The sequence below is a fragment of the Amphritea atlantica genome (assembly GCF_018860855.1).
Lineage (GTDB): Bacteria > Pseudomonadota > Gammaproteobacteria > Pseudomonadales > Balneatricaceae > Amphritea > Amphritea atlantica_A.
This window is the reverse complement of sequence record NZ_JAHKQE010000030.1, coordinates 288357-333923: the sequence shown is the minus strand read 5'-3', so window position 1 is coordinate 333923 and position 45567 is coordinate 288357. Positions and strand designations below refer to the sequence as shown.

Below are 45567 nucleotides of genomic sequence, written 5' to 3'. Positions count from 1 at the left end.
AGATACAAGGGTGTGGTGAAGGATGAACCGCACCATGATTTCCGAGATGAATGGTGCGATTCGGGTGCGATTCGCAAGCTCATCAGCACCCTACAGAGGCTTAAATGGAGGGTGTGGTGAAGCATGAACCGCACCATGCCCCATCGATTCACCGGTGTATTTATCTATTAATTCGATTAAGCTGACAGCAAGCTTCATTTGGCACAATAGCCATTTCCAATCGCTCGATCTATTCATGGGTTTCTATGCCGCACATAACCGCTTTACCCCTGCTTGTCTTGATCTCTTTGTCTACCGTTGTTCAAGCTGATGAGCCAAGCGCCTTCAAACAGACTGATATCTATGGCCGCTGGCATTGTGAGCATGCCATGGTTGACGGGACTACCCGGATGACCGTTGATTACAACGTCGATTACTTGGAGGGTGGGGAATCAAATGGCCTAGGCACATTGGTGCTTAAACTGCCTAACTTCCCTGAGATGGAATACGATGTTTCACATCAATCTCACTGGGCTATGCACGAGGGGACGCTGACGTTTACCTCTCCAGAACTAAGGTTGATCAATCGAAGTCACCCTCAGTTAAACAGTTTTCTTGATTTAGAACGTCTGTTTCCGCCTAAATCTCAAGAATCGTCGACGATACTCGAGTTGACTCAGACGAAGCTTGTCGCCCGGTCTGACTCCTATGGTGGTGTTTATGCTTGCGCCAAAGTGGCATCCCGCTAACCCGTATGTTTAACGCTACTGCGGTTTCAGTGTTAAGCGACTTTGTCCGCTAAATTATCTATATCTGCTTATTTTGGTAAGTGTGATTAGCCCTTATTTGTTTTCTACGCTGGATGCCTTTAGCAGTATCCAGTCAAGCATTCGGGTAGATAATACTCGCCGAAGAAAACCGAACAGATAGGTGGGGAAGGTGACGTAATAACGAGCTTTAGGCCGCTTACTTTCCAGTGCGTGGATCACTTTGTCTAACACTGCCTCGGGACCTAAGGTGAAAGGGTCTTGGCCTTTATCTTCAGTACTTAGCCGCTGCAGAACTTTTTTATAACTTTTGCGAAAGGGGCTGGCCTCCACATCAATATTCGCCTTGAAGGCTTTTAAACCATTGGCTCTAAATTGACTGGTAACAGGGCCGGGTTCGATCAATGAAAGATGAATGCCGGTGCCGGTGAGCTCTTGCCGCAGGGTATCGGTATAGCCTTCAAGAGCAAACTTACTGGTGTTGTAAGCTCCGCGGAAGCGCATCGCGATGAGTCCCAGCACCGAACTATTTTGAATGATCCGGCCAAACCCCTGTCGCCTCATCAGCGGTAACACTCGGCAGGTGAGTTCATGCCAGCCGAGTAGGTTGATCTCAAGCTGTTGGCGTAACACATCCCGACTAAGGTCTTCAATCGCGCCCGGCTGACCGTAAGCACCGTTATTAAAGAGGGCATACAACTCTCCACCGGTTTCGGCTTCAACCCAGTCCATTGCCTGTTGAATCGATTCGGAGTGTTCTAAGTCTAGCTGAATAGCTTCGAGCCCTTGTTGCTTCAGGCGGTCAACATCCTGCTGTTGTCGGGCGCTGGCAATCACCCGATAACCTCGCTGTCGCAAGCCGATAGCAACATGGTAGCCAATGCCGCTGGAGCAACCGGTAATGAGTATGGTTTTCATTGATATGTTTATTCGTCGTCGATTAAGAGTTAAAGCCCCTTAGGGCCTAATGGCAATGCTTTCGATATTAATGCCTTGGTTTCCTAAGGCTATCGTTTTTCAGTAAGGCGAGAAACTCATTTTCAGGTACGCCTTTGCTGAACAGAAAGCCTTGCGCGTACAGGCAGCCTTCATCCAGCAGAAACTGCCGCTGCTGTTCTGTTTCCATGCCTTCGGCAATAACTTCTAACCCCAAACTGCCGGCTAGCGCAATCACTGCGCGAGCGATCGCTTGGTCATTCATATCCTCGGGAATATCCCGAATAAAAGAGTGATCGATCTTTAAGCGATCGAGCGGCAATGCTTTTAGATAGCTAAGCGAAGAGTAACCGGTGCCAAAATCATCAATGGCCAATCGGATGCCCATATCGCGGATCTCCTTCAGTTCTTTGCCTGCCCGAGTGGGGTTATTCAGAATCACGCCTTCGGTGATTTCAAGCTCAATCATTTCACTACTGCATTGATTACGTTCGAGTATAGTGGCAACCTGGGTCGCCAGTGTGTTGCTACCAAAGTGACGCGCTGACACGTTGACCGATATTCTTGGCACCTGATAACCCGCGCTTTGCCATTCGCGAATATTACGACACACCGTATCTAGCACCCAATAGTCGATCATCTTAATCATGCCGGTTTTTTCGGCGAGAGGGATAAAACGATCGGGAGGGATGATGCCTAACTGCGGATCTTTCCAGCGAATCAATGCTTCTGCACCAATAATACGGTTATCCGAGATATCGATTTGGGGCTGATAATGCAAGACAAACTGCTCATGTTCGATGGCGTTGCGCATCGCACCTACCATCAAGATCCGTTCAAATGCCTGATCGGTCATCTCTTGAGTATAAAACTCATAACGGTTTTTACCCGCCGCTTTAGCGCGATACATTGCGGTGTCCGCATTGCGGATTAAATCTTCTGGCTGAGTAGCGTCATTAGGGAAGAGGCTGATACCAATGCTAAGGCTGATATGAAGCTGCTGTTCATCTAGAATAATCGGTTCATCGAAGGCGATGAGTAGGTTTTGTGCAATCAGACTAGCATCTTCAGGTTGCTGAATATCTTCGATAATAATGGTGAATTCATCGCCTCCTAGGCGGGAGATGGTATCGTAATCACGGACATGATGTTTTAGCCGTTCAGATACCTTGATGAGTAGCCGGTCTCCGAGGTTATGACCAAAACTATCATTAATCTCTTTAAATTCATCTAAATCAATAAACAGCAAGCCAATCACTTTTTGACTGCGTTTGGCATGCAGCAATGCCTGTTTTAATCGATCACCGAAGAGTAAGCGGTTAGGGAGTCTCGTTAATGGATCGTGGTGGGCGAGAAAGTCGAGACTTTTCTCTTTTTCCTGCAATGATTTTTGAATGACAATATGGTCGGTAATATCTCGGCTAGATTCAACCAAACCGGTCACCTGCCCCTCTGCATCGTAAAGCGGGCTGGCCATCAACTCGAAGGTGCGAATTTCGCCTCCCTTCATTTTGTGTTCATGTATACGTGTGGTTGGGTGGCGACTTTCCATGACATCTTTTAACGGACAAATTTGACAGGGGCTACCGCTATTTTGAACGCTGGCATAACAGGGTTTATCATCCTGTTGCAGGCAGTGGTAATAGTAATCGTCGGCGGCCCGGTTTGATTTAACGACGCGATAATGCTTATCAATAACCATCACCGGATCGCCAATACAATCGAGCACTGCCTGTAGAAAGTCACTCTCTTGACGGGATTTCTGTTCCGCTTGCTTGCGTTCGGTTATGTCCCTAACGGTTGACAGTACCACTTCTCGGCCATCGGCATCGAGCAGGATAGAGCTAATTTCAACCGGTATTTTAAGTCCATCTGCGGTGATATGTACCGATTCAAAAACGCTGCCTTTATTGCTCGATTTAATGATTTTCAGGATGGCTTTCCAACTGTCTAAATCCTTATGACAATCACTGAAAGCGGTAACTTGGGTGCCGAGTAGCTGTTCTCGGCTATAGCCTAAATAGTGACAACTGGCCTGATTGAGATCGATTATACGGGCAGTTTGTGATTCGATAATAAAGAGGGCATCGTTACTGCGATCAACCAGTTCGCGAAACATCTGCAGTTGTGAATCGATTTTATGCTTTTCAGTCAGGTTGGTGAGCAAACAATGGGTCTGTAGAAACCGCTGCTCGTTATCATAGATCGCTCGACCATCAAGATGAATATCAAGCCGGTGGCCGCTTTTGCTTAAAATCCGGTAATGTATATTTTTAATTTGACCCGTCTGTTTAAGCTGAGCAAAACCGAGTTTGAATTGTGCCTCTTGCCCATCTTCCAATAGATTGCTGAAGGGTTTGCCGATGACATCAACTTCGTTATAACCGGTCATCGCTCGCCAGCAGGCATTAACTTCAATTAGATTGCCGTAGGCATCTAGTGATTGATAGGCCAGCGGGGAGCTTTCAAAAAAACCGTGATAATGATCCGCTTTATGTTTGCTAATCAGCAGTTGTTGGTTGAGGCTGTCTAGCGCGTTACGCATGGTGTTAATAAAGTGATTCTGTAGCCGGTCGGCAAGATGCTGACGGGTTAGCAGCCCGACAATACGATTGTCGTTATCGCTGACCAATAAACGGCGCACGCTTTTGGTCTGCATAATTTTGCGGGCGTCTAACAAAGAGGCATCCGCGCGCACAGTTTCAACCGGGCTACTCATATATTGACTGACAGGGGTGTTGTTCAAGTCAACTTTATCATCGATCAGGCGGACAACATCCCGTTCCGTCAATATGCCATCTGCACGGTGACCCTCACCAATCACGATACTGCTGGTCTTCTTTTCATTCATCAGGGCGAAGGCTTGTCGTAAGCTAGCCGTCGGTGAAATAAACAGAATCACCCGTTCCATCACGGCGTCGACATGTTTTATTTGAGCTAGATATTCAAACCCGAGATGCTGCACGAAATCCGTTTCGGTTGCGATGCCTTTCAAGCTTCCGTTTGGGTTAGTCACTACAATATGGCGCAGGTTCTCCCGTTGCATCAGTTCATAGGCCTGCTGGAATTCGCAATCACAGGGTAGCGTTTTAACCGGCGACGTCATCACTTGGGCCGCGGTCATCTGGCCGAGATCTCGATCACCTAGGCTAACCAGTCGGAGGATATCTTTTTCGGTAATAATGCCTACCGGCTCTTCAGCGTCAATGATAACCATTGAGCTGACATCAGATTTGCGCATTCGGTGTAACACACTGACGACAGTATCGGTAGGGTTAGCGTATAAAACCTCGATACTACAGATGCTATTAAGCGTAACAACTGATTCTGGCATATTGACTTAATCCTTATTCCCGCATCCTTGCGATACCGCTTATTCGGGATAATGTTAGCGGACATCAATTGCTTGATAGTGCAATCCTGATAGAGGAAACATGTGAAGTCATTAACCTACCATAAGATAGGGTCATTAGTTGAGGCAAAGTTGCCATTTCGGGGAATCTTAAATCATTGTTTACTCATTGGAAATAATGTATTTATCCCTTGTGCCTTGAAGCCCGTCGCGCTTCTGTTACCGTACCGGTAGATAATAAAAAATCACATCAGATCTTTGTTGTGCTTACGTAACAGCGCCTCTGATGATTATGAATAGCTGCGAGTGAACTATGCCTGTATTGAATGAAACACATAACCCTAACCTACGTAGCTGGGTTAGCTCAGCTAATCACGTTAGCGCTGATTTTCCGATTCAAAACTTACCCTTTGCTGAGTTTAGACGCAAAGACAGTGATGAAGCCTTTCGGGGCGGTGTCGCCATTGGTGATCAGGTATTGGATCTGGCTGCCGTCAATGGTGTGTTCTCAGGTGATGCGGCGCTTGGCGTAGCAGCCTGTGCTGCGCCAACCTTGAACCACTTTATGTCATTAGGCGCACCGGTATGGTCGGCATTACGATTAGCGTTGTCTCGGGCGCTGCGTGAAGGTGCCGCGGAGCAGGGGGGTTTAGAATCGAGCTTGATTGCTCAAGCCGACGTTGAATATAGCTTGCCCTGTCAGATCGGCGATTACACCGACTTTTATACCTCTGTCTTTCATGCTACTCGCGTAGGTAGTTTGTTCCGCCCAGATAACCCGTTGCTACCAAACTATAAATGGGTGCCGATTGGCTATCATGGCCGTAGCTCTTCGATCGATGTGTCGGGTCAGACTTTCCGTCGCCCTCAAGGACAAACCAAAGCACCGGACGCTGAAGCGCCGAGCCTGAATGCCTGTAAACGATTGGACTATGAGCTAGAAGTGGGTATCTATATCGGCAAGGGCAATGCGTTAGGCGAGCCTATTGATCTCGATGATACCGACCAACATGTGTTCGGTTACTGTCTGTTTAATGACTGGTCTGCCCGCGATATACAGGCTTGGGAATATCAGCCGCTAGGGCCTTTCCTGGCGAAAAACTTTGCTTCTACAGTCTCTCCTTGGATTGTGACTAATGAAGCGCTGCTGCCTTATCGTACTGAATTTAAGCGCGATGCGGCAGACCCTCAGCCACTGCCGTATCTCGCTTCAGGGAAAAATACTCAGCAAGGTGCCTTGGACATTAAGCTGGAGGTGCTGTTACAAACCGAACAGATGCGTAACCAGCATCAAGCGCCGGCGTCGTTATCTGCGTCGAACTTTGTTTATTCTTACTGGACGGTTGCACAGATGGTGGCACACCACACGGTCAATGGCTGTAATCTGCGCCCGGGAGACTTCTTTGGTTCGGGTACACAGTCAGGTCCAGAGCATACACAGGGTGGCTCTTTGCTAGAGCTGAGTCGTGGCGGTAAGGAAGCGATTAGTTTACCCAACGGTGAACAGCGTACCTTCTTAGAAGACGGTGATACGGTGGTGATGCGCGGTTACTGTCAACAGCCTGATGGTGTCCGTATTGGCTTTGGTGAGGTTGCTAGCACCGTGTTGCCGGCTAAAGCCTAACGCTTATTGTGCTCAAATCCGAGGCCGTGAAGGCACAGGGTAGGGCGGTAACATATCAACCCAAGACAGTAAGGTTTGTCTTGGGTTGATGGGCTAAGCTGCTTAACTTAGTTTACTTTTTCGGTTTCTTTTTAAAGAGATTCAATAGCTTCTTTTTCGGATCATGCTCTTCAGTGGGCAGTGCTTTTTCAAACTTATTTTTCATATCCTTCAACTGCTTTTCTTTGCGTTTATGACGCAGATCGTCCCGTTTACTATTGATATCGACTACTTTATCGCTCATATCCACGACTCTTTATTGGCAGCTATGTTGGAAGTGTTACTGCAGTTTAGCTTTGCAATATCTTAAGTGGAAGCCCCAGCAGTGCATCGCCCATGCCGTGAAAATACCAGATGATCGCCACCAAGCCGCCCACGGTAAAGATATACCACAGTGCGGACACCGCTTGACCATAACGGTCTAACGGCAATAGCAGACTATGATGTCGTCCACGCCACTCAAAAAACACCTCGACACTACCGATAATCAACAAAAAGCCCAGCAGCGCTAAACCAAAGTGATAACTGAGCCAGATGCCGCCTGCGGCAGCCGCTCCGCAAAGCAGTAGTCCAAGCAGTGAATTCATAGAGAAGGCGATACTCTTTAGAATATGGCCGCCGTCGAGAGGCAAAATAGGTAATAGATTAAACAGGTTCAGCAGGGCATTGAAAGCACTCAAACCGGCAAAAAAGATTGAGCCGGTCAGCCAATAAGCCACTAGGCTAAGCAGTGATAGCGCAAAGCCAAAAAACGGCCCCATCATTGAAATGCAGACATCTTGCCAGCGGGTATTGATGCGAGCATCACTCAGCGCCAGACCGCCAACGAATGGAATGAGATAGATCCCTTTGGTTTTCATACCAAAGTGCTTCATGGCCCGAATATGGCCATATTCATGCACCACAAGACAGAAAATAAGCGCCAGAGCAAAGGGCAGGGAGAAAAACCAAGAATACGCTGCCAAACTAGCACCGGCCATGACAACCTTTATGATCTTGGCGCTTTTTAGCAGTTTTAGCCCTAGGGCACCAAGCCCAATAATACTGAAGGCGCGTTTTTCTTGGCGTATTGGCGCTTGCGGCACCTGCTTTTCCATCTCTTCGCGGCCATGCTCACCGCGGGTAACCAGTTTATCGGCCATATAAAAACGGTAACTGATATGCACTGGATCCCACTGTGCCTCGGTCTCTAATCGACATAGCACTGTTTCACCCTGTTGGTTTTGCAGCTCAAACTGATGTTCACTGATACCATCAAAATCGCCAGCCGCATCGCGTCGGGATACCGGGGTATTGTTCCAATACAGCAGCTGCCAGCCCGCCATTGAGCCTTCAAGCCGCAAGCTATGGCCCTGACAATCAAGATTAAGTAGTTCCACATCGATTCCTTAAAATAGTTACCGGCGCATGGTTGCATAACTTGATGGCAGTTTAAAGCGCCTTATTGCTCTACTTGCCGTTATTAAAAGGAGAGCCTGCACAAATAGCAGTGTTGCAGCCTAGCCGTGATTGGATATCGAAGGTTTTAATGTTTGTCTAAGATGAATGGCGGTTGTCTGCTTCGGTATAACGCTGTAATTTATGTCTCAATGAATTAAACAGATTGCTATTTTGTTATCTGAAGAGTGGGTTTGGAAACGCGGCTTGTGTCCATCAACCCTCGGCAGAACATTCATAACCTCAAGGTGAATCCATGCAAACAAAAATAATTAAACCTGCAGCCAATACACACGACTTCCCTCTATTAATCAAAAGCCTGCTGTTATCCGGTAAGCGCTTTCAGCCTGACAATGAGATCGTCTACAGCGATGTGATTCGTTATGACTAGCGTACCTCTATAAGCGCATCGCACGCTAAATTCTGCGTATTTTATCCTGTCAATCGATCAGCCTGTCCGATAAAGCAATATAATTTGTAGTGATATTGCTTTTTAATAGATTGATATAACCAAAAATCGGAAGTTGTGACTTAGATATATAGGCTAACCCTATATGTCATAAAGCCCAATAATAGATATTGTCAGGATTTTTTGTATATGACACTAAGGTGTTGTTTTTATCGGTAGATGTCCGTTTATATCAAATAATGATCTTTTTTTGTCATTGTTCCACCTGTCTATCCGATAGAGAATGAATCTCATTAATATGTGCTGCAAAGAGATACAGCGGCGTAATCCTAGTTGCTCAATAGCAGTGACCGTTTTATTAGAAGGAATTCTTTAGACAAATATAAAGTGATAGGCGGTACACGGGCAGCAATCGATAAGCCGAGCGGTTAATCGACTGAACGTGACACCGGACAATATTGAAAACCTTTAAGGTGAATAGCATGCAAACAAAAATAATTAAACCTGCAGATAATGCGCACGACTTCCCTCTACTGATCAAAAGCCTGCTGTCCGGCATGCGCTTTCAACCGGACAATGAGATCGTCTACAGTGATGTGATTCGCTATGACTACCGCACCCTCTATAAGCGTATCTGTAAACTGGCCAATGTGCTTACCGAAGCCGGCGTTAAAGCGGGAGACACGGTTGCGGTGATGGACTGGGACAGCCACCGCTATTTGGAAAGTTACTTCGCCGTGCCGATGATCGGCGCAGTTTTGCACCACGTGAATATTCGCCTGAGTGTCGACCAGATCGGTTACACCATGGGGCATGCGGAAGATAATCTAGTATTGCTGCATGATGATTTCACCGTCATTGCTGAGCAGCTAGCCGATCAATTACCCAGTGTGCGTGGCTATATCCGCCTGAGCGACGATCAACTACCTTCGCCGACGAACCTCAACACAGTCGGAGAGTATGAAACGTTACTCGCGGCCGCCTCTGATGAATATGATTTCCCCGATTTTGATGAGAACTCGATTGCCACACTGTTCTATACCACCGGCACCACGGGAAATCCGAAAGGGGTGTATTTCAGCCATCGACAACTGGTGCTGCACACCCTGAACGGTGCCTCTACCTTAGGCTCTTTTGACGGGCAGCCGCTGCTACGCTCCGATGATGTCTATATGCCGATGACGCCGATGTTCCATGTCCATGCCTGGGGCGTACCTTATATCGCGACGATGCTGGGTGTTAAACAGGTGTATTCCGGCCGTTACGACCCGAATAAACTGCTACGTTTATATCGTGAAGAGGGCGTCACTTTCTCCCACGGCGTGCCGACAGTGCTGCAGATGATCCTTAACTGTGATGAGACTGAAGCGACCGATATGAGCGGCTGGAAACTGCTAACTGGCGGCAGTGCGGCGACCCCCGCACTGGCACAGCAGATGGTGGATCAAGGCATTTTGCTGTTCACGGCTTACGGCATGTCCGAAACCTGTCCGTTGGTGAGCGCTATATTCCTTAAGCCCTCTGAACGTGAACTGGAATTGAGTGATCAGATACCACTGCGTATCAAAGCCGGTGTACCGATTGGCTTAGTGGATCTGAAAATTGTTGACCCTGAGGGTAACGATGTTGCCCATGATGGTGATGCCGTGGGCGAGATTGTGGTGCGCTCGCCATGGTTGACTCAAGGCTATTACAAAGAGGAAGCCAAAGGGGAGGAGCTTTGGGAAAACGGTTGGCTGCACACCGGTGATGTGGCCTCTATCGACAAAGATTATGTTATTCAGATCAAAGACCGTATTAAAGATGTGATCAAAACCGGCGGTGAGTGGATCTCATCATTGGAGCTGGAAAACCTGATCAGTCAGTACCCAGCTGTCTCTGAGGTTGCCGTTGTCGGTGTGCCCGATGAGAAGTGGGGTGAACGTCCTTATGCCTTAGTGGTGCCCATGGCGGGAGAAGAACTTGATAGTGCGGCGATTCAGCAACACCTGCAGCAATATGTCGAAAGTGGCCATATCAATAAATGGGCGGTGCCTCGTGATATCAAGGTGGTTGCCGATATTCCGAAAACCAGTGTAGGTAAGATCAATAAGAAAGTGATCCGTACTCAAGTTTAAAGACTCGGTTTAAGAGCTGGATTTAAAGGCTAAATTTAACGTCGAGAGTAAAGGTCTCATGTGAGACACAGGGCACCCGCTTTAACTGAGGTTTAAGCGGATGCTCAATATAAACGAGGGGCTTAGGCTCCTTTTTTGTCTTTACTACAGTGAGTGGCATGTTGTGCGGCTAATTTTTTACAATCAGGTTTCTACAATCAGGCTTTTACCATCAGGATGGTTTTTGTGATCTGTCCGATAAGGTAATAATTCACATTGCCTTGAGCTTTCTGATGATCGCTTTTTTATCGTCAGTTAAGTACCAATGCCAGAGATTTAGCTTAATTTATCGCCGTTATGGTGCCAACCCCGCACTCTATAAGGTTTTTTATACTCGCCAAGATAGTAGTCGTATTTTCTTTAGCTGGCCGTTTATATCAATTAATAAGCTTTTTTGATCATTGTTCCACTGGGGTATTCGATAGAGAATGAAGTTCATTAGCTGCTGTCATCGTCAATGACGCCGTAAAGGCTACTCCGAGCTAGGGCGCGAAGAGTGGTCGTCAACGTAGCGGGCAGCATTAAAACAAGACAGTCACCGAGTTTATGCGTGGCTCATGATAACAAGAGATAAAGCAATGAAAAAACGTGAAGTGGTCGTGGTAAGCGGTGTACGTACAGCCATTGGTAGTTATGGCGGCAGCCTGAAAGGTCATAAGCCTACTGAATTAGCGGGAGCGCTGGTGGCTGAAGCGGTTAAGCGTGCAGGTATTGCGCCTGAGTCGGTTGAGCAAAGTATCTTTGGTAATGTGATTCATTCTGAGCCTGCCGATATGTATATGGGCCGCGTTGCAGCCATTAACGGTGGACTATCTGAAGAGACGCCGTCACTCACACTGAACCGTTTGTGCGGTAGTGGTTTGCAGGCGATTATCAGTGCCGCTCAGCAGATTGAACTGGGTGTTTGCGATACGGTGGTTGCCGGTGGTGCTGAATCGATGAGCCGCGCCCCTTACCATTTGCCAACCGCTCGTTTTGGTCAACGCATGGGTGACGGTCAGATGGTCGATCCAATGGTTGCAGCACTGCATTGTCCGTTTAACCATATTCATATGGGAGTAACAGCGGAAAATGTAGCAGAAAAATATGGTATTACCCGTGAAGCCCAAGATGAGTTGGCTCTACTCAGCCATAATCGCGCCCAGCATGCGATTGAGCAGGGGTATTTCAAAGATCAGATCATGCCGGTAGAGCTGAAAAGCCGTAAAGGTGTCAAACTGTTTGATACCGATGAGCATGTGCGAATGGATTGCACTCTAGAAGAGATGCAGGCGTTACGACCCGTGTTTAAAAAAGATGGAACCGTCACTGCGGGTAACGCTTCGGGCTTGAATGATGCAGCGGGTGCTGTCGTTATGATGGAGCGCGAAAAAGCCGAAGCCGAAGGTCGTCGGGTGTTAGGCCGCTTAGTTGATTATTCTGTCGTGGGTGTCGACCCAAAACTGATGGGGATTGGTCCGGTCAGTGCAATACAGAAACTGTTTGATCGTAACCATCTGTCAGCAAATGATATCGATGTATATGAAGTCAATGAAGCTTTTGCGGCTCAAGCACTGGCTGTCGCTCAAGAGTTAGACCTGCCACGCGACCGTTTGAATCCAAATGGTAGTGGTATCTCGCTAGGTCACCCGATCGGTGCTACCGGCGCTGTGGTGACCATCAAAGCACTGTACGAACTAAACCGCATTAAAGGTCGCTACGCGATCGTTAGCCTCTGTATCGGTGGCGGGCAAGGTATTGCCGCACTGTTCGAGCGCGTCTAATCTACATCCCGCCATTCAATGCGAATGGCGGGTCCTCTATTTTTCTGTTGTCTTACTGCTGCGACCGGTTTTCGTCTCCTGTTAAGGATGCTCAGACGTGCGCATCACCGCTGTCGCCATTTAAAGAGTCGAGGTTTCACAATGTATCAAGGTCAGGCGTTGTGCCTAAATAAACTGGATGCGGGGTTGGTTGAGCTAACACTGGATCTGCAAGGTTCTTCCGTTAATAAACTCAATCAACACACTCTCGTAGAACTCGCCGAGGCGGTGACTCTTCTGCGTAAAGCCGATATCAACGGTTTGCTAATACGCAGCGCCAAACCTGCTTTTGTGGTCGGTGCCGATATCACTGAGTTCGTTGAGAACTTTAACCTATCGAATGAGCAACTAGCTACGTGGGTTGGCCGTACTAATCAGCTGTTCTGTGAACTGGAAAACCTTCCCTATCCAACGGTAGCTGCCATTAATGGTTTGGCGCTCGGCGGTGGTTTTGAATTGGCGCTGTCGGCGGATTTTCGGATTATGGCGGATAACGCCAAGATCGGTTTCCCCGAGGTTAATCTTGGCCTGTGCCCAGGGTGGGGCGGCACGGTACGTTTGAGTCGTTTGATCGGTGCCACCGATGCGCTGGAGTGGGCCGTTCGCGGACGTCCACAACCGGCGGCTAAAGCACTCGCGGCGGGTGCCGTGGATCAAGTGGTCGCGGCAGACGAGCTACCAGTCGCGGCGTTGGCGCTGCTACAGCAAGCAGTCAGGGGTGACGTCTGTTACACCAGTAACAGTGCCCGTAAGGTAAATGAGCGCACTGAAGCACTCGATCTTGCCCAGCTGAAACAGCAGTTTAGTCGTGACCTGCGTCCGGGATTCCCAGCCGCCGAGATGATTATTGATGCGATCAGCCAGCATGTGAGTCTGCCGTTTGAGGCGGCTCTGAAGGTTGAGACCGGCTGTTTTGTTGCACTCGCCAAAAGTGATGCAACCCAGAGTCTGGTAAGATTATTCCTCAACACGACCCAGCTTAAAAAGCAGGCAAGTACTTGGGTTAAACAAGCCCGCCCCGTGACTCAGAGCGCGGTCTTAGGTGCCGGTATTATGGGCGGAGGCGTCGCCTACCAATCAGCCTCCACCGGCACGCCGATTATCATGAAAGATATCAATGAAGAGGCGTTAACCCTAGGCATCAATACCGCCACCCAATTGCTCGATAAGCAATTAGAAAAGGGCCGCCTGGATGAGGCAGGTAAAGCAAAGGTACTTGGCGCTATCACGCCGACGCTGGAGTATACGCGTTTCAACGGTGTCGATTTGGTGGTGGAAGCGGTGGTTGAAAACCCTAAGGTGAAAGCGGCGGTGTTGGCGGATGTCGAGCAGCATGTGCCCGATCACGCGGTGCTGGCATCGAATACCTCGACTATTTCCATTGATCTGCTGGCTGAAAGTGTTCAGCGTCCCGAGCAGTTCTGCGGTATGCACTTTTTCAACCCGGTACACCAGATGCCATTGGTTGAAGTGATTCGTGGCAGTAAAACCAATGATGCAACGATTGCGACCACGGTTGCCTATGCCACATCGATGGGCAAAACGCCGATTGTCGTGAATGACTGCCCTGGCTTTTTGGTCAACCGAATTCTGTTTCCCTATTACAATGGTTTTAACCGTCTGTTGAAGCAGGGCGTTGATTTCCGCCGTATCGATAAGGTGATGGAGCAGTTTGGCTGGCCTATGGGGCCTGCTTATCTGGCCGATGTGATCGGTATCGATACCATGGTGCACGCCGATGCCGTGATGCAACAAGGTTTCCCTGAGCGTATGCGCCATAACGGCAGCGTGATCATGGAACTGCTGCTGGCGGATGATTGCTTAGGGCAAAAAAATGGTAAAGGTTTCTATCAATATGGCGTTGATGACAGTGGTCGCCGCTATAAAGAGGCGTCAGGCCCGGTGATGGAATTGATCGCCGCAGAGGTCACCGACAAGATAGAAGTAACCGATCAAGAGATCATCGATCGGCTGATGATCCCGTTATGTACAGAAGCGATGCGTTGCCTCGAAGATGGCATTGTCGAAACGCCGGCAGAGGTGGATATGGGCTTGATTCTGGGACTGGGTTTCCCGCGTTTCCGCGGTGGGCCTCTGCGTTATATCGATACCCTTGGGTTGGATCAGTTTGCCGCCATCGTCAAACAGCACCAAGCACAAGGCCCGCTGTATCAGCTCACTGACGGTTTTATTCGCCGCCAAGAGGCAGGGGAGAAGTATTTCGCCTGATCGGCGTTGTGATAACGGATGATTAAACGAAAAAGGCCGATGCGTTGAACATCGGCCTTTTTACTTTGAGTGATATGTCGTTTGTCAGTTTTATTAATCAGGAGTTCGGCTCAGACACTACAGACTGGCTTCTCTATTTAAGGCATCTGATGCCCACTGATTTATGCTTTGCCCTTTTAGCTCGGCGGCTGTGGCGACGGCAGCGTGAATTTCCGGACTCATACGTAGCATGAGTTTACCGGAATAAGGCTTCTGAGGTGCTTTCCCGACGGCACGACATGTTTCGAGGTAATCCGTAACGGCGTCTTCAAATGCCGCTTTCAACTCAGAAACCGTCTCACCATGAAAGCCGATCACGTCTTTTATGCCGGCAATATGACCGATAAAACACTCATCTTCTGAGCTGAATTCTATTCGAGCAGCATAGCCCTGATATAGCATTGAATTACTCATGGCTCTACTCCTAGTTGTTTGATAGAAATCCGTAAGGTCTTCAATCGTGTGTGGGGAGGGTTAAAGCCCTCAGCTATCCGGTTATAACGGGCCTTGCAGGTTAAATAAGATTCCATCGTTATCAATTGGAATAAACTCTGCTGTATAAAATTTTGTGGTTGTATATTTAAGTTCTACCAATACGCCTTCAACTTGGGGATAAGCATTCAAAAACTTCTCCAGCTTATCTCTTACCTGACCATCAAAGATATAAATCGACTCAAGTCCGTAATCGGATTCTTGATAGAGTCGATCTACATCATCTTTTTGGTTAGAGTTACATGGTTTTAGCGTGGTGCGGAATATAGCTTTATTTCCAGTCAGCTCTATTTCCGTATTTTCACCATTGACAGAATCCGTACCAAATCTATTATTCAGCTCTATTGAAGTTGTCTCTGCTCTCAAACTTCTGATCATAGGTAGAATCCTTATTTAGTTATAACGCCGAACAAAGCGGCGCACCTCACACGTCACGCCTTCCGTGATTTATTAAGCATCTGAACCTCTTACTCGAGCTTCTTTCTTTGCAGCTCGAGAATTTCATCGTGTACGGGCTGTACTCTCGTGTACCAACGATAAAACCCAAAGCATGAAGAATAAAAGCCGATTTAAAAAATAACGGACAGTAGCCTTTTTCCATATTTTCGATCGTCTACCGCTAGCTTTACTTGTCGATCTAGTAGGTTTTTTCGTTCGTCTATTAGCGGATCTTCACTACTTTTAAAGTCATAGTATTCTTTAGCGCTATCGAAAATTATCTGGTTTGCTGTCTTGCTATTTATGAACATTAAAGTGAGGCTGACCACCATCATAGCCAAGCCAAAGGTGGCGTAAAACTTGTAAATGTTGTCTGTCGGGATTGGAATTCTTGTATTCATAAATATTATTAACGCGGTAGCCCTGCGAAGCGGCGAGTGAAGGGGCCTTCGGCCCGGAGCAAACTAGGTTTTTTTTGTTCAATAAGCGCTGTAACTCTATTTAAAACGATAATCGACGCATGATGTGCGTCCAAGGCGTCTCCTCGTGAAACGCTTTCTTCTCCGTATCGGACACCAGTCGAGCACAACTGGTTTTTGAAGATCATAGCTTCGATGTGTAGCCTTGTTAAATGTTTTTAGCCAAAAAGCTTACCAAAAAGTGAGAAACCGAGCTTTGACTTAACTTTACTAGCAGAATACCCCGCTTCTTGCTGAGTAAACCATTTTCCTGTCTTGAGACCTAGTTTCTTTAATTTTGTTCTAATTTCCTTTTCCCTGTCTGAATTTACGACCTTATTGACCAGTAGGACAGCAGAAGAACGCCGCCCCATTTCCTGACCATGAGGTTTCTCCGTAAAAAACATCACAAAGCCGCTTTTGCCGGAATCGAGTTCATCTTGGTAAGCAATCACAAATCTCTTTGAATTCACTATATTCCCTCCTGACAGTTTACAGCCAGTTATGGATATCGTTCCAGCTACTGTCATTCTGGAAACCCGATAGATCAAAGTCATTTTTATAATATTTCAGCAGGTTAGCGAGCATTGAGAGAGGTGTTTTACAGAATCATCCTGTCTGTAGGGGCTGCGTCCTTGCCATCAATTTGTCTCAATCATAATACCCAGATGCCGGTAAATCAAAGCGCTAACACAATAAATTCATTGTTGTGAGTATGGTCTTATCCTTGAACCTGAACGACGCTGTGAAGTTCAGCGTCATTAGCTTAACATCTCACCCAGCTGCTTAAGCGCTTTGAGGCGCCGCTCATCCCAGGGGTGGGCAAAGCTGATACGTAGGCAATGAGTAAACTGACCCGAGACGGAAAACAGTGGGCCGGGGGTTATCACCACGCCTTGCTGTAATGCTTGAGGGTAGAGCTTTAAGGTATCGATATGCTCGGCCAGTTCGACCCACACCGCTAGGCCGCCTTGGGGTAGGCTGACGCGGATATCGCCGGGCCAAGTCTGCAGTTGAGCGATAAGCTGGTCGCGCCGTTCGTGCAATTCATGGCGCTGACGGCGCAGGTGGGTGGCAAAGCTGCCATCGGCCATAAACTCCGCGACCCCTTGCTGTAGGTAACGGCTACTGGCTAACTGAGTGACCAGCTTTAAACAGATGATCTGTGTATGCCAGCGGGCACCGGCGATCCAACCTAAGCGTAGATCTCGAGACAGGCTTTTCGAAAACGAGCTGCAGAGCATGACGCGATTATGGCGATCGAGCGCCTTGAGTGGATCGGGGACAACACCGAAGGCGGTATCGGCATAAATATCATCTTCAATAATGGCGAGATCATAGCTTTCCGCCAAATCCAGCAGCCGGTGTTGGGAAGCCTCCGGCATTAAACTGCCACCGGGAGTCGAGAAGGCCGGTGAAACAATGCAGGCTTTCACCGGCCAGCGTTCCAAGACCTCCTCAAATGCATCCATATCCATCCCTTGGGCGAGGGTGGCGGGCACCTCTATCACTTGCAGTTCTAGCTGTTCCAGTAGTTGTAACACACCATAGAAGCCCGGAGATTCAACCGCCACCACATCGCCTCTCTTACAGCTAGCCATGAGTGCCAGAAACAGAGCGTGCTGACAACCGGAGGTGATACATAGCTGATCGGTATCGACCTGCCAGCCTCGACGGGCTACATGCAGTGCCAGTTGTTGCCGTAACGCGAGATTACCCTCGGGGTCGTCATAGTATTGATAATCTTCACCTTGCTGGCGGCGTAACGCCCGTGCTATCGAACGGTTAAGGGTGACGATACTGGCTGGGAGCTCACCACCGTGCAGGTCCGGCAGCAGATCAAAAGCGGCGCTGCGCCGCATGATATCCAACAATAATTCACTGACTGTTGCGGGACGGGGTGGGTCAATACGTGACCGGCTAATAGGTTCGGCGACAGGACTGCGTAGGGCGACAAAATAACCCGCTTTGGGGCGGGCTTCGAGTAATCCTTGGGCTTCCAGTCGCTGCAGGGCATGTTGCACCGTCGCTTTCGATAAGTCGTGCTGTTTACACAGCTCCCGAATGGAAGGTAGCCGATCGCCGGTACGCCAGCGCTGTGCCTTTATACCTTCGGATAGCCAGTTTTCGAGTTGCTGATATAAATAATCTGATGACATGGCGGCTCTTATTGCTGACGTTAACTGTACCTATTATATATCTTTTTTTTATGCCTGTTCCTATCGCTATTGTAACCCTAATCTACGTGCATCAAAAATTGAATAGATCAACAGCATGCAAAAAATTCCTCTACGGCAAGTACCTATCGCTGCCTCTGTCACTCCATTTGCTAAAGATGGCAAGTTTCATGTGCGCCTCACCGAAGGGCGTTTTCAAAACCTGAGACGTTTAACCACCTGGCCATTGATCGCCCTGTTTTTTGGCTTGGTTTGGGTTCAGATTGATGGTCAGCCGATTCTGTTTTTCTCCTTTGAGCAACGCAAGATCACCCTGTTTGGCAGCGCGCTGTCGTGGCATGATCTACCTTTATTGGCGGGTGTGATGATTGCGGGAGCGACTCTGCTGTTCTTTATGGCGGTGGCATGGGGGCGTATCTGGTGCGGTTTTGCCTGCCCACAAAGCATCTGGACCTGGTTGTTTATCCGTATTGAAACCCTGACGGAAGGACGGGCCAACAACCGAGCTAAAACGGAAGGGCAGCCATTAAGAGGTGTGCGGCTATTGCGCCGAATCACTAAGCACCTGCTGTGGATACTGTTGTCGTTGCTGACAGCGGCGACCTTTACCGGTTATTTCGTGCCTATTCGAGAGATCGCCACGGATGCCCTGCAGTTGCAGATGTCACTATCCATGTTCGGCTGGTTGGCGATTATGGCGGCTTTAACCTATGCCAATGCGGGCCTTGTGCGGGAAAAAATCTGCCTGCATGCCTGTCCTTATGCCCGCTTTCAGAGTGTTATGTTTGATAGGGACACATTGACCGTTAGTTATGATGCTCAACGGGGAGAGCCACGCGCCAATCATCGAACTAGCAATGATAATAGTGGTGACTGTGTCGATTGTGGTATCTGTGTGCAGGTGTGTCCTACCGGTATTGATATCCGTGATGGCTTGCAAGCGGCTTGTATCGATTGCGCAGCCTGTATCGATGCCTGTGATACGGTGATGGATAAACTGCAACGGCCCCGTGGATTGATTCGTTTTGCCTCAGAACAGCAACTGATCGGTAAGTCGTCACCCTTTTTGCGCCCCCGACTGGCTGGTTATGCGGCGATAATGCTCTGTGCCTTTGGCGTGGTCGCCTATGGTTTTACCGAGACGAAAGGGCTGCTTGTTGAGATCCGTCGCGATCGAACTAATCTGGTGACCCAGCTTGATCAGAACACCGTGTGCAATCTTTATCGGATAAAAGTAGAAGGTTTTGCGAAAGAGCAGACGCTGGTTAAAGTCTCTCTGACTCAACATGAGCAGTATCAGTTGCATGGCCCAGCCGAGATCGACCTGAGGGAGAGTAATTCGGTTTGGTTGCCGTTCCGTATCTGCGGCAGTCACCTTGGTGCACAGAATGCTGCCGTGGAGTTTGTCTTCAATGGCAATGGTATTCAAACCTCTAAGGCGACCACCTTCTTGACGCGGCTGATGTAATCAGACTGATGTAATTAACGTATAATGCGGCGGTTTTTATAATCTGGGGTACACTAGCGCGATGACGACTCAACAACCGATACTTTACTCCTTCCGCCGCTGCCCCTATGCGATACGCGCCCGGTTAGCGATTGCTGGTAGTGGCCAATCCGTGACACTGCGTGAGGTGGTGCTAAAAGACAAACCCGCGGCCATGTTGCAGGCATCATCTAAGGCCACTGTGCCGGTGTTAGTGCTGCCCGAGGGTAGGGTGATCGACGAAAGCCGCGATATTATGCGCTGGGCGCTGCGCCAGAGTGATCCACATAACTGGCTGTGTGCCGATGACCCGGATCAACTGTGGCAGAACGAAGGGTTGATTCAAGAGAACGATGCTGTTTTTAAGCAGCATCTCGATCGCTACAAATACTTTGAGCGTTACCCTGGCCATTCTCAAGACTATTATCGCCAGCAGTGTGAAGTCACGCTGGGACGATTAGAGCGGCAGCTGCAGCAGTCGGCGTTTTTAACCGGTGAACATTGCCGTCTTGCCGATATCGCGATCTTTCCTTTTATCCGTCAGTTTGCTCATGTGGATCGTGACTGGTTTTATAGCGCGCCTTATCCCGACCTACAGCGCTGGCTGGATTATCATTTAACATCACCGTTATTCTTATCGGTCATGAAAAAATATCCTCGCTGGGAAGAGGGTGATGCGGTCATTAGCTTTCCAGAGTAATGCTATAATTTAAACCGTTTTCTGGACTTTTAAGCGCCGTTTATTCGGCGTTTTTTTTATTGTAAATCACCTCAGTTGTTAGCTTACGCCTGACGCAATCAATAGCGGTCAGGTACTCGTTTTAAGGGCTCGGCTAAACATCCATAAAAGCCAAATTTAAGGCCTAGATAGAGGCGGCTTTAACAACTCGATTAACGGCTGGCTTTGATGCCAATACTAACTCATATCAGACTAAATAATCACCGTTTTAGGTGCCTTTCTATATGCCTTTTTATGTGTCTATCTATCGTTATGATTCCCCGTATAATCAGAGTCTATCGTTTCGTTTTTCGGTCTTAATAGATCAAAAGAGACGGGTGCTATGGCTTTAAAATCTGCCATTCAGTCGCCGATCCTCATGGCTTTTTATTCAGTGTTTAACATCGATTTAATGCTTAAAAATACTACAACTTGCATTAATATAGTTATTTAAATAATTGTTATATAAGCAATAAGATCCCAATCAATATTGTCGACAATTATTATTAGGCTTTTACGATCGGTAGTTGATCCCATCGGGTAGTGTAAGCTGGTGAGAGGCGATTGCGTTGCATCTGCCAGCCGGTTGTTAGCATCTCTGAAGCGAAGCGTACCTGACCTCGGCCGCTCTGATTGATCTGGTCTACCGCTTGCATCAGTCGCGTCGCGGCGGGTGATGCGGACGCTTCAAATAGTGATGGTTGAAAGTGACCCGGCGAGTATAGATCGGACAGCATAATACCCGCTTTCATATAGCGGCAATTAGGTTTCCAGAGTGCTTGTAATAACGTCTGTGCTACGGCATTCAACTGGCGTGAATCATCACTGGGAACATGGAGCATACGGCTGGCACTATTACTGTAAAAAACCTCTTGGGATGCATGGGGGTTGGTGCGAATAAAAACTGTCACCACGCGGGCCAATGCCGATTGTTGGCGAAGTTTTTCTGCCGCTCGGCAGCAGTATTGGGCGATGGCTGAACGCATCGATGGCAGAGCGGTAATCCGCTGAGCAAATGAGCGACTGCAGAGAATTTGCTGGCGAGGTGGTGGGCACTCTTCTAACGCCATGCAAGGCTGGCCATTCAGTTCACGTACCGTGCGCTCTAAAGTGATCGAATAATGGCTGCGAATCCAAGCCAGATCGCAGTCTGCTAATGCCTGTGCTGAGCGAATACCCTGTTCCTCTAATCGCCGAGTAAGTCGACGACCCACTCCCCAAACTTCCTGTATCGGCATCAGGGCCAACAATCGACGCTGTCGTAAAGGATCGGTCAGATCAACCACACCCGCTGTTGCGGCGTACTGCTTAGCGGCATGATTGGCCAGCTTGGCTAGAGTTTTGGTGGGAGCGATGCCCACGGACACATGGATGCCGGTATGCTGATAAACCCGCTGCTTAAGTTGCTGCCCATATTCGGCTAATGAAAAATGGGGGTCGAGGCCGCTTAAATCCAGAAAGGCCTCATCGATGGAATAAACCTCAATGGCCGGTGCCTGCTGTTCAAGCACGGTCATCACTCGGGCGGAAATATCGCCATACAACGCATAGTTAGATGAAAACACCGCGATATTTTCTCGGTCGATCTGCTCCTTAACCTGATACAGCGGCACCGCCATCTTGATGCCTAAGCGCTTAGCCTCGGCGCTGCGGGCGACGATACAGCCATCATTGTTGGATAACACCACGATAGGGCGGCCCGCTAAATCAGGCCGAAACAGCCGCTCGCAGCTAGCATAAAAATTATTACAGTCCACCAGCGCAAACATCGATTAGCCCCGTTGACGCACGGAATGAATCACCGTGGTGACGACACCAAATAGCTCCAGCGTGCTATCTGGGCCAAATTCGATTGGCGCATAGGTTGGATTATGTGCCAACAACTGCAGGGTCGGGCGGGTAGATAGCTCTTTAACCGTAAACTCGCCATTAACACAGGCGATGACAATATCCCCATTGACCGCTTTGAGTGAACGATCGACCACCAGCACATCACGGGAGAAGATGCCGACCCCTTCCATAGAGTCCCCCTCGGCACGCACAAAATAGGTGGCGGCAGGGTGTTTAATGCAAAGGTCATTTAGGTCTAGAGTGCGTTCAATATAATCCTGTGCGGGTGAGGGAAAGCCTGCTGGCACAGAATTCATAAATAGAGGCAGCATGGCTGATGTAGTCGAGCGCATATAGCGCCCTAAAAATGAAATATGCATAACCCGAGCAGACCTTTTCAATTCACAAATGACTGTATATATAAACAGTATATTAAGGGCGAAGGCTGCTCGAGTAAAGACAAACTATTTTGTATTATTAGTACAAAATACATATTATGTTTTATTTTATGATTAAGGCTTAGCTTTAACTGAGTTAACAAGATGTACATGAATCACAGCGATTGTAGGCTTAGCGAAGAGGGCTCTAAATTTTAAAGCAGGTATCAAGTTGGCGTTCAGTCAGGTGTTTTAATCGAGATTTTAATAGCGGTTTTAAGCCAATGTTTGAAGGCAGCTTTTGAAGGCAGCTGTTCCATTGAAGTGTTCAAGATAGTCTTTGACCATAGCCATCAATTTCAGACAGGCGAGGGCTTTTTTCACTCTTTATTCATACTCTTTACTTGTATCAAAAGCATCGCCATTTTGATTCTTAGACCTTATAGGACGAGGGTTGATATAGGGCTTCATACTGGGCAATAAAAGACAGGAGGCATACAGGAAAAAACGGAGAAAAGCCCTATAAACTAAAACTATTAAATATTAACCTATTTTATGACAAGTGATATTTAACTGTTTGTTTTTAAATGAAATTTAATTAATTATATCGGTAATAAAAAACTGAGATTTTTAAGAATTCCGTATAGTTAAATCCACCTACTGCCTCTGCATGTCTGACGAGGGTTTACTGCATTTAAGGTATTAATTGCTTCGCTATACGAAGGTTTTTGCTCGCTATTTTTAGCCGGATTTTCTGCTCAGCCTTTCCAGAAGATAGGAGAGAATAATACCACGACGGTAAGTAACTCTAAACGCCCTAGAATCATCGTAAACGCCAGAATCCATTTAGCTAAATCCGGCAGTGGCGCAAAGCTGCCTGAGGGACCAATGATGTCGCCTAAGCCTGGACCCACATTGGTCAGTGCGGTGGCTGCGCCGGTAAAGCTGGTGACAAAATCTACGCCGATCGCTGTGAGCATTAATGTGGCAACGGCGAGGGTGAGAAAAAAGATAAACGAAAAAGCGATCGCCGATACAATAATATCATCATGCACGAGCTTGCCATTGTAATGGATGGCAAAGACGCCTCGAGGGTGTACCAGCTTGCGAAACTGATCCTGTAGAAATAGAAAGGCTAGCTGGAAACGAAATATCTTCATACCACCGGCGGTGGAACCAGAACAGCCGCCGATAAAGGTGATAATAAAAAATAGTGCGATACTAAACTGCCCCCAGAGGGTGTAGTCCGAGGAAGCATAGCCCGTCGTGGTAATCACCGATGTGACATTAAAGGCCGTATGGGTCAATGCCGCGAAAAAAGGCATATCTCCAGTCAGCATCAATTGGCTTGTTAAAATGGTCACCAATACGGCAACGATCATTAAAAAACCCTTTACCTGCTGATCCGCGAGGCTTTTGAGTGAAGGGTGCAGCAGGAAACGGATAAATAACGTAAACGGCAGGCTACCTAATAGCATAAAGAACACCGACACCCAGAGAACCGAGGCACCAAACCGGCCCATGGATTGGTCATTGGTGGCATAGCCTCCGGTAGACACGGTAGTGAAGGCGTGATTGATCGCATCGAACACGGTCATCCCCACGAACCAGTAACTACTGGCACAGAGCAGGGTAAGCAGTAGATAGCTGAGCAGCAATGTTCTGGCTAGTTCATGAAAACGGGGTAGCGATTTATCGGCCCAATCGGATGATTCTGTCTGGAACAAACGCATCCCACCAATCCGCAAAAAGGGCAAGATGGTCACCGCCATACCGATAACCCCAAGCCCACCCAGCCATTGCAATAAGGACCGCCATAAAAGCAAGCTTCTGGGTAGGTCCTGTAAGCCGCTGATTACGGTGGAGCCGGTCGTGGTAATACCCGAGACCGATTCAAACACGGCATCAGTGAGTGATAGTGGGTGGTGGCAGAGCATTAAAGGCAACGCCCCTAAAAAAGACATTAACATCCAGCTACAACTGGTCAGCAAATAGAGTTGTCGAGAGGTAAGGGTAAACCGTGGCGCTTTAAACAGAATAACCAAGATAATGCCGAGCAGCACACTAAGCCCAGAAGAGGCAAGAAAGGGGATAAATTCTGGATCATTGTAGATAAACCCATATCCAGCGGGAATGAGCATCAATCCTGCCATAATCCATGTCAATATCCCGCAGACATAGAGCACTGGCCGAAACAGCTTAAGCATTGTCAGGCACCTTAATTACACAGCCTTTAATTATCCTCCTTAGTGATAAAAAATCGACACTCAAAGGAGAATTTCAGGTGGAAGGGGTTAATTAATTAGCTGGAGTCAAAAGACGTGGAATGGAAGGCGCCGAAACAGTGCATTTAGCGAACTGTATCGGCGCGATGGTTCATTTAGCGTGCAGTGGCGTTGTTATAGCTTCGCTTTGATCAACTCTTTCAGCTCTTGTATTTCAAGGTGCAGGGATTCAATGGTGGGCGTGCCATCGGTCAGTGCTTGTTCCCGAGCTTCTTGGGCATGTTCACCCTCCATCACACTTACAACGATACCGATCACCATATTCAAGAAAGCAAAGGTCGTGAGGAAAATAAAGCTGAGATAGAAGATCCAGCTAAAGGGGTACACGCCCATCGTTTCATACATTACGTCGGTCCAGTCTTCAAATGTCATCACCCGGAACAGCGTTAGCATGGCGATACTAATATCCCCCCAAAGCACCTCGTTGATCTCGCCAAAGAAAGAGGCCCCTACGGCGGCATAAATATAGAAAATAATAAACATCAGCAGGATGACATAGCCCAGTTGCGGCAACGCTTTAATCAGCGAGTTCAGCAATAAGCGTAATTCGGGAATAATAGAGACCATCCGTAGCACTCTGAAGATACGGATCAGACGGCCAATCAAAGCCATTTCGCTGTCTTCAACGGGAATAAGGCTGATCACGACGATCAGCGTATCAAACACATTCCAACCATTTAGGAAAAATCGTTTTTTCTCCGGCTCACCAATAAACCGAACCGAAACCTCAAGCAGGAAGAATAGCGTGATAGCGGTATCCATCCAGCCGATCAGAGTGAGAACATCTGCGGGGATATCATAGGTTTTAGCGCCGATAACCAGGGCTGAAAAGAGAATAATAGAGACAACAAAAAGCTCGAAAGCGCGGTTGTTGCGCAGTTTGAAGAATGCTGTCTGAAGTTTTATGTAATTCATAACCTGCCGATTCAGATTGATCAAAAATGAAGGCAACTTTACTGTGCTTTGAAAGAAATGTGTACTAGCAATGCCGCTCTCGTTCATAAGTTTGTCATAAGATAATCCCAACATAGGCTATATTGGTTTTATCGCCCTATGCTGGGTATCAATATAAGGAGTTTATATGCGCTCAAATAATGACAGTAAGCAGTTTTCTGACGTTGCCATTCCTCAGGAGGCCTTCGATTGGTATGACGAATATGCTCATGGTGATATCGATCGACGCACCTTTCTTAAACGACTAGCGACATTGGGGGTTGTAGGGCTAAGCCTTAGCGCGGTGTCAGGTGCGCTCATTCCCAATTATGCGTTGGCGGAGCAGGTGTCATTTAACGATGCCGACATCAAGGCAAACTATGTCGAGTTTGACTCTCCAGAGGGCTATGGCAAAGGTCGTGGTTATCTCGTGGGGCCAACGGGTGTCAGTGCTGAAAAACCGGCGCCGGCGGTTTTGGTGGCCCATGAGAACCGTGGTTTAAATCCCTATATTGAAGATGTTGCTCGGCGTTTAGCGAAAGCCGGTTATGTCGCCTTTGCCCCTGATGCGCTATATTCCCTCGGTGGTTATCCAGGTAATGATGACGAGGGGCGGGCGATGCAGAAAACCTTGGATCGCAGCAAAATAGAAGCGGACTTTGCAGCGGCAGCGCAAATGCTGACCACTCATGAATTGACGACCGATAAACTTGGCATGGTTGGGTTTTGTTTTGGTGGTTATCTGACGAATCAGCTAGCCGCTATGCTGCCTGAAACGATTAATGCGGCGGTGCCATATTACGGCACACCACCGCAAATGCCTGCGGCTAATATCAAGGCACCATTGCAGCTACATTTTGCAGGGTTGGACAAGCGGGTAAATGGTTATTGGCCAGAGTATGAAGTGGCTTTAAAAGCGGCGCATATTGATTACAGTGCCTTTATCTACCCCTATGTTAATCATGGATTTCATAACGACTCTACTGGCCGTTATGATGAAGAAAGTGCCGAACTGGCTTGGCAGAGAACACTGACCTTCTTTAAGCGACATCTCAGCTAAAAAAGAAAAGCCGCTAATGAATATGCGGCTTTTCTTTGATTGAAGCGAGACGTTGTGATGACCAGTTCTGTGATGAGCGATAACAGGTAATCTCGCCAAACGAATGAGCATTACTCTTGGCTAGACTGTTCGATCAGGTCGGCATAGAGCTCATCAAAGTCTTTAAAGACCGAATCGTTATGCTTACAGCAGCGAATCGTGCCGCTTTTAATGTCGTAAATCCAGCCATGTACCTCTAGTTTATTGGTCGCCAGCTTAGCCGCGACGGCAGGGTGAGTACGAATATGCTGCACCTGCTGTAAGACGTTTTCCTCAATAGCCTCATTAAGGTGTTCAACACCTACCGCGTGATCGTGAGGGATATCATAGCGTTCACGAACGATCTCCATCGCCGAGCGACAATGTCCTAGCCACTCTTTAACGTGGGGTAAGCCCCGCAGCGCGCTGATATCCAGTGCGCCTCTAATGGCACCACAATCAGTATGACCACAGATAATAATGTGGCGCACACCCAATACCGCCACGGCGTATTCAATTGACGCGGTCATGCCGCCGGTCTCATTACTGTGGGGTGGGATAATATTGCCCGCGTTGCGGCAAATAAACAGGTCACCCGGGGAGGTGCCGGTTAAAAGGTTAGGATCGATGCGTGAATCAGAACAGGTAGCGAACAGAATTTCTGGGTTCTGACCATCGGCCAGTGTGCCAAAAAGATCTTTGTGTTCTGGATAAACGTTCTGGCGGAAATTAAGCACGCCTTTTATTATTTTTTCCACGGCCGTTATTCTCTGTATCGGGTGTTAAGTAGGAGCTACAGTATCCGGTTATGGGCGTTCAACACACCCATAACCTTGACTTATGCAGGCTTTGTTAATGTTACGTTAGCTTACTCGATTTCAGCCAGTACTTCGCCAGGAATAACACGATCACCCTTGGCAACGTAAATCGCTTTTACCGTACCGGCGATGTTGGCATGAATCTCCATCTCCATTTTCATCGCTTCCGCCACCAAGATCGGTTGGCCCGCTTCAACAACATCGCCTTCGCTGACCAGTACCTCGAAGATATTACCCGGCATAGCGGTGGTAACATGGCCCGGTTCACTGGCTTTTTTACGGGTATTGCTGCCTTCGATAATAAATTCGTTTTGTGGCTGGAAGATAACTTCTTCTGGTACCCCGTCCAGCGACATATAGATTTTACGCTTGCCGCTACCGAACTCACCTACACCGGTTACCGCAATATCATAGGCCTCGCCATGCACCTCAATCTTAAACTCAGATGCACTCGCTTGGCCTAATTTCAAGCCATTACCGGCATCAAGCGGTAGTAGCTCTTCCGGCTCGAGGGTGCCATCAGCACGCTGTTGCAGAAATTCGCGCCCCAGATCGGGGAACATGGCGAAAGTCAGCACATCCTCTTCTGATTTTGCCAGCTCACCAATCTCTTCACGCAGGTTGTTTAACTCAGGGCTAAGGAGGTCAGCGGGACGACCTACATCAACGCTTTCATTACCGATGGCGCGCTTTTGCAGTTCCGCATTGACCGCTGCTGGCGCTGCACCATAGCCACCTTGAAGATAACGTTTAACTTCGTTAGTGATCGTTTTGTAGCGTTCGCCTGCCAATACATTATAAACCGCTTGAGTGCCGACAATCTGAGAGGTTGGCGTTACCAAGGGTGGGTAGCCAAGATCTTCACGTACTCGAGGTATTTCGGTAAAGACTTCACGAATTCTATCCAGCGCATTTTGCTCTTTTAGTTGATTAGCGAGATTCGACATCATACCGCCAGGCACCTGATTGATCTGCACAGAGACATCTTCGCGGGTAAATTCACTTTCAAACTGATGATACTTTTTACGTACTTCGCGGAAATAGTCGGCAATCTCTGCCAGTAACGGCAGATCCAGCCCTGTGTCGTAGTCGGTACCTTTAAGTGCTGCCACCTGTGTTTCTGTTGCCGGGTGGCTAGTGCCGCTGGCAAAAGAGGAGATGGCTGTATCGATGCGATCCGCACCCGCTTCAATCGCTTTAAGCTGACATAGCGGTGCTAAGCCTGCGGTTGAGTGGCTGTGTACCACGATGGGTAGATCTAATTCGGCTTTTAATGCACTGACTAGGTCGTAGGTGGCGTAAGGCGTAAGCAGGCCGGCCATATCTTTAATCGCAATAGAGTCTGCCCCCATATCACGCATGGCAATGGCTTGTTTTACAAAGAGTTCAGGGGTGTGCACTGGGCTAGTGGTATAACAGATAGTCCCTTGAGCATGTTTGCCCGCTTTTTTAACCGCTTTCATCGCGGTTTCTAGATTACGGATATCATTCAGGGCATCAAAGACACGGAACACATCGATGCCGTTTTGCGCCGCTTTAGCCACAAAGGCTTCAACCACATCATCGGCATAATGGCGATAACCCAATAGATTTTGGCCACGTAGTAACATCTGTAAGCGAGTATTCGGTAAAGCTGCTCGCAGTTGACGCAAACGCTCCCAAGGATCTTCTTTTAAGAAGCGGACGCAGGCATCAAAGGTTGCTCCGCCCCAGGCTTCCAGAGACCAGTAGCCGACTTGATCCAGTTTTTCACAGATAGGCAGCATATCTTCAGTGCGCATACGGGTGGCGATCAATGATTGGTGCGCATCTCGTAAAATCACATCGGTGACTTCAATTTTTTTAGCTTGGCTCACAATATTTTCTCCTACAACGACCTGGGTCGTTGGTTTCAATTCATGTTCTACAACAAAACCGCTTGGCTTGGTTGGCTTACCAGCCCGCGTACGCGGCAATGGCCGCTGCAACCGCAAGGGCCATCTGGCTCGGGTGGCGTTTGTCGGAATAGTTCAATAGTTCCGGGTGATCCGGTACGAAACTGGTATTAAAGTTTGCCGCTTGAAAGTCAGGGTGCTGCAAGATCTGTTGGTAGTAGTTAGCGGTCGTTTTAATGCCGTGCAGACGCATATCATCTAGCGCTCGCTGACCACGGGCGACCACTTCCTCCCAGGTTAACGCCCAGACCACCAATTTAAGACACATGGAGTCGTAATAGGGGGGTATTTCATAACCGGTATAGATGGCGGTATCGACACGAACGCCGGGGCCGCCGGGTGCGTAGTAGTGAGAGATACGGCCAAAGCTGGGCAGAAAATCATTCTTGGGGTCTTCAGCGTTAATTCTGAATTGCAGCGCATAACCGCGATAAGAGATATCCTCTTGGCGATAACTCAGGGGGAATCCTGATGCGATACGCAACTGTTCACGCACAATATCGACGCCGGTAATCTGCTCAGTAATGGTATGTTCCACCTGCACTCGGGTATTCATCTCCATGAAATACACCTGATTACCGGTGAGCAGAAACTCTACAGTACCTGCATTTTCATAACCCACAGCTTCTGCCGCTTTTACCGCTAATCCGCCGATATATTGGCGCTGCTCTGGGGTTAATTGAGGGCTTGGGGCAATTTCGATCAGTTTTTGGTTGCGTCGTTGAATCGAACAGTCCCGTTCATAGAGGTGAATTACGTTGCCTTGGCTGTCGGCTAAAATCTGGACTTCGATGTGGCGTGGGTTGACGATGCACTTTTCCATAAAGACTTCAGCTGAACCAAAGGCTTTCGTTGCTTCGGAAATAACCCGTGGATACTGAAGTTTCAGTTCTTGCGGAGTATCACAGCGACGAATACCTCGACCGCCGCCACCAGAGGTGGCTTTAACCATGACTGGATATCCAATTTCGTCTGCCAAGGCTAAGGCTTCCTCAACATCGGCTAGATTACCGTCAGATCCCGGTGTGATAGGCACTCCAGCTGCACGCATCGAATCACGGGCTTGGGTTTTATCGCCCATGTTATGAATAACAGCGGACTTTGGTCCGATAAAAGCGATGCCTTGCTGTTCGCACAGTCGAGCAAATTCGGCATTTTCGGATAGGAAGCCATAACCTGGGTGAATAGCATCACAGCCGGTTTCGAGCGCTAAGTTAACGATGCATTGTGGATCAAGGTAGCCCGCTAATGGGTCCTCACCGAGTGAATAGGCTTCATCGGCCCGCTTTACATGCAGGGCATAACGATCAGGTTCAGTATAGATCGCCACAGAGCGGATGCCTGATTCGGCGCAAGCGCGGATAATACGTACCGCAATCTCTCCTCGGTTGGCGATCAGTACTTTTTTAATCAGTACTTTATCGGTCATGAAACTCTCCTTTGTCTTATGGAAGGCATGAACCTTTTCCGTAGACTGTTTGCCTTAAGAATATAAACAGAGCTTAGTTAATTTCTTTGATAAGGAGAAATTGATATTTCTTAGTTTATCTATAAGGTATTACTTATAGATAAACACAAAGGAACAAAATAAAGTGCCATTAACCATCAAAAATATCGCCACTCGTCTGACTTTTCGTCAGCTTCAGGTGTTTAAAGCCGTTTATGAACGACAGAGTTACAGTAAGGCAGGAGAGTTGCTGGGGTTGACTCAGCCAGCAGTCAGTAGTCAGATGCGCCAATTGGAGCAAGCGTTAGATCAGCCACTGTTTGAATATGTCGGTAGGCGATTGTTCTGTACTGCAGCAGGTGAGCGATTGTCAGAGAGTATTAACCGGATATTTATCGAACTAGCCGACTTGCAAACCGATCTCGGAGCGCTGAAGGGCAATGTAGCAGGGGAGTTAAAGCTGGTGGCGGTTAATACAGCGCAATATATGGTGCCCTATCTATTGCGCGCTTTTCTCGATCTGCATCCGCATGTCAGTGTACGGGTTAGGGTGGTCAACCGCGCGACTGCGTTACAACGGTTGAATGAAAATAATGATGATCTGGTGATCATGGGTATGGTGCCGATTGATAAGCCGTTGGTGTCACTCCCATTTTTGGACAACGAACTGGTGCCTGTCGTGCCTGATGGACATCCGTTACTGGATCTCAGTCCTGCCGAGCTGAGCCCACAGCTGTTTCTCAATAGTCATTTACTGGTTCGAGAATCGGGTTCAGGTAGTCGATTAGCATTAGAACAGCATTGCCAAGAACGCCGTTTACGTTTTACTCCGAGTATGGAAATTGGCTCTAATGATGCGGTAAAACACGCAGTGATCGCCGGACTCGGTGTCGCGGTACTGCCCAAGCTGAGTATTGGTTCTGAATTGCAACTGGGGCGTTTAAAAATCGTTAATCTAGACGGCTTTCCACTGCGCCGTAGCTTCTGCGTAGTTCACCCTCAGGCGAAGCATCCAACCCCTGCCATGCAGGCTTTCCTCGATTATATTCAGCAAAACATAAAACAGTTTGAGCAGATGTTTATTGGCAATAAAAACAAATAATTAAATCTCTTTATACAAGCAATACATTAAGCTGATTCTGTTAGCGGCAGATAGATAACCGATCAATGATTAAACCGTGTATTGATAGAGAGTCGAGCGAGTGGGGCGTCCGTTGTGTTGCCGTTTTATCTACCCGATATCGGTGCCGCGATTGGATACGGTTGAGCGGTAATCCTGCGCTCGGTTTCAAGTCATTGTAGAATGATTAGCCGAGTGCTTCAGTGCGGCGTCAATACAGCAACCATCGACGTCGATAAAGCGTTATAAACATAGCGAAACTAGCGCCAATTCCTATAGAATAGAACTAAATTGAAACTAAGCTTATAAAATCACTCTAATAGCATGCAGGTAAGCTGACTGATGCGTTAAAGTTATTTACTTCGGCTCTGCTCTGATTAAGACCGCTATAACCGAACAGCGACACAGTTTTTTGTTATTCATCCGGATTAGTTAATACACTCATATGATTAAATACGTATTTATTGTACTCGTACTCTGCTTACAGAGCCCATGGGCTGCCGCCGCCGTTGATTGGTTTAAAGATGAAAGCGGTAGAACCAAGTGGCAACACCTCGCGAATTTCAGTAGCGCAAGCCTGATTATCATTCTATCAATCACCGCCATCTACCTGTTGATCTATAGCCGCCGAGCACATCGGGCGAACCGCGAGTTAACAACGATTAAAAATGAGTTAGAACAACGGGTCAAAGAGCGCACCGCGGCCGTTGAAGAGTCGAACCGTAAGTTAATACAAAGCAATCAGTTGTTAGAATCCGAAGTAGCGCAACACGTTATCACAGCGAATCAATTGCGTAGCTCTGAGTTGTATGTCAAAGATATTCTCACCTCTATGCCGCTGATGCTGGTGGGGTTGAATAAAGATGGGCAGGTGACTCAGTGGAATAAACGGGTAGAAGAGCTGTCCGGCGTACCGTCAGAGAAAGCGCTCGGCAAGACACTGTGGGAAGCCTATCCCACCATGACGATTGTCCCTGAACATATTCAGCAGGCGATCGAACAGAACAAAATTATCCACTTAAAACAGAGTTTACGTAGTCTGTCCCACTTCGATATAACGATCTACCCGCTGCAAGGCCCAGAGCCCGGTGTTGTTATTCTGGTGGATGATGTCTCGAAAGAAACAACTGCAGAAAACCTGCTAATCCACAATGATAAAATGTCATTTATGGGTGAGCTGGCGTCATCGATGGCCCACGATATTAATATTCCACTGCAAGCCATTCTGATGGACCTAAAACGGTTTAAAAACATCATGGCTGACAGTCAGAAGGCTGGTGATAAAACACCGCTGTTAGAGTCAATCTATAGCGATATGTCCGACAAAGGGGATCAGGTTGCTAAGATCATTCACAACCTGCTGACCTTTGCCCGTAATCGCAATAGCGAAAAGCAGATGGCTGATATCGTTGATGTGATGGAGCATACCGTTAACCTAGGTAAAGAGGTGATCTCGGTATCGGATGGACTGATGTTTAATCAGGTAAAGCTCGAGTGGCAGGTTGAGAAAGGCTTACCGCAAGTGCCCTGTTATATCACCGAGCTACAACAGGTATTTCTCAGTCTGTTTCGGCATGCTTGTGCAGCCTTGCAGAAAAAGATTGGCACTGAAGGCTTTGAGCCGACTATCAAGATTATTCTGTCAGAGAGCTATGACAATATGTGGATTAAGATCCAGCATAATGGTGTCGGTCTGACCAGCGAAGAGCAGATGAGTCTGTTTGAACCGTTTTTCAGTAACACTCAACCTGCTGAAGATTTTGATACTGGAGAGCACTTGTCGTTCTCATATTACATCATCACTGAGCAGCACCAGGGGCATATGGCCGTGACTTCTGACCCAGCCGTAGGGTCAACCTTTCATATGCAGATCCCAATTACCCGCTGATCACCTTAGATCAATGGCAATTCAGGGAGATGACCACTTATGCAGCAACAGTCAGGGACATTAGCGGTCTGGAAAAATGACAAAGGCTATGGCTTTATCAAGCGTAAAGATGGCCCTGATGTGTTTGTGCATATCCGTGACTTCGGGCGAATCTCTCGCCAACCTCATGTTGGCGATATCATCCACTTTCAACCAATGCAAGATAGCCAAGGGCGTTTTCGAGCGGCTGATGTTCGGATAGAAGGGCTTGGGCAAGCCGCTAATCCAGCGAGCAAAACAACAAGACCTGCGGCAAATAAACACAGCCAAACAGCACTGCGCCAGCAACGGCCAAGAAAGTTAACACTCAAACTGATCGTGGCGCTGGTCATTGTCGCGGGACTGCTATCGACGGCCTATCAATCACTACCGCATAATGTATCGACCGGTTTCGCCCCAAAGACTCAGCCCAGCGACAGCATTATTCAGCAGGCTTATCACAATCAGCAAAGTAATTTACAGGTTCGTGGTACCGGTATTGTCAGCAAAACATTGTCAGATGACCGACAGGGCAGCCAACATCAGCGGTTTATCCTTAGATTGCCCTCGGGTATTACCGTGCTCGTCGCCCATAATATCGATTTAGCACCACGGATAAACGGGCTGCAAGCAGGTGATAGCGTTAGTTTTAACGGTGAATATGAATGGAATAAACAAGGCGGTGTGATCCATTGGACCCACCATGATCCTTCAGGGCGGCATATCGACGGATGGCTCGAACACCGAGGACAGCGATATCGTTGAGAGCAAGGTCATTGGCAGCAACCGTTAATTGAAACGGCCTCTCGTTTTTGTCGGGATGTTGAATATCTAACCGATATTCAACAGGATGATACGGTGACCTCTGCTGTCAAATGGCGTGAAGGCAACCATAACGACAATGTAGCGGTCAGTCACAAAGGGAAATAGAGATGTCCTTAGATAAGCGTTTAGATAAATTAAGAGGCATGCTGGTTGGGTTAGCTGTGGGGGACGCTCTCGGCGCCGCTGTTGAATTCATGCCACGGGGTTCTTTTGAACCGATTGAAGGGTATCGCGCCGGTGGACCGCATAACCTGAAAGCGGGCTATTGGACAGACGATACCTCCATGGCGCTATGTTCAGGGGCAAGCTTAATACACTGCAACCAACATGACCCTGAAGATCAGATGCAACGCTATCAACGCTGGTTTCGCGATGGCTATATGTCGAGTACCGGCCGCTGTTTTGATATCGGTTTCCAAACACAAAGAGCGATTCAGCGTTTCGAGCGTGAAGGGGTTGATTTGAGTCGGGAAATTCATCCCGATGATGTCGATAGCGCGGGCAATGGCGCATTGATGCGCTTGGCGCCTGTGGTTATTAAATTTCATGCGCATTTGGATAGGGCAATCAGCGCCGCGGCTGACAACGCGGCACTCACCCATAGTGACCGCCGCTGCATTGATGCTAATAGGGTGTTCACTTTTATACTGATCCGCGCGCTCAATAGTGATGACAAAAACGAAGTGCTTTCGCCCGCAGCGATTGCCGCCTATTTTGCAGAGACATTAGAGTACGAAGTGGCTGCTGTTACTCAGGGCTCATATAGTCAGCTAGATGAATCACAAGTGGTCTCAAGTGGTTATGTGGTTACTTCGCTAGAGGCTGCATTGTGGGCCTTTTATAACGCTTCGAGCTTTGAAGAAGGTGCTAAACTGGCCGTTAATTTAGGCGATGATGCGGATACCATTGGCGCAATATATGGACAAATTGCCGGTGCTTTCTGGGGTTATGACGCCATGCCGCGCGCCTGGATTAACGAATTGCACGATCCTGCCCGTATCATCACGGTGGCAGACCTATTGGCCACAGGCATCACTGATCAGCATTTAGAGATATTGATCGAGCATTCTTCAGCCTAACTGATATTTGATGTGGTACAAACTCAAAAAGAGTGATAATTCAAGGTTGTTGAAATAGGCGTACAGCTTACATAACATAACTCAATAGGTGCAAATAAGCATCTAAGCATAACATTAAGGATCGAATGAAAGACTCTGACGGATTAGTATCCAGCGTTTTCAAAAAACCATTAAAAGCCGTTATCGACTTGGCTGACGATGGTATTAACAGCGCCTCGGCGCAATTGGATAAACTGCGAGATCAGCGCTTCTGCATCGGTATTACCGGCTTGAGTCAGAGTGGTAAATCGACCTTTATTACCAGTCTGATTAATCAACTTCAGCAACATGATACAGCCAGTTTAGCGGGCTTCTCGCCGGTACTGACTGACCGCTTATTGGGCGTCAAAATCCATCCGCTAGATGCTCCGGAACTACCTCAGTTCCCCTACGATGAAGCTTACCGCCGCCTTTGTAGCCCAGAGCCTCATTGGCCAGCCTCTACCGAGGATGCCAGCGGCTGTTTGCTAGAGTTAAGACTGGCAAATAGCAGCGCTAAATTTAACCCGTTTAGTCGCAAACAGTTTTCACTCTACTTAGAAATTCGTGATTATCCTGGTGAATGGTTGTTGGATCTACCATTACGGGATATGAGTTATTCTCGCTGGTGTGCCCAATGTAACGCGCAATATACCCAATCACCCCGGGTCGAATTGCTCGGCGATTTATTAACGGAGCTACAGCACCTCGACCCATTGGCCGAGGCCGATGAAGTCAACCTTAAAGCGCTGAATAAACGCTATGTCGCGTTTTTAAACGCCTGTAAATACAGCAGTAAAAGTCTAAGCTTGATCCAGCCGGGCCGTTTTCTGATACAGGGAAAAGTACAAGACCTCGATGTTTTATGTTTTGTGCCGCTATTAAAGTGCGGTAGTTATACCGAAGGTCAGCTCAAAGCAGCTGCGAATAACAGCTATTATAAAATCTGTGAACGGCGGTATCAGCGCTATATTAAAGAGCTAGTCGAGCCGTTTTATAAAGCATTTTTTAGTCGTATTGATCGGCAGTTAGTGCTCGTCGATGTGGTCAATGCCCTTAACGCTGGACCTGAGTATATTGACGACATGCGTCAAGCACTGGCTAATATTACCGATAGCTTTGCCTACGGTAGCCGCAACCGGTTATTTCAACTGTTTAGTCCTAAAATCGATAAAGTTGTTTTTGCAGCAACTAAAATTGATCAGGTGTTATCGGAAGACCACGAGGCGGTTCGCCAATTGCTATCGGTGATTGTTAAACAAGCTTACCGCAATGCTCAGCATGAAGGCATACAGCCGATTTGCGAAGCTACCGCGGCGGTGCGTTCAAGCAAAGAAGTGAGACATGAGAACGAATTGGGGATCAGCGGTTTTGGCGCTGATGGTGAGGCCATTGGCTATATTCATCCGAAAATTCCTAACCGTATTCCCGAGGGTGACGAATGGGCTCCTTTTTTAGACTGGAAAATCCCGCCGCTCAACCCACCCAAGGGGATCTCGTATCAAAATGATGATGCCATTCCTCATATTCGCATCGATACAGTACTCAACGCTCTGATCGGAGATAAATGTGTATGAACAAGAATCCCCAGCATAATGAGACCGCCGAGCGTAGAACCGGTCATCAATTTAGCGTAGACAACGACGATGCAGAAGGGCAAGCAGAAGCCTCTGCTAACGAGCCACGACAGGCAAAAACCTTTATTCCTGAAAATGAAGAGCGGTTATCCGCCGCCCCTGAGACCATCACTACCGGCGAGCGTTTACCGCGAGTGTCTGAATATTCCAGTATTCAACTTGAAACATTACCGCTAAAAGGGCTGAAGAACTTCGTCAAACTCTTATCAGTGTTAGTCATCGTGATCATCGGCTGGGATATTTATGATGTCTTTCAAAGTGCATTGGCTATTCACTGGAGTGTTGCCTGTGCCTTTGTACTGTTAATTACCCTAGTGGCGGGGATGGGAGGCCTGTTGGCATGGCGCTACTTTGGGGACCGTGAAAATCTGCAAGCCCTAGATGACATACAACGAGATGCCCAACGGTTATCAAGTGCCAATGATTTTGGTGATGCACGACACTTTATCCAGAAGCTACAAACATTCTACGCCGATAAGCCGCAAGCTATTTTTTATCAACGTTGTATCGATCAACTACCGGACTATAGCAATGATCGGGAAATTATCGAGCATATCGAACGAGTATTTGTGCAACCGTTAGATCAAGAAGCGCTGCGCCGCGTTTCGTCATTTAGTTTGCAAACCGGTGCGGCGGTCGCCGTGAGCCCCTGGGCTTCCCTCGATATGCTGCTGTCCTTGTGGCGCAGTCTAAAAATGATCGATGAAGTCGCGCAGGTTTATGGCATTCGTCCTTCACTATCGAACCGATATAAGTTGTTAAAGCAGGTTATTCACCAGTTAATCTTTGTTGGTGCAACCGATATTATGGTGGATCAACTGATGAGTGAATTCGGCGCAGCCTCTTTAACTACGATGACTAGCACCCGAATAGGCCAGGGCGTAGGGGCGGGCATCTACACGGCGCGTATCGGTATCGCAGCCATGATGGTTAGCCGCCCCATCGAATTTAACGGCAGCAATAAACCAAAGTTGAAATCGGTCATTATGCCTATGCTTAGCCATATCAAAAATCTTTTTAAGTCAACTAAATAGCTAGCATCGCTAGGGCTGAGTGGCATTGATGATGCTCAGCATGTCGCCGATATAAAAAAGGAGAGAAGCGCATTGCATAAAATAAGATCGAGCCAAAATGATAAAGCGAGTACGGCTTGGGTGGATAGCTTGAATAGATAAACGGAAAAGGCGAGGGTGAGGTAGGAAAGCGTTAGAATGAGTGATACTGCTAGCGGCAGTTTTAACGCGATTTATAGGCAAAAAAAAACAAGGAAGTGATAGTGTCCATACCTAGCTTCCTCTTTCAGCAATCCATTTCCTTGTAACCGATGCGTCCTGCAATCCCCCTGGCTACTCTGCTGAGCTCTGCAATCAAATCCCTGACTGCCCTGAACATGTGCGCAATAATAGAAACAAAAGGTAATATTGTCTCTAGGATAAATTCCTATTTTTGTTTTTTTATATTCATCAGCATTGACTGCAAATACTAACATTTGCAGCAGAAATATCTCTGTATCCACAAAATAGGATATATATCTAGTCGCCGGAAACGCTGAAAAATAATAGCTAGAAAGGCAATAAATCCATCAGATCAAATATTTTATTCATTTAATAATAGAGAGTTAACTTGATTTTTTCGGCTCTATTTATAACGTTCTGTAAAAGCTGATGGGCACATTAGGTAAAAACACAAAAATGAACATATTTTCGTGATTGACCTCCTTTATCTAGGTGCATAAGCTTGGAGTAAGTCAGATGCATGAAACACTAATCGCTGCTGACTCATCCGCTACAAAATGTCTGCCAGGATGGTTTCAATGAGATGTCATCAATGAACAGAATTTCGGCTACCGGCTCCATCAATACTTACCGCATCGAAGAGTTAATCGATATCCCCAGCTTTGCCGAAATTCTGGAAGGCTACTATCAAGCGACGGGCATACCCAATAGCTTAATGGCGCCGACAGGGGAGACATTGGCAAAGGCGGGCTGGACTGATGCCTGTCGCTATTTTCACCGCACGAATGAAGCTAGCAGTCGATGCTGTAACGCACGTTATCACAGCCTACTTGAACAAGCTAAGCAACAACTGAGCTATTCCCTCTATAAAAATGGTCTGTATGACTATGCCATTCCCATCATTATCAAAGATCAACCGATTGCAATTCTTTATATGGGCCAGCTGTTAAATGAAGCGCCAGATCTAAAGCGTTTTGAACAACAAGCTAAAGCTTATGGCTTCGATAAAGACACCTATATCGCCGCGATTCAGAAAATTCCGGTAATATCGAAAGAGCGAGTTAAAAAACAGCTTAAGCATATGGCCCAAGTGACCACCGCGCTAGCGAACAGCACCCTCAGTAGTATGAGAGAGCAAAACCTTCAACAGGCGCTCAAACAGTGTAAAGAGCAGCGCATTGAAATAACGGATCTGCTGGACAACTCCCCAATCGGTATCAGTTGGTGCGATGCACAGGGCTCGATCGAATATGTGAATCACACTTTCGTGCGTATGCTTGGATATACCTTAGAGGACCTGCCTAACACGAAAGTTTGGCATGAAAAAGCGTATCCTGACTCTGAATATCGCCGAAAGTATGAGTCAAGTTGGAAACAATGGTTTCAAGAACAAGCAGATAATAGCTGTGGCTGCAGTAGCCTCTATACTGCAGAAAGTACTGTTCATTGTAAGGATGGCAGTACTAAACGTATCTCATCACAGGTATCGCTGGTCAACAATAAACACCTTTATAACTGCACCGATATCACCGAAAAATGGCGTAGTGAACAGCGAAGCATCACCCAAAATAAAATGTTACGACGGGTGACTAAAGGTGAAGAACTTAATGACATAATGTATCAGTTGATCACCGATATCGAATCTGACGCTCCGGATACTCTTTGCAGTGTTCTGCTATTAGATACTGAAGGAAAACACCTGTTAAGCTGCGCCGCCCCAAACCTGCCGAGTTTCTATAGTGATGCAATTCATGGTATTGAAATAGGCGAGGGCGTCGGCTCCTGCGGTACCGCTGCTTTTTTCGGCAGGCGCATTATTGTCGAAGATATCAGTACTCACTGGTATTGGACACCCTATCGCGAGCTGGCCGCGAGTGCAGGTCTTGGCTCCTGTTGGTCTGAGCCGATTATTTCCTCTAACGGTAAAGTGCTCGGCAGCTTTGCGATCTACCATAGAACCCCTAGCACACCGAATGGCGATGATATTGAGCGCATATCCTTTGCCGCTAATCTAGCCGCGCTGGCCATTGAAAATATTCATAATCATGAGGAGTTAAGCCGACGAGAGCTCGCTTATCGCAGTTTGGCGGAAAACGCCCCGGATGCTATTGCCCGTTATGATCATGATGACAAGTTGATCTATACCAACCCCAACTTCGACGCACTTTTCACCTTTGCCTATATACCAAACGCGGATAACAGCTTTCTTGAAAACTACCACTCAGTCATCCGCGATGTCATTAGTAACGGCACTCCTCAACAAGTGGAAATTAAGATTCCCACCGGCTCTGGTCAACGTTATTTAATGTTTAGTATTGTGGCTGAGGAGCATGATACCGGAACTGGGGCACTCGCTATTGGGCGGGATGTAACGCTACACCATGAGATGGAGAAAAAACTTGAAAAACAGGCCCGCTTTGATTTCTTGACCCAACTAATCAACCGGCGTTATTTCTTCGAGTTGGCGAACCGCGAACTGACTATTGCCAGCCGTTATAATAATCAACTGTCATTGATCATGTTCGATTTGGATCATTTCAAACAGGTCAACGATACCTATGGACACGCTATCGGTGATCTCGTGCTGCAGAAAATTGCCGATATCAGTCAAAATACCCTTCGCGAAACTGACATTCTTTCCCGTTTAGGCGGAGAAGAGTTTGTCGTATTACTCATGCAAGCCAATGCAGAGGCAGCAGGACAGACAGCCGAACGATTACGCCTAGCGATAGAATCACTATCTATCGCGCTGGACAGCAAAATAACGATTTCAGTGACTGCATCCTTTGGCGTAACAACAGTCAATTTCGAATCAGGTCACAATAGTAGCCAAACTATCAATCACATCATTTCAGAGGCAGATGGTGCGATGTACCGTGCTAAACAGAAAGGCCGCAACCGAATAGAGTTTTCCTGAGTAGGCTGAGTTGAATATGACTCTTCAATAACCAACTCAAATCAGTAGCTAGGACGTTATGTAGGGAGCCTCTCATTGATATTGTTAGTAGGAGCATCTTCAGCCGCGAAGAGCCTGATTAGGGCTGTATCGCCCCTAGAAGGGACTCCTACTAATAATCCAGCACGGATTATGACGAAGACTACGTCGTCGCTTCTATTTGTTGCGGCAGTTCGATAACGAAGCGGGTGCCGCCAACGTCAGGGTATTCAACATTAATCCGGCCATGCATTAAATCCGTCACCCATTGATGCACTAGGTGTAACCCTAATCCGGTATGACCCAAACCACGACCGCTGGTGACGAAGGGATCAAACAAACTATCCCTTAACTCTGGGGCGACCCCATTACCATTATCCGTCACGGTGATAACGACCCAACCATTCGTAAGTTTGGCATCTAAGAGTATTTCACCACTTTGCATGTCTGCAGTGCCGTAGGTTAGCGCGTTAATAATGAGGTTTTGTAAAATCTGAGAAACGATACCAGGATAGCCACGCAGAGTGATTTCAGTTTCAACATGGTTAATTATTCGGGTATTGGATTCTTTAATTTTAGGGGTGAGAGTGCAGAATAGATCGTTAACAACTTGAGTAAGGTTGAACGTCAGAATCTCTTCATTCGCACGATCCAGCGCCAATCGCTTAAAGCTCTTAACTAGACCGGCAGCCCGTTTCAAGTTGGTATCGACCAGCTTTAACCCTTCATCGGTGTTGGTTAGATAGTTATCGAGCGCTTGGCGGCTCAGGCCTTCATTGACCGACTGTTTCAACGAGTCATGCCCGCTTTGTAAACTTGAGTTAGCAATAACGGCACCGCCGATCGGCGTATTAAGCTCATGCGCAACCCCAGCAACCATCATTCCCAATGACGATAATTTACGGGTTTCGACTAGCTCGTTTTGTAATAACTGCTGGCGTGATAATGAATTGTCTAACTCGTCATTTAGTAGCTTAAGTTCATGTTTTTCATACTCCAGTGTTTGGGTCAAATCATGCAGGCTATTTTGCATACTGAAATCACGCAACAATATACGACCGCCAACAAGAAGAATAAACAATCCGAGTAATAGGGAAGGTTGAAGCGCCGCCGATTGGATATCATCCACCGTATCGCCTGGGGTACAGACCACCATATAAATGTTTTCAGCCACCTCAGGCGAATCGTTAGTGGAGAGGGTGATTCGCCGGGAACTATATAGCTCACCGTTGTAGGGTTGGAGGATGATGCTCTTCTCATCACTAATACGTGACCAGAGCAGTGGATCTGTTAGTTTAAGACTATTGTTGGGCTGGCCTAGCAGTGCGCCCCATTCAAGATCGGCATTGGGGTGTTCTAACCAGTTCCCCCAAGCGTCCACCAACATAATCTCAGCATGTTCGGTACTCAATGCTCTAATTTGCGCGATCAGCTTTGATAGATCGTAATTAATCAGTAATACGCCGGACTGCAATCCATCCGCTTCGCTAGTTTGAAAACCAATGCGTACCACAGGCTGGAAAGGCTTGACGATTTGGCCGTTTTCTATATTTAAGTCTATCGGAGAGATATAGATGTCAGGCGGGAGCACCTGCATGGCGTTCTGGAAGTAATATCGATCGCTCTTATCCTGTAACGCATTGGCTGGCACGACTTCAGTTTTGCCATCATTGATATTGACTCTGACACGTTCATAACCTTGGTTATCGAGCCAGCGGACCTGTAATAGATGATCAACCGCTCGACCAAACTGATTGAAAACTGTCGCAATGCGGTCGATGTCGGCGGAGGGCCTGGATAAACCATCTAATACATCCCTATCGGTAGAGAGCAACCGCAAAATATTACGTATATCACCTAGTTCACGGTTAATATCAATAACAGCAAGGGTGATCTGCTCTTCATGCTGTTCTCGAAGCGCCGTGATGCGTTCCTCTTTGATATTGTTGTATAGCATCACGGCGCAGAGTAGTGTAAAAATGATCAATGCGGCGGCAAAGGTCAGACGTTTACGATTAAACCGTTTCAGCCATATCTGAACATCACCCGCTTGGGCTGTGTCAACGGTTGAGGCCGATCTGCTCATAGGTTCGACTGTGACCTTAGCCATTCAAGGGCCTCATTGACCGGCATCGGATGGGCAAATAGATATCCTTGGGCGATCTGACACCCTCGACTCAACAAGTGCTGCCGTTGAATTTCCGTTTCAACACCTTCGGCTACAATAGCAAAACCAAACTGCTCACCTAGTTGAACCACCATTTCAACTAGGTGGTCGCCGGCACTATTTTCACCTAGGTGGTCAATAAAGCTTTTATCAATTTTCAAAGTGGTTGCAGCAAGATTGGCCACATGAGCAAGAGACGAGTAGCCAGTGCCAAAATCATCAATACTGACGCCAATACCTCGATCAGAAAACTGCTTAAGAATCGGGTTAATAAACTCATAATTTAGCATGGTGCTCGATTCAGTCACTTCGATATCAAGCAGGCGGCCATCAAGACCACTCTCGACAATCATTTTGAGTAAAGCATCGACATAATCTTTCTGGTTTAAATCGGTACAGCTCGCATTGAAGGATATTGGCAAGTTAAAACCCGCTTGCTGTAATAGGGTGGCTGCCGCGATGGTTTGCTTGGCGGCTTCGAGATCAAGATGACTAATCAGACCTGCGGTTTCAGCGAGAGGAATAAAACGATCCGGAGGGATAACCTGACCATCCGACTTACGCCAGCGCAGCAAGGCTTCGAAACCTGCCACCTTACCACTGTCCATATGTACCTTTGGCTGCAACATAATGAAAAACTCATGGTGGTCAATTGCATTATGAAGATCCATTAACAGGTGGTGGCTGGCCAAAATTGAGCCTAATATATCTGGCTCATAGTTAATCACCCGCAGGCCCTTAAGGTGCGCCATATTAACGGTCGATTCAGAGAGTTGTAGAATCTGCTCTGCCTTCAGCTCCGTCAGCATACTGAGGTCGATGCGAGCGGCCGTTAAGGTTAATCGATGGATGGTATTATTTAGAGTCAATCGTTGGTCAATCATGTCGAGTAAATGGGCTTCACTCAAGGCTTTATCTTTACCCAGTAGCGTAGCAAAGGTGCAGTCGCCGGTCCGGGCAATCGCATTATGAGGGTAGAGCGTGTAAATGTTGCGGAGCAGGGCAGCTAAAATATCTTCACAGTAACGCTCACCAAAGGTCACCATCATGCCTGTAAAGTCGTTAATAACGACGACTACCAGTTCACTTTGCTGCTTATCCTCTTGAGTCATAATGGATAACTCACGTAACAGCCAATTACGGTTATAGGATTTCAACACCTGATCACGATAAGCAAGATCTGTTAAACGGTTCACCAACGCTACTGCAGTAAAGCCACTGTTGATATTTTCACAGAAGACTTGCAGCAGATTTATATGACGGTCGGTGAGTTTGTTACTGGTACGCACCAACAACATATAATGCGTCGTGTCGACTTTTGGTGTATCGAAATGCAGTACGGTGAAATGCTCATCGAATAGATGGCGGCGCTCGGCAGAAGCGATAGTAAATGCTGGGTGATATT

Annotated in this window: 33 protein-coding genes (1 of these 33 cut by a window edge); 16 read left to right on the top strand and 17 right to left on the bottom strand. The window is 47.5% G+C overall.

Features of this window, described 5'->3' with window-relative positions; translation table 11 throughout:
- Positions 1–245 precede the first annotated feature (245 nt).
- Positions 246–728: a hypothetical protein gene (locus KO512_RS14860; RefSeq protein ID WP_215953126.1), complete on the top strand. Its 483-nt coding sequence runs from the start codon at positions 246–248 to the stop codon at positions 726–728.
- Positions 729–821: 93 nt separating this feature from the next.
- Here the strand turns inward: KO512_RS14860 and KO512_RS14855 are convergent, their stop codons facing one another.
- Positions 822–1664: an SDR family oxidoreductase gene (locus KO512_RS14855; RefSeq protein WP_215953125.1), complete on the bottom strand. Its 843-nt coding sequence runs from the start codon at positions 1662–1664 to the stop codon at positions 822–824.
- A 67-nt stretch (positions 1665–1731) separates the two neighbouring features.
- Positions 1732–5016, bottom strand: a complete 3285-nt coding sequence (locus tag KO512_RS14850; protein WP_215953124.1) for an EAL domain-containing protein — start codon at positions 5014–5016, stop codon at positions 1732–1734.
- Between the two features lie 331 nt (positions 5017–5347).
- Between KO512_RS14850 and fahA the strand changes: the two genes are divergently transcribed.
- Positions 5348–6658 carry a fumarylacetoacetase gene (gene fahA, locus KO512_RS14845; RefSeq protein ID WP_215953123.1) on the top strand — a complete coding sequence of 437 codons (1311 nt, stop codon included), beginning with the start codon at positions 5348–5350 and terminating at the stop codon, positions 6656–6658.
- A 112-nt stretch (positions 6659–6770) separates the two neighbouring features.
- On the opposite strand, the gene KO512_RS14840 is transcribed toward fahA, so the two are convergent.
- Together KO512_RS14840 and KO512_RS14835 are read right to left on the bottom strand one after the other, a co-directional pair.
- Positions 6771–6941, bottom strand: coding sequence for a hypothetical protein (locus KO512_RS14840; RefSeq protein WP_215953122.1), 171 nt, complete (start codon positions 6939–6941; stop codon positions 6771–6773).
- Between the two features lie 46 nt (positions 6942–6987).
- Positions 6988–8076 carry a site-2 protease family protein gene (locus tag KO512_RS14835; protein WP_215953121.1) on the bottom strand — a complete coding sequence of 363 codons (1089 nt, stop codon included), beginning with the start codon at positions 8074–8076 and terminating at the stop codon, positions 6988–6990.
- Positions 8077–8390: 314 nt separating this feature from the next.
- On the opposite strand from KO512_RS14835, the gene KO512_RS20370 reads away from it, so the two are divergent.
- From KO512_RS20370 to fadB, 4 genes are all read left to right on the top strand, one after another.
- Positions 8391–8525 carry a hypothetical protein gene (locus KO512_RS20370; RefSeq protein WP_289847248.1) on the top strand — a complete coding sequence of 45 codons (135 nt, stop codon included), beginning with the start codon at positions 8391–8393 and terminating at the stop codon, positions 8523–8525.
- A gap of 500 nt (positions 8526–9025) precedes the next feature.
- Positions 9026–10660, top strand: coding sequence for a fatty acid--CoA ligase (locus KO512_RS14830; RefSeq protein ID WP_215953120.1), 1635 nt, complete (start codon positions 9026–9028; stop codon positions 10658–10660).
- 617 nt (positions 10661–11277) lie between these two features.
- A complete protein-coding gene (gene bktB, locus KO512_RS14825; RefSeq protein WP_215953119.1) occupies positions 11278–12462 on the top strand; it encodes a beta-ketothiolase BktB in 1185 nt (394 codons plus the stop codon).
- A 141-nt stretch (positions 12463–12603) separates the two neighbouring features.
- A complete protein-coding gene (fadB, locus tag KO512_RS14820) occupies positions 12604–14730 on the top strand; it encodes a fatty acid oxidation complex subunit alpha FadB (protein ID WP_215953118.1) in 2127 nt (708 codons plus the stop codon).
- A 117-nt stretch (positions 14731–14847) separates the two neighbouring features.
- Here fadB and KO512_RS14815 read toward each other — a convergent pair whose 3' ends face one another.
- The 4 genes from KO512_RS14815 to KO512_RS14800 all read right to left on the bottom strand — a co-directional run bounded on the left by KO512_RS14815 (position 14848) and on the right by KO512_RS14800 (position 18316).
- Positions 14848–15183: a type II toxin-antitoxin system HicB family antitoxin gene (locus KO512_RS14815; RefSeq protein ID WP_215953117.1), complete on the bottom strand. Its 336-nt coding sequence runs from the start codon at positions 15181–15183 to the stop codon at positions 14848–14850.
- Between the two features lie 81 nt (positions 15184–15264).
- The gene (locus KO512_RS14810; RefSeq protein WP_215953116.1) at positions 15265–15639 is read right to left on the bottom strand and encodes a hypothetical protein; all 375 of its coding nucleotides are present in this window, start codon (positions 15637–15639) and stop codon (positions 15265–15267) included.
- A 697-nt stretch (positions 15640–16336) separates the two neighbouring features.
- Positions 16337–16630 (bottom strand): hypothetical protein, encoded by a 294-nt coding sequence (locus KO512_RS14805; RefSeq protein WP_215953115.1) that lies wholly within the window; start codon positions 16628–16630, stop codon positions 16337–16339.
- A 288-nt stretch (positions 16631–16918) separates the two neighbouring features.
- On the bottom strand, positions 16919–18316 hold the full coding sequence (locus KO512_RS14800) for a PLP-dependent aminotransferase family protein (protein WP_215953114.1): 1398 nt from the start codon (positions 18314–18316) through the stop codon (positions 16919–16921).
- 115 nt (positions 18317–18431) lie between these two features.
- Here KO512_RS14800 and ccoG point away from each other — a divergent pair, with 115 nt between their 5' ends.
- Both ccoG and KO512_RS14790 read left to right on the top strand, forming a co-directional pair.
- Positions 18432–19802 carry a cytochrome c oxidase accessory protein CcoG gene (gene ccoG / locus KO512_RS14795; RefSeq protein WP_215953113.1) on the top strand — a complete coding sequence of 457 codons (1371 nt, stop codon included), beginning with the start codon at positions 18432–18434 and terminating at the stop codon, positions 19800–19802.
- A 61-nt stretch (positions 19803–19863) separates the two neighbouring features.
- The gene (locus tag KO512_RS14790) at positions 19864–20520 is read left to right on the top strand and encodes a glutathione S-transferase (RefSeq protein ID WP_215953112.1); all 657 of its coding nucleotides are present in this window, start codon (positions 19864–19866) and stop codon (positions 20518–20520) included.
- A gap of 524 nt (positions 20521–21044) precedes the next feature.
- On the opposite strand, the gene umuC is transcribed toward KO512_RS14790, so the two are convergent.
- The 4 genes from umuC to KO512_RS14770 form a co-directional block, all read right to left on the bottom strand.
- Positions 21045–22307: a translesion error-prone DNA polymerase V subunit UmuC gene (gene umuC, locus KO512_RS14785; RefSeq protein WP_215953111.1), complete on the bottom strand. Its 1263-nt coding sequence runs from the start codon at positions 22305–22307 to the stop codon at positions 21045–21047.
- 3 nt (positions 22308–22310) lie between these two features.
- Positions 22311–22748 carry a translesion error-prone DNA polymerase V autoproteolytic subunit gene (gene umuD, locus KO512_RS14780; RefSeq protein WP_215953110.1) on the bottom strand — a complete coding sequence of 146 codons (438 nt, stop codon included), beginning with the start codon at positions 22746–22748 and terminating at the stop codon, positions 22311–22313.
- Between the two features lie 755 nt (positions 22749–23503).
- Positions 23504–24952 carry a TrkH family potassium uptake protein gene (locus KO512_RS14775; RefSeq protein WP_215953109.1) on the bottom strand — a complete coding sequence of 483 codons (1449 nt, stop codon included), beginning with the start codon at positions 24950–24952 and terminating at the stop codon, positions 23504–23506.
- Between the two features lie 192 nt (positions 24953–25144).
- Positions 25145–25945: an ion transporter gene (locus KO512_RS14770; RefSeq protein ID WP_215953108.1), complete on the bottom strand. Its 801-nt coding sequence runs from the start codon at positions 25943–25945 to the stop codon at positions 25145–25147.
- A gap of 166 nt (positions 25946–26111) precedes the next feature.
- Here KO512_RS14770 and KO512_RS14765 point away from each other — a divergent pair, with 166 nt between their 5' ends.
- Positions 26112–27023, top strand: a complete 912-nt coding sequence (locus tag KO512_RS14765; protein ID WP_215953107.1) for a dienelactone hydrolase family protein — start codon at positions 26112–26114, stop codon at positions 27021–27023.
- 110 nt (positions 27024–27133) lie between these two features.
- Here KO512_RS14765 and KO512_RS14760 read toward each other — a convergent pair whose 3' ends face one another.
- The 3 genes from KO512_RS14760 to KO512_RS14750 all read right to left on the bottom strand — a co-directional run bounded on the left by KO512_RS14760 (position 27134) and on the right by KO512_RS14750 (position 31207).
- Positions 27134–27799, bottom strand: a complete 666-nt coding sequence (locus tag KO512_RS14760; protein WP_215953106.1) for a carbonic anhydrase — start codon at positions 27797–27799, stop codon at positions 27134–27136.
- Positions 27800–27909: 110 nt separating this feature from the next.
- A complete protein-coding gene (oadA, locus tag KO512_RS14755; protein WP_215953105.1) occupies positions 27910–29715 on the bottom strand; it encodes a sodium-extruding oxaloacetate decarboxylase subunit alpha in 1806 nt (601 codons plus the stop codon).
- 76 nt (positions 29716–29791) lie between these two features.
- Complete coding sequence (locus tag KO512_RS14750; RefSeq protein ID WP_215953143.1) at positions 29792–31207, bottom strand: acetyl-CoA carboxylase biotin carboxylase subunit; 1416 nt, start codon at positions 31205–31207, stop codon at positions 29792–29794.
- A gap of 178 nt (positions 31208–31385) precedes the next feature.
- On the opposite strand from KO512_RS14750, the gene KO512_RS14745 reads away from it, so the two are divergent.
- From KO512_RS14745 to KO512_RS14715, 7 genes are all read left to right on the top strand, one after another.
- A complete protein-coding gene (locus KO512_RS14745) occupies positions 31386–32342 on the top strand; it encodes a LysR family transcriptional regulator (protein WP_215953104.1) in 957 nt (318 codons plus the stop codon).
- Between the two features lie 463 nt (positions 32343–32805).
- The gene (locus KO512_RS14740; protein WP_215953103.1) at positions 32806–34248 is read left to right on the top strand and encodes a two-component system sensor histidine kinase NtrB; all 1443 of its coding nucleotides are present in this window, start codon (positions 32806–32808) and stop codon (positions 34246–34248) included.
- A 39-nt stretch (positions 34249–34287) separates the two neighbouring features.
- Complete coding sequence (locus KO512_RS14735; RefSeq protein ID WP_252735032.1) at positions 34288–35031, top strand: DUF3465 domain-containing protein; 744 nt, start codon at positions 34288–34290, stop codon at positions 35029–35031.
- 167 nt (positions 35032–35198) lie between these two features.
- A complete protein-coding gene (locus KO512_RS14730; RefSeq protein WP_215953102.1) occupies positions 35199–36170 on the top strand; it encodes an ADP-ribosylglycohydrolase family protein in 972 nt (323 codons plus the stop codon).
- A 125-nt stretch (positions 36171–36295) separates the two neighbouring features.
- Positions 36296–37765, top strand: a complete 1470-nt coding sequence (locus KO512_RS14725) for a YcjX family protein (protein WP_215953101.1) — start codon at positions 36296–36298, stop codon at positions 37763–37765.
- On the top strand, positions 37762–38859 hold the full coding sequence (locus KO512_RS14720) for a TIGR01620 family protein (protein WP_215953100.1): 1098 nt from the start codon (positions 37762–37764) through the stop codon (positions 38857–38859). The genes KO512_RS14725 and KO512_RS14720 overlap by 4 nt, the downstream gene beginning before the upstream one ends.
- A 793-nt stretch (positions 38860–39652) precedes the next feature.
- On the top strand, positions 39653–41977 hold the full coding sequence (locus KO512_RS14715; RefSeq protein WP_215953099.1) for a diguanylate cyclase: 2325 nt from the start codon (positions 39653–39655) through the stop codon (positions 41975–41977).
- A gap of 181 nt (positions 41978–42158) precedes the next feature.
- On the opposite strand, the gene KO512_RS14710 is transcribed toward KO512_RS14715, so the two are convergent.
- Together KO512_RS14710 and KO512_RS14705 are read right to left on the bottom strand one after the other, a co-directional pair.
- On the bottom strand, positions 42159–44081 hold the full coding sequence (locus tag KO512_RS14710; RefSeq protein WP_215953098.1) for a sensor histidine kinase: 1923 nt from the start codon (positions 44079–44081) through the stop codon (positions 42159–42161).
- On the bottom strand, positions 44078–45567 hold the 3' portion of the coding sequence (locus KO512_RS14705; protein ID WP_215953097.1) for a GGDEF/EAL domain-containing response regulator. 727 nt of this gene lie beyond the right edge of the window; the window shows 1490 of its 2217 coding nt (coding positions 728–2217); its start codon lies beyond the right edge, outside the window; it ends in the stop codon at positions 44078–44080. The genes KO512_RS14710 and KO512_RS14705 overlap by 4 nt, the downstream gene beginning before the upstream one ends.

Excerpts from the sequence above, each read along its gene's own strand:
- KO512_RS14730 (WP_215953102.1), top strand. The coding sequence starts at position 35,199 with ATGTCCTTAGATAAGCGTTTAGATAAATTAAGAGGCATGCTGGTTGGG.
- KO512_RS14810 (WP_215953116.1), bottom strand. The coding sequence starts at position 15,639 with ATGATCAGAAGTTTGAGAGCAGAGACAACTTCAATAGAGCTGAATAAT.
- KO512_RS14850 (WP_215953124.1), bottom strand. The coding sequence starts at position 5,016 with ATGCCAGAATCAGTTGTTACGCTTAATAGCATCTGTAGTATCGAGGTT.
- KO512_RS20370 (WP_289847248.1), top strand. The coding sequence starts at position 8,391 with ATGCAAACAAAAATAATTAAACCTGCAGCCAATACACACGACTTCCCT.
- KO512_RS14800 (WP_215953114.1), bottom strand. The coding sequence starts at position 18,316 with ATGTCATCAGATTATTTATATCAGCAACTCGAAAACTGGCTATCCGAA.
- KO512_RS14815 (WP_215953117.1), bottom strand. The coding sequence starts at position 15,183 with ATGAGTAATTCAATGCTATATCAGGGCTATGCTGCTCGAATAGAATTC.
- KO512_RS14740 (WP_215953103.1), top strand. The coding sequence starts at position 32,806 with ATGATTAAATACGTATTTATTGTACTCGTACTCTGCTTACAGAGCCCA.
- KO512_RS14840 (WP_215953122.1), bottom strand. The coding sequence starts at position 6,941 with ATGAGCGATAAAGTAGTCGATATCAATAGTAAACGGGACGATCTGCGT.
- KO512_RS14830 (WP_215953120.1), top strand. The coding sequence starts at position 9,026 with ATGCAAACAAAAATAATTAAACCTGCAGATAATGCGCACGACTTCCCT.
- ccoG (WP_215953113.1), top strand. The coding sequence starts at position 18,432 with ATGCAAAAAATTCCTCTACGGCAAGTACCTATCGCTGCCTCTGTCACT.
- KO512_RS14720 (WP_215953100.1), top strand. The coding sequence starts at position 37,762 with ATGAACAAGAATCCCCAGCATAATGAGACCGCCGAGCGTAGAACCGGT.
- umuC (WP_215953111.1), bottom strand. The coding sequence starts at position 22,307 with ATGTTTGCGCTGGTGGACTGTAATAATTTTTATGCTAGCTGCGAGCGG.
- KO512_RS14855 (WP_215953125.1), bottom strand. The coding sequence starts at position 1,664 with ATGAAAACCATACTCATTACCGGTTGCTCCAGCGGCATTGGCTACCAT.
- KO512_RS14765 (WP_215953107.1), top strand. The coding sequence starts at position 26,112 with ATGCGCTCAAATAATGACAGTAAGCAGTTTTCTGACGTTGCCATTCCT.
- fadB (WP_215953118.1), top strand. The coding sequence starts at position 12,604 with ATGTATCAAGGTCAGGCGTTGTGCCTAAATAAACTGGATGCGGGGTTG.
- KO512_RS14725 (WP_215953101.1), top strand. The coding sequence starts at position 36,296 with ATGAAAGACTCTGACGGATTAGTATCCAGCGTTTTCAAAAAACCATTA.
- KO512_RS14735 (WP_252735032.1), top strand. The coding sequence starts at position 34,288 with ATGCAGCAACAGTCAGGGACATTAGCGGTCTGGAAAAATGACAAAGGC.
- fahA (WP_215953123.1), top strand. The coding sequence starts at position 5,348 with ATGCCTGTATTGAATGAAACACATAACCCTAACCTACGTAGCTGGGTT.
- KO512_RS14790 (WP_215953112.1), top strand. The coding sequence starts at position 19,864 with ATGACGACTCAACAACCGATACTTTACTCCTTCCGCCGCTGCCCCTAT.
- KO512_RS14715 (WP_215953099.1), top strand. The coding sequence starts at position 39,653 with ATGAACAGAATTTCGGCTACCGGCTCCATCAATACTTACCGCATCGAA.
- KO512_RS14775 (WP_215953109.1), bottom strand. The coding sequence starts at position 24,952 with ATGCTTAAGCTGTTTCGGCCAGTGCTCTATGTCTGCGGGATATTGACA.
- KO512_RS14860 (WP_215953126.1), top strand. The coding sequence starts at position 246 with ATGCCGCACATAACCGCTTTACCCCTGCTTGTCTTGATCTCTTTGTCT.
- bktB (WP_215953119.1), top strand. The coding sequence starts at position 11,278 with ATGAAAAAACGTGAAGTGGTCGTGGTAAGCGGTGTACGTACAGCCATT.
- umuD (WP_215953110.1), bottom strand. The coding sequence starts at position 22,748 with ATGCATATTTCATTTTTAGGGCGCTATATGCGCTCGACTACATCAGCC.
- KO512_RS14770 (WP_215953108.1), bottom strand. The coding sequence starts at position 25,945 with ATGAATTACATAAAACTTCAGACAGCATTCTTCAAACTGCGCAACAAC.
- KO512_RS14710 (WP_215953098.1), bottom strand. The coding sequence starts at position 44,081 with ATGAGCAGATCGGCCTCAACCGTTGACACAGCCCAAGCGGGTGATGTT.